The sequence below is a fragment of the Clostridium neonatale genome (assembly GCF_900465025.1).
Lineage (GTDB): Bacteria > Bacillota > Clostridia > Clostridiales > Clostridiaceae > Clostridium > Clostridium neonatale.
This window is the reverse complement of the sequence record NZ_UICR01000003.1, coordinates 230,687-288,357: the sequence shown is the minus strand read 5'-3', so window position 1 is coordinate 288,357 and position 57,671 is coordinate 230,687. Positions and strand designations below refer to the sequence as shown.

Here is a 57,671-nt window from a genome sequence, read left to right as displayed (position 1 = left end):
AGAATATTCGTATTATGAACAATGCAAAAGGTATTTAGAGAATCCAGATGATGCTTCTTTAGAGGATTGGGCTGCATATACCTCGAGAATAACATCAACCTCTGTATTATATAATGCCAATTTAAAGAGGGTTAAGGGAGTCTTTTTTGGAGAAACGGATACTATGACGAGAATCTGGTGGAAACTAGAAGAATTAGAGAGTGAGGCTTATCTTAAGATAATAACAGGAGAAGAACCTATAGATTATTTTGATAAATTTTCTGCTGAGTGGTACAAGCAAGGTGGAGATAAGATAGTTGAAGAAGTTAATAAAGAAGTTAAATCATATAAAGAACAAAAAAATGTAAGTAATTAATTTAGAGAGGAATATAATATGAAATTCATTTATGGAAAAAATGATTGGAGTACTATTGAAAGAGGAGAAGAAAACTGCTACCTGTTAACAAACGGGTTAGGCGGTTTTTCTTCATTAACAATGATAGGATCTAATGCAAGAAATGATCATGCGCTATTAATGGCATGTCTAAAAGCACCTAATAATAGATACAATATAATTTCTAATTTAGGACAAAGAATAAAAATAAACCATGTTTATATTGATTTTAGCAGCCAAAAATATTTAGATTCTAAAAATAATAGATCAGGATTTAATTATCAAAGCAAATTTTCTTTTGAAGACATACCAGAATGGACATATCATATCCATGGTGTAGAAATAATAAAGAAGGTTGCCATGAGGCAAAATAAAAATACTGTAGCAATTACTTATGAGATAAATAATTTTACGAACTATGAAGTAGAATCTGAAATAACACCATATATGGAATTTATAAAAAAAGGAGCTATTCTTTCTTTAGATCAGCAGTTTTATATTAATGAGAATGAAATAAAAAGTAATAACATAAATCTTTATTATAAAACTAATGGGAAAGTATCAACTTATCCTACAGAGCATGAAGAAAATTTGTTGTTTGAACACGATGAACGTGATGGAAGGGAAAGACATGGAAATGTTGCACATAATCATAAAATACATTTTAATGTTAGACCTAAAGAATCAAAAGAATTTTATATTGTGTATAGCACAGAAAAAATAAATGATACTGCTGAGAAAATAATAGATGAGTCAGTGGAGTATAGAAAACAATTAATAAAAACAGCAGATATGAATCATGATATTGCTAATATGTTAGTTAAAAGTGCAAATCAATTTGTTGTCAAAAGGGAATCAACAAAAGGTAAATCGATTATAGCAGGATACCCGTTTTTTGAAGACTGGGGAAGAGATGCTATGATTGCATTGAGTGGATGCTGCATAGCAACAAAGCAGTTTGAAGATGCAAAAAATATATTTAGAACATTTATGCACTACTGTAAAAATGGAATTATGCCTAATATCTTTCCAGAAGGTAATAATGAAGCAATGTATAACACAGCAGATGCTTCACTTTTATTTATTAATGCTGTTTATGAATATTATAAAAGTTCTAATGATGTAGAATTTATTAAAGAAGCATATCCTGTAATGCAAGAAATTATTAATTGCTATAAAAATGGAACTGACTTTGATATTAAAATGGATGTTGATGGTTTAATTCAAGCAGGAAGTGGTTATGATCAGGTTACATGGATGGATGTAAGAATAGATGATATTCTTCCAACACCTAGACATGGCAAGCCAGTAGAAATAAATGCTTATTGGTATAGTTCTCTTATGATTATGAATGAATTATCAAATTTAATAGGAGAAAAAGATCAAGAATATATAAAGCTTGCAGACTTAGTAAAAGAAAGTTTTACAAAGAAATTTTGGAATGCAGGAAAAAACTGCTTAAAAGATGTTATTTCTGGAACAGATGCAGATAATCAAGTTAGATGTAATCAAATATGGACAGTATCAATGCCATTTACAATGCTTGAAAGAGAAAAAGAGAAGAAGGTTGTACAGACTGTATTTGAAAAATTATATACTCCATATGGGCTAAGAACATTATCTATGGATGATAAAGAATTTAAAGGATTTTATGGAGGAGAGCAGTTAAAAAGAGATTTGGCATATCATCAAGGAACCGTATGGGCATTTCCACTTGGAGCATATTACATTGCATACTTAAAAGTAAATGATTATTCAAAAGAAGCAGTAAATATAGTTGAAAATCAGCTCGAAGTTATGGAAGCATGTTTAAGAGAGGGATGTATAGGTCAAATCCCTGAAATCTATGATGGAAATAATCCTACTATTTCAAAAGGATGTTTCGCACAGGCATGGAGTGTAGCTGCAATATTAAGAGTATATAAAGTAATAGAAGAAAGGGGGATATATTAATATGACTCCTTTAGAACTTAAAAGATACTATTCATCAGAAGAATTTAAAAACAAGTATATATATAATGAAAAAGACCTAGGTATTACTTATTTGAAAGACAAGACTGTATTCAAATTATGGGCACCAACAGCAGCAGAAGTTGTTATTAGATTATATAATGCTGGAAGCGATGAAGAAGCAGACTCTAAACAACTTAATTCATTTAACATGAAGAAATCAGATAATGGAATATGGGAAAAAGAAATAGAGGATGACTTAGATGGGGTGTACTATGATTATAGGATAAAAATAGATAATGAAGTCTTTGTTAGTGCAGATCCATATGCAATTGCATGTGGAGTAAATGGAAATAGAAGTATGGTTATAGATTTAAATAAAACAGATCCTACTGGATGGAATGAGGATAGTCATACAAGAGCACAAGTCGACTGTCCAATAATATATGAGCTTCATATAAAGGATTTTTCTTATGATAAAGCCAGTGGAATAAGTGATAAATATCGAGGAAAATATCTTGCTTTTACTGAGAATGGAACAACATTGAATAATGATAATGTTCATAAAACAGGAATTGATTATTTAAAGGAACTTGGAATTACTCATGTTCATATTTTACCTGCATTTGATTATGCATCTGTTGATGAAAGTAAAGATGATAACCAATTTAATTGGGGGTATGATCCTCTTAATTATAATGTTCCAGAAGGTTCATATTCTACTAATCCATTTAAAGGAGATGTAAGGATTAGAGAATTCAAAGAAATGGTATTAGCGCTTCACAATGCAGGAATAAGTGTTGTTATGGATGTTGTATATAATCACACTTATTCTTTAGATTCATGGTTTCAAAAGACAGTTCCGTATTATTACTATAGACAAAATGAGGATGGAACACTTTGCAATGGCTCTGCTTGTGGTAATGATACTGCTAGTGAGAGAAAAATGTTTGGTAATTATATGAAGAATTCTATTCTTTATTGGGCTGATGAGTATCACATTGATGGTTTTAGATTTGATTTAATGGGACTTCACAATGTAGAATTAATGAATGAGATTAGGCAAGAGTTAGATAAACTTCCAAATGGAAAGAATATTCTAATGTATGGAGAGCCATGGGCTGCAGATGAATCACCAATGGAGGAAAATGCTATTCCAGCTCTTAAGAAAAATATTGATAAACTTGATGAAAGAATAGCAATATTTTGTGATAGCACAAGAGATGCCATTAAAGGGCATGTATTTTATGGTGAAGTACCTGGCTTTGTAAATGGCGGAGAAGGTTTTGAAGAAGATATTAAATCATCTGTAAGGGCTTGGTGTAATAGTGTTGAGGAATGGAATCCAAAATCACCAAAGCAAATTATTTCTTATGTATCAGCACATGATAATTTTACTCTATATGATAAATTAATGGAGTGCTTAAAAACAGAGAAAGATTATCGTAAAACAGATAAAGAGTTAATAAGAATTAACAAGTTAGTTGCAGCTATAGTATTTACTTGTCAAGGAACTGTGTTTTTTCAAGCAGGAGAGGAATTTGCACGTACAAAATTAGGTGAAGATAATAGCTATAATTTATCACCAGAACTTAATAAGCTTGATTGGACTAGAGCATATGAATATAGTGATCTTGTAGAATATTACAAAGGACTTATTAAAATTAGAAATAACTTCTCTGCGTTTTATAATGGAAAATTAGATAATGTAGATAGAATAAAGTTTCTACCAGTGACACATAAGGGGGGTGTAATTTATACACTACAAAGTGATGATGGAACTGATGACTTATGGAATGAGGTTTACGTAGCATATAATAGTACAGTAGAAAATATAGAAGTAACTCTTCCAAATGATAAATGGCAGGTATTAGCTGATTCAGAAAGCTCATCTAAATTTGAAAAAGATGAATATGTATCAGGTACAATAAAGATACAGCCTCAATCAGCATTAATTTTAGGAAGATAACTAAGCTAGTATTTGTATTTAAAATAATAGCTTAATTTAAGAAAAATATATAAGCACAGAAATTAAGCTTGTCCTTGATTTCTGTGTTTTATGTTGTATAATTTTTTACGAAGGGGGCAAGTTGTATCATGAATAAAAAGAGGCAGATGTCAGAAACGTTTAGACTAGGAATATTATTGGCTATTGTTGGTGGATTTTTAGATGCATATACTTATATATCAAGAGGTGAAGTATTTGCAAATGCACAAACAGGTAATATTGTACTTTTAGGATTGAATATTGCAGAAGGAAATTTTAAAAATTCAATATATTATTTGATTCCAATATTGTCTTTTGCCTTAGGCGTTGTAATATCGGAAGTTATCAAAAGTAAATATAAAGATAGCAATCATATTCATTGGAGACAGATAATAATAGTGATTGAAATAATAATTTTATTTATTGTTGGATTTGTTCCATCAGGTAATATGAATGTAATTGTGAATGTTGCTATTTCTTTTGTATGCTCAATGCAGGTAGAGAGTTTTCGTAAAGTACATGGAAATGCATTTGCAACAACTATGTGTACAGGCAATCTAAGAAGTGGAACAGAGCAACTTTATAAGTATAAAAAAACTAAGGATAAGAGTATGTTACATAGGACTCTTCAGTATTATGGGATAATACTATTTTTCATACTAGGAGCTGCTATTGGAGCCTTAGTAACAAAACTGTTTAATGAGAAGTCTGTGTTATTTTGTTGTATTATTTTGTTAGTAGCTTTTGCCATAATGTTTAAAGAGGAGATAGAAAACAAAATATAATAAAGATTATTTTAAATAAGATAACTATAAAAAATTATAGAAAATTAGACAAGTCCCAATAAGTCTAATTTTCTATTAAGTAGCAGTTGTTCATTATTGAACTAATTCTTAAAAATTTGTAATGACATAATTGCCTTAGTGATTTTTTTATTCTTTAGGAAATTATATTGATGGACAATCTGTGGATGAGGTACCCATTGAGGGTATAAACTGTTTTGAAAAATATTGCAATAAACTAATGTCATTTAACCTAAAGAATAAAAAAATAAAATATATGCGCTTGGCCTTTTCTTCGGCAAGCTCAGAAAATCCAGAATGCGCTGAAAAAAAATCGACGGCTAAAGGATTTTCTTGAATTTAAGTTACTGTATTCTATTGAATTTATATTTTATAGGGGATTATATCATAGTCGCCTTGGCGATTTTTTTATACATAATTTTTTTGTGCACCAGAGGTGATTATTTAAATATAATTACTCTCACTATCTTAAAACTCTGATACATAATTGTTTCAAATCATTGTAAGAGAAATGCAATTTAAAATAAGGAAATTTGTTTAGGTACATATTTAGATTTATAATCTGATATAATATCATTCATTTCATATAAAATACCAAGCTTTTCACATTCATTCTTAAAAGAATAATAAAGGTTATTTGCATTAGGTGAACCACAAGCATATGAATTTTTATAGTGATTAATATATTTAAATTTAATATTAGGAAAAGACTCATCTAATTTCTTAAAAAAGTAATCACGTTGATTGTTTCTAAGGGTAACTCCAAATGCAGGAAATATAAATTTTGCTCCACATTCTTTAGCCTTATGTACTATATTAATAATGTTTTCTTTATTATCATTGATAAAAGGAAGAATAGGCATTAATAATATTCCTGAATAAATTCCAGCTTGCGATAATTTATCAATTGCTTTAAATCGTTCAGATGATGGATTAACATTTTGCTCAATTTGACTAGATAAACTATTATCAAAAGTAGTGATGGTTATCTTGCAAATAAGAGGAGAGTGTTCCTTTATTCTTTGTAAAATATCAATATCTCTGCAGATTAAGCTGCTTTTTGTGGCAATAGCAACTCCAAATCCATAATTATTCATAAGGCTGAGCGCATTTCTAGTAAGTTCATATTTTTTTTCAAAAGGATTATATGGATCACTCATGGAGCCGGTAAAAATGACTCCGGTTTTGATTTTATGCCGAAGTTCTCTTTGAAGAATAATTGAGGAATTTTCTTTTGCACGAACAGTGTCAAAATTATCTACACCATAACAATCACTTCTACTATCACAATAAATACATCCATGACAGCAGCCTTTATAGATATTCATAGTATAATCTGTTCCAAACCAGGATGAGTCTTTTGTTCGAGTTAATAGTGTCTTAGCAGGAATATAATTCATAATTCACCTCATAATAAGAGGTTGCGCATTAAATAATCTGCGACAACCATTTTATATTTGTAAGTGCTACAGCTACTTCCAACGTTTTAAATTAGGGAAGAATTGCTGCATGATGTTTCTAGCTTTTTCTTCACTAATATCTTTATTAGCATTTACCATATGTGGTATGCAAAATTCAATCATTTCGTTCATTGATATATCAGCTGTAAATTTACCATCCTTAAAGCAATAAGTACAATACTCATTATTTTTGCTGCCATCAGAATTTGTGCCTAAAACATCAGTGTTAAGTGGCATTCCACAGCTTTGACAATAAGATACATTTTGATTTTCCATAAATAATAACCTCCAAAATTAAATTTATTTGTTAAAGATATTATAATGGGTTTAATATGACAACAATATGTCATATTAAAAAGTTAATTTAGTATTTATTAATCATTTTATTTAGTCTGACTTTGATAATATTTCTAACATATTCAGGTTCTAAGACAGTAGCATCAGGACCAAAAGAAAGAATATATGAATAGATCCATTCACCTTGAGGATATGATGCAGATACTGTAAATGTATTATCATCATTTACGGTTATTTGATCGTAATCAAACTCATCGTAAACACGATAAGACTGAGAAGAATTTATATTTAATTTTAAATTTACAATATCATGATTTTTTTCTAAACTTCTAGATTCAAGTTGAATTTCAGGAAGTTTTCTTATGAAAGTTTCATCTGATATAAATAGATTTTTGATTCTGCTTAATCTAAATATTCTGTAGCTTTCTTTTAATTTACAAAATGCTTTTAGATACCAGTTTTTATCTTTAAACCATAATTGAAGTGGCTCAACTGAACGAGTAGTTTTTTCACCATAACTACTGTAATAATCAAAGGAAACTACTTTAGTATTTAAAATAGCATGTTTTAAGAGAGAAAAATTTTCTTCAGAATTTGAATTCCATCCAGAAAAATCTATTTCAATCCAATTGGTATTAGTTGTACCAAATAAATTACTGAGTTTAGAAAGAACAGAATTATTATCCTTATAATTTGTGGCTTGAAGGCTTTTAAGTGCACATAATATTTCATTTTGCTCATCTTCTGAAAGGATAGATTTATTTAGTATGAAACTATCTAATAAGCCTATTCCACCACCTTTTCCTTTACTTGTGTATATAGGAATTCTACATTCACATAAAGTATCTATATCTCTATATATAGTTCTTTGAGAGACTTCAAAGTGTTCAGAAAGTTCTTTTGCTGTTATGCTTTTTTTATTTAATAAAATATATACTATTTCAAATAGTCGATTTATTTGCATATAATTTACCTACTTTATAGAATTACTTTTTATTGAGGTGTATAAATGAAGCAAAACTGACGAATCATATTGCTACTAATTAATTTCATATTCCATTTAAATTAATTTACCTGTTATACTAACTATATTCTCACAATTACTATGACGGGTAAAGTGATTATGAGATATTTTTGAAAAAATAATTTAAATCGGTAGTATGTAACGATTAAGAAAACTAATTAATATAATAATTAGCATATAAAAAACTATTCTATATAATTGAATAATATTAGTATATCTGATATATTATGGTTAATTGGATTTTGATAGATAAGAAAAGGTATGGTATTAAACAGGCAATGAAACTAAACAAATATTAGTTTTTATTGTTTTAAAAAACACAATGAAATTAATAAAAAGGAGATTCGCTATGTTAGTTGCACTTGCACAAATGGATTTAGCTTGGGAAGATTTTAATACAAATATTAATAGGGTGAAGACATTTACTAAAGAAGCAAGCTCAAAAAACGTTGAACTTATTTTATTTCCAGAAATGTGTTTAAGCGGATTTACAAATAATATTAGTTCATTAGAAAAAAGTGAAGATGAAATAATAGAAACAATAAAAAATATAGCCGTTAATAATAAAATAAATATGGGACTTGGATTTGCACTTAAAGTTGATAAAAAAGGCGAAAATAAATATACTATTATATCAAAGTCTGGAGAGGTATTAGCTAATTATACTAAAATTCACCCATTTACTTTTGGCGGAGAAGATAAAATATATTCTAAGGGTGACCATATAGATATTTGTAAAATAAATGAATTTAAAATTGCCCCATTTATATGCTATGATTTAAGATTTCCAGAAATATTTCAAATTGCATCTAAAGAAGCACATATTATAACTGTAGGAGCAAGCTGGCCAAAAGCTAGAGAAGATCATTGGATATCATTATTGAAAGCACGTGCAATAGAAAATCAATGTTATATTTTTGGAATAAACAGAATTGGGGTAGGAGATGATTTAGAATATAATGGGGCATCTGTTTTTGTATCACCTACTGGTGAATTCTTGAATGATGTGAATTCTAAAGAAGGAATCATCATAAAAAATATAGAATTAGATAAGATTAATAAAGTAAAAAAACAATTTAATATTAAAAAGGATAGAAGAGAAGAGCTTTATTACAAGTTAGGGGGAAATTAGATATAATGGATAAATTAATTAGACTTGCTACTATAGAAGATGGTGCAGAAATATTAGGTATTTATAAGCCATTTATAACAGATACCACAATAACTTTTGAATATGAAGTACCTTCATTAGAAGAATTCGAAGATAGAATGGAAAATATTCAAAGCATATATCCATGGTTTGTATGCGAATTTGATAATAAGATTGTTGGATATGCGTATGCATCTAAATTTAATGAAAGAGCAGCATATGATTGGTCTGTTGACTTTTCTATATACATAAGCCCAGAATATCAAAGAAGAAATATAGGAAAAGCATTATATGATGCATTATTAAAAACTTTGAAAATACAGGGATTTTGCAATGCATATGCATTGATCACATCACCGAACATTAAAAGTGAAAGCATACATAGATCTTTAGGATTTAAAGAAATTGGAGTATGTAAAAATGTTGGATATAAAATGGGGGAATGGCATGATGTAAAGTGGTTTGAATTAGAGTTTGCAAAGCATGATGCTAAACCATATAAACCTAAGACTATTGATGAAATTAAAGAAACAAAAGAATTTATAGAGATATTAGAAGAAGCTAAGCAGATAATAAAATAAATTTCAGTTCTAATAATCACCAATCAGACTAACAGTTATTAGAAAAATATAACAACTGGTGTTAATATAATATTAATACATGTCGTAATAATATTTATTAGATGTGAGTGATTTTTATAATATTAGATTTAATATAAAATTATTGCAAGATGATTATTGTTTAAGAGAATAAAGGAGGAATAGAGTATGCCATTTATAGGATCTAAAATTACAGTAAAAGTTTCTAAAGAGAAAAAAGAAATAATAAAGAAAAGATTAGGTGAAGAAATAGAGTTAGTACCAGGTAAGAGTGAAAGATTTTTAATGGTTGGCTTTGAGGATGAATATTCATTATTTTTCTCAGGTGAAGAATTAGAAAAAGGGGCTTTTGTTGAAGTTAAGATTTTTGGAAAATCAAGTAAGGAAGCTTATGATAAATTAACAAAAGCAATATGTTCAATATATGAAGAAGAACTTGGAATTCCTCAAAACAAGATTTATGTTAAATATGAAGAAGTTGAAAATTGGGGCTGGAATGGTAATAACTTTTAATATAATGAAATATATAATATTAAGAAATCCAATGATAAAATCTATATCATTGGATTTTTAATATTTAGAAAAATATTAAAATAATGTTATAAATTTATTGAGAAAAATACGAAAAAATAGTAGAATATAATTCGTGCTGTAAAAAAGTATAGAAAAAATATAGAAGTCTATGTATATTCCAATCTAAAATATATAGAAAAATTAATAATACTAAAGGCAAAATTAAAGAAATTTAATGACGCAAAACTAAAGGAGCTAAGGTGAAAACTATGCTAGCCAGTTACTAATAATTATTATTTTAAATAATAATATTGTTATTTAAATCAGATTTATTGTATAAGGTAATGCTATTTATTCACAGAATAAATAGCATTTTTTATTAAATATAAATGGAAAATGGAGGAATGAATTAATGGCAATAGAAGAAGCATTAGTAGAAGTAAGAAAAATAGTTGAAGATGGAGTAAATATAGAAGGGCTAGCGAAAATACTAGAAATATTAAAGTGTCCATTTCCAATTGAAGTATTAGAGGAGATGGAGTTATACACAGAATATTTACCTAAGAATACAGAAGATAATTACAATAAAGAAAAAAAATATCTACACTTTTTGTGGGATATTTTAGACAAAACTCCTATGTGTATTGTAGCAAACTTTGCAATTCCATTCAGAAGAATACTTGCTAAAAAGTTATTTAAATCATGTGGTAAAAACTTTATTGCAGAAGAGAATGTTAGGTTTAATGTTCCAGATAATATTGAGATAGGGGATAATGCCTTTATAAATAAAGGGGCATTCATAGATTCAAAGGGAGGAATTAAAATAGGAAACTCAGTTGGAATAGGCGAAGGGGTAAATATATTTACTCACTCTCATTCTGAGCATGAACATTCATTAAGAACATACGGAGAAGTTATAATTGATGACTATGCAAAAATATATGCAAATGCAACTATTTTACCAGGAGTCAATGTGGACAAGCAAGGTATAGTAGCAGCATGTGCTTTGGTTAACAAAAATGTAGAAGCTAATTCTCTTGTGGCAGGAGTTCCAGCAAAGAAAGTTAGAGACAGAATTACTTTAGAAAGAAATTCTGATGAACTAAAACATATTTGGCTTAACGAAGGTATCTATCAAGAATAATATAAATAATTTGTTTATAAAAATGGGGGAATAATATGAAAAAGTTTTTTAAAGTTAATATAGAAAATGAGAAGTCTATAAAAAGAAAATTATTAAAAATAGTTTTACCAATAATAATAGGAGGATTAGTAATACTTACGTTAGGAACATATTTAAGTATTAATAGTTTTGTTAAAAGTGAACTAATCGATTCTATGTCAGCAAGACAAAAGGAATCTACTGAAGGCATAAATTTATGGCTAAAATCAAGACTTGCAGAAGTGCAAGAAACTACATATAGTCCTATTTTGAAAGATATAGCTAATAGTGGAGTGGATTTAGATCTATCTGATGAAGAAACTATTAATACTATAGATAAGATAAATCTATCACGTTGGAATTTTGTTAATGCTGAATATCCCAATGAATATTCAGCAATACATATAATGTCCACATTATCTAAAGAACAATGGAAGGATGCAAGTAATGGCGATAAATTAGAAGCAAGATATTACAATGTAGCTAAAGGTGAGAGTGCTACATCACCATGGGCAAAAGGAATTATAGAAGAAGCTTTCTCAAAGTATTCAAGCACAGGAGAGCCATATGACACTATTTTTAAGCCTTCATATTCTGAAGCTTATGATAAGAATATGGTCATGATGGTTTCATGGGTGAAAGATGATAAAAATCAAGTGAAATTAGGAGCAGCAGCAAGCTTAGCAATAGAATCAATAGAACAAAAAGTTAACAGTTTAAAATATGGGAAAAAAGGTTATAGCATGCTTATAGCTGAAGATGGAACATTTATTGTTCATCCAAATAGTGAGTATCCATTAAAGGTTAATATAAATGATGTTGATGATAAAGAAATTCATAAACTTGCAGAAAATATTAGTTCAGAAAAATCAAAAGTAGTTGAATTAGGATATGGATTAAATAAAAAAGTAGCTTTTTGTGAACAGGTTGAGACAACAGGATGGACAGTTATTAATATTGTTGATCAGAATGAACTTTTTTCATCAGTAAATAAGGTTATGATGTTTATTTTAATAATTGCTGTCATCTTAGTTGTTGGACTATCTAGAGCTATATATAAAATATCTAATAAGCTTCTTAATCCTATAGATGATATATGCATATTTGCTGATAAGGTTTCTCAAGGAAACTTAAGTGAGCTTATAGAAATAAAATCAGATGATGAAATCGGAAAAGTAGCAGAAGCATTTAATAATACAATAAAGAATCTTAGAGACTACATATCAGAAATAGATAAAACATTAGATAATGTGGCAAAAGGTAATTTTGACATTAATATTGAATATGAATATAAAGGTGACTTTATAAATATTAAAAAATCATTGATAAATATAATATCTTCTATGAATGAGACTTTTAAGGAAATAAAAGAAGCAACAGTACAAGTAAAAGGTGGATCAGAACAAGTAGCATCAACAGCACAAACATTATCACAAGGGGCGGCAGAACAAGCGAGTGGAATTGAAGAGTTGACAGCATCAATTGGCGAAATTAATGAAGAGGTTCAAAATTCAGCTAACAATGCTAAGGATACTAACAAAATTGCATATGATTTAGGTGAACAGATACAAGGAAGTAATGAAAAAATGAAAGAAATGTTATATGCAATGAATGAAATAGAAAATTCATCTAGAAATATTAAAGAAGTTATAACTACAATAGATAGTATAGCTGAACAAACCAATCTCTTAGCACTTAATGCAGCAATAGAAGCCGCTAGAGCTGGTGAAGCAGGAAAAGGATTTGCGGTAGTTGCTGAAGAAGTGAGAAAATTAGCGGAAGAGAGTTCAAAAGCGGTGAAGAATACTGCAGAATTAATTGAGGGCTCTATGAAATCAGTAGAAAATGGAAAAGTGATAGCAGATACTACAGCAATGTCACTAGTAGAAGTAGTTGATTATACAAAGAATGTTGTAGAGTTGGTTAATAATATAACTAAATCATTAGAAGAACAAGCTTTATCAATAAAACAAATAAATGGTGGAATAGATCAGATAGCAGACGTAGTTCAATCAAATTCAGCAATATCTGAAGAAAGCGCTGCAGCTAGTGAAGAACTATCAGCACAAGCAGAAAATTTAGAGAATATGATTAATAGATTTAAATTAAAAAATATATAATGTTCTTAATTCATGAAAATGGTATTAAATTAATATAAATTTAAAAAGGATTCTATCAAATTTAAGATTTAGTTTGATAGAATCTTTTTTTGATATTTCTTAAAATTGAAATAAAGAAAAATACTTCCATAATAATTATATAAATAAATGGAATATATAATTGCAATTAGTGATTATATTGGCATAAAAAATATTATTTTAATAAAAAGATAGAAAGAATTAATATTTTATTTACAGATTTTAAACTTATGTGATAATATAACACAGGATTAATTGAAAATGATTATCAACAAATGAAGGAGAAATACAATCATGATGATTAATAAAAGGCTGATTGGAATATGCAAAGATTCTAAAAAGTATATGATTCTAACAGTTATAGCGAATATGATTTCAATTATATGTAACATATTAATTGTTATTTTGATTGGTGGATTCATAAATAGTCTTTATTTAGGAGAAAAATTTGCAAATGATTTAACCATGATTAAGGCTATGAAAGATTTCAAAATAACAGATAATATATCATTGTTTAATGGAGTAATTTGTATAGCAATATTACTTATAATTAGATATAGCAGCAACATTTTATATGGAAAGTTCTCACACTTGGCTTCTGCAAATGCAAGGATAACACTTAGAGAATTAATTTATAAGAAATTATTAAGATTAGGACCAGGCTATAGCAATGTTGAAAGTACAGCAGCAGTAGTTCAAATGAGTATAGAAGGTGTAGAGCAGTTAGAGATTTATTTTGGAAAGTACCTTCCTCAATTTTTCTATTCAATGCTTGCACCAATAACATTATTTATTTTTATTTCATTCATTTCATTAAAGGCAGCTTTAGTATTTATAGTTTGTGTACCTTTAATACCATTATCAATAATTGCAATAATGAAGATTGCCAAAAGGATATTAAAAGCATACTGGAAGAACTATTCAAATCTTGGAGGAAGATTCTTAGAAAATCTTCAGGGATTAACTACATTAAAAGTTTTCAATTTAGATGAAGAAAAACATGAACAAATGAATAGTGAAGCGGAAAGATTTAGAAGAATTACAATGAAGGTTTTAAGTATGCAGCTTAATTCTATAAATATAATGGATTTTATTGCTTTTGGGGGAGCTGCACTTGGAACAATTGTAGCCCTTAACCAATTTAGAAATGGTCAGCTTTTAGCTGGTGATTTATTAATTATAATACTCCTTTCTTCAGAATTCTTTATACCTCTTAGATTGCTTGGATCGTATTTTCATATTGCAATGAACGGTATGACAGCATCTGATAGAATATTTGAATTATTAGATAGTGAAGAAAAAGAAAAGAATACAAAAGAAATCACAAATGAATTAGATGATGTAAGTATTGAATTTGAAGATGTAACTTTCAGTTATGATGGTAAAAGAAGAGTACTGAATAATATTAATCTTGAAGTTAATAAAGGTCAGTTAGTAGCAATAGTAGGGGAAAGCGGAAGTGGTAAGAGTACAATAGCTTCGCTTATATTAAACTCATACAGTGCTACAAGTGGGAAAATTAAGGTTAATGATATCAACATAGAAAATATAAGCAGTGATGATTTATATAAAAAGATTTCATTGGTTTCAACTAACAGCTACATATTTAATGGAACTATATTAGATAACTTATTAATGGGGAATAGAAATGCAAAAGATGAAGAAATTGATGATGCATTAAAGAAATCTAGATTAGATGAATTTATAAATTCATTAAAAGATGGTGTTAATACAAATGTTGGTGAAGGTGGAAATTCACTATCTGGAGGTCAGAAGCAGAGATTATCATTAGCAAGAGCAATACTTGCAGATAGAGAAATGATTATATTCGACGAAGCTACATCCAACATAGATGTTGAAAGTGAAGAAGCAATATGGAAAGCTATTTATGAATTAGCAGTTAACAAGACTATACTAGTTATTTCTCACAGATTAGCTAATGTTACAAAAGCAGATAGCATTTATGTAATGAAAAATGGATATTTAGTTGAACATGGAAATCATGAAGAACTACTTAACCTTAAAGGCGAATATTTAAATATGATTAATAAACAAAATGAATTAGAAAATATAAGAAAGAGGTGCTAGGAAGTGAAAAGAAGGTCTGGATTTTCTATAATGAGAAGATTAATTGTTGAGTTAGATTCCTTAGCACCAATCATGGCAATCACTATAACAATGGGTGTCTTAGGATATCTTGCAGCTATTGCAATTGCAGTTTTTGGATCGGTTGCAATAGGAACTACACTTGGAGATATTACATTTATATCATTTAAGAATTCTATTATTGTTATGCTTGTATGCGCAGTATTAAGAGGTCTATTAAGATATGCTGAACAATTATCAGGGCATTATATTGCATTTAAAATATTAGCAATACTTAGAGATAAAGTTTTTACTAAGCTAAGAAAATTAGCACCTGCTAAATTAGAAAGCAAGGAAAAAGGCAATTTAATTTCTCTAATAACTTCAGATATAGAGTTGTTAGAAGTATTTTATGCTCACACAATAGCACCTATAGCAATTGCTATATTAACAAACTTAATAATAACAATTGTATTATATCTAATTAATCCTTTGTTTGGTATTTTAGGTGCGGTATTTTTCTTAATAGTTGGATTTGTAATTCCATATGTCTCATCTATGATAGCAAAAGAAGCAGGTGTAGAGTATAGAAAAGATTTTGCAGAAAGTAATTCATACTTACTTGATTCTTTAAGAGGATTAAAGGAAATATTATTATTTAATAATGGTAAAAAGACACTAGATAAGATAAATGAAAATTCTATTAATTTAAATAAAAGCATGCACAAAATAAAAGATCATGAAGGAATAATAAGAGCGTTAACAGACTTAACGGTTATGATAGCAATATTAACATTTGTAGCAGTAGGATTTGGAGAATATATAAGTGGAAGTATAAGCTTTAGTGAAATGATAATAGGAATAGTTATTATAGCATCATCATTTGGACCTGTAGTTGCATTAAGCAATTTATCAAATAATCTGCTTCACACATTTGCGTGTGCAGAAAGATTATTTGATCTATTAGATGAAAAACCTTATGTTGAAGAAATTAGTGGAGAAGAAACTGTAGAAAGTAATTCTATAGAATATAGTAACGTTACATTTGCTTATCCAGGAAGAATAGAAGATGTGCTAAGTAACGTTTCATTAGATATAAAAAAGGGTGATAAGGTTGCACTTATAGGTAAAAGTGGAATAGGTAAGAGTACATTTGTAAAACTTCTTATGAGATTTTGGGATGTTAATGAAGGTAGTATAAAAATAGATAATAAAAATATAAAAGATATTCCGACTAAATCATTAAGAGAAAGTCAGACTTTAGTAAGCCAGGAAACTTACCTTTTTGATGATACTATAATGGAGAATATTAAAATAGGTAATAGAAATGCAACAAATGAAGAAGTAATTAAAGCAGCTAAAAAAGCTTCAATACATAATTTTATTGAGACACTTCCTCAAGGATATAATACAAAAGTAGGAGAGCTTGGTGGACTTCTTTCATCAGGTGAAAAGCAGAGAATTGGTCTTGCAAGAGCATTTGTAAATGAAGGTAATGTTCTTATTTTAGATGAACCTACAAGTAATTTAGATACATTAAATGAAGCAGAGATATTAAAATCAATTAAAGAAAATTGCATGGAAAAAACGATTCTATTGATATCTCACAGAAAATCAACAACAGCAGTTTGTGATAAAGTATTTAAAATTGAGGATAGAAAAATAATAAATCTTTAAAAGAGAGTAATATGGAGGGTTAATTTATGATCCTCCATATTTAAAAAATATTTATTGATAATGATTATCGAAAGCAAACGAGAAAGGATAAATAGATGGGAAAGCTTGGCAGAGTTGAAAATGAAAAAAAAGTGATTAAGTTAATGATAGAAATTTACTGCAAAAAAAATCATAAATGTAAACATGAACTTTGTGAAGAATGTGCAGAGTTACTTAATTATGCTCATTTAAGATTATCTCATTGTAAGTTTGGAGATGACAAAACAACTTGTGGCAAATGTCCAATCCACTGTTATAAAAAAGACATGAAGGAAAAAGTCAAAAAGGTTATGAAATTCTCAGGACCAAGACTTCTTATTTATAATCCAATTGAATTAATAAGGCATTGTTTATATTGATTTATTATAAAGTTTAAGTAAAGTGGGGAAAGAAAATGAATAAACTATCAAAAAAAATATATATAGCAGCAGGTTTCCTAGTATTAGGACTTGGGTGGCTGGGAGTAATACTTCCTGTATTTCCAACAACACCTTTCTTATTGTTAGCATCTTTTTGCTTTGCAAAAGGTTCAGATAAATTTGATAAATGGTTTAAGGGAACAAATATTTATAAAAAGTATCTAGAGAGTTATGTAAAGACTAGGTCAATGACTTTAAAACAAAAATGGACAATACTATTATTTGCATATTTTATGATGTTATTTCCACTGATTTTTGTTGATAAATGGATAGTAAAAATAATAATAATAGCTGTTATGATTTTAAAATTTTATTATCTTGTATTTAAAGTGAAAACTGCTGATAAAGAACCTAATTAATGTTTATAGAGAAAGGAACAAGTAAATATGAAGCATGCACACAGTAAAAAAATATATTTTAAAATATTAGTAGACATAATTATGACTATAATATTTGTTTGCTTAACTAAGATTAAAATAACAGGTATGCATATGCATGAAGTATTAGGCATTTTTGTAACGTTACTTGTAATAGTACATTTAGCATTAAATTTTTCATGGGTAAAAAATATAACTTTAAAAATATTTGATAAAAACCTTAATAATAAAATTAGAAGAATGTATATAATTAATGCCATATTAGCTGTACTAGTCTTCATTGTTTTTGTTAGCGGAATACTAGTATCAGTAACTATATTTACTAATATATCAACAGTTAACAGAGCTGTTTGGGCTATAATTCATAGAAAAGCGGCACTATTGATGTTTATTCTCATAATTGCACACGCATTATTGAACATTAAAATGATTAAATCTCATTGTAAGAGAATATGTAATTTAAAAAAATAATATAAATACTTAAAAAATTTTTTATATAATTTAGGGGGAAAAATGAATAAAAGACTTTTATCATTATTATTGGCGTTATTAATAATAGTAGGATTAGTACCAAATATAAAAGCGGCTAGTGCAGAAGAAATAAACAATATATTAATATCAGATACACAGGTAACAACAGATTCACATGTTAATATAGAAGAAGACGAAAGTAAAAATACAGAAGAATCAGAAGGGGAAGAAGTCTCGCCAGAAGATTTTATAATAGGAGGAGACTTTAATTTAGGAGAAGAAAATCAAGAAGAAATCTCAGTAATAGATGAAGAGCAAGAAGAATATTTCTGCATAGAATCAGAGTATACTTTGGATTATAGTTTATTTAATGAAAATGAAAAGAAATATTCTAAAATAAATAATTATTTAGAAAAAAGTAAGCTACAAGTTGGTGACGATGGAACTTTAAAAGTAGTTCTTACATTGAATAACTCAGCAAAGATAGCTGATCTAGGTGTGAGAGTAAATAATAATTCTGTTACAGTGAAAAGAAACGAACTTGATGATAACAAATTTACAATAGAATTTGAAATAAAATCAGTAACAGATTCAATTAATATTAAAGCATATGTTAAATCAGCTTTCTTTACAAATAAATATTCTGGTGATTTTATTATAAATGGACTTATAGAGCAACACACAACTTATCGCTTAGATGCAGATATATTTAAAGAAGGTAAAAAAGAAGAGTCTAAAGCTAAGGAATTTATAGAAAAAAGTGTATTAGAAGTAGAAGATGGAGAAATGAAAGCTGTAATCACATTTACAGGAGGATCAATGATATCTGAAACTACTGCCACTGTAAATGAAAATGAAGTTGCAAAAATAAAAAATTCAGGTAAAGATAGGTTTGAAATGGAATTTAAGATCACTTCTATTTCAGATGATATAAGTATAGGAGTAGCTGTTAAAGCTGGACTTTATAACAGTACACATAATATTGACTTTGTTATAAATAATATAATAAAAGATGGTACATATGTATTAGAAGATTTTATGACTTCAAATGGATCTAAATATATAAAGGAAAGTGTACTTGAAGTTGAAAATCAGAAAATGAACTTAGCTATTACTTTCAGTATGGGATCATATATGACATTTAATACTGTAACAGTAAATGGTAATGAAGTAGAATATGAAGTAGAATCTGAAGGGGAAGGGTTTAATTCAACAAAAACTATTATACTTGATATAAATTCTTTATATGATGAAATTGTTATGGGTGTAACGGTAAATGCAATGGGACATATTATGAATCATAATATTGATTTTAAAATATTTGAAAAAGAGTATAGTGAGGATGATGATGCAAGCGATGACACAGAGGATAGTACTGATAATAACTCAAAGGTAGAAGTTTTAAGTGATGGATCATATACGATAGAAAATAAAATATTAAAGACAGGAACTACTGAACAATCTTATGCAAGTGGCTATATTGAAAAGCAAGGAAATTTAAAGGTTGAAAATGGTAAATATAAATTTACTTTAAAAATTAAAGATATGTCAGTTCTAAGTAATCTAGCAGTAACTGTTGATGGTAAACAAGTAGAAGCCGATGTTGTTAAAAATAATGACAAAAGTGGGACTGTATCTTTTAATATAAATAAATTAAGTAGCAAGATATTAATTGCATGTACAATTACAGTGACTGAAATGAATTATGTTAATAATACAGATTTTAATGTTACTTTGGATACAAGTACATTAAAAGATGAACAAGGAAATTCTGTTACTCCTCCAAATGAAGGAACAATTGATTCAGGAAGTGATTCTGGAAATAGTAACGGTACTCAAGATGAAGAAGATGAAGATGAGGATGATGATGAAGGTGATGAATTAGAAGACGGAACTTACACAATAAAAAATAAAGTTTTAAAGGAAAATTCGAATTCTGAATCTCACGCAAGAGATTATGTAGATAAGGAAAGTGTTGTTACTGTAAAGAATGGCAAAATATATCTTACTTTAAAATTTACAGAACGTAAGATGATGTCTAACATATCTGTAAAGGTTGAAGGTAAAAAAGTAAGTTATGATACAGTACATAAAACTACAAATAAACTTTATATAAAATTTAAAATAGGATCATTAGATGATGAAATATTAGTGACTACAAGTATAGATACTGGAATAGCAAGTCTAGGTGTACATGATGATGTTAAATTTAGAGTACAGTTAAGAGAGAGTACTTTAGAAGAAGATGATGATGCAGATGATTATGATGATGAAGATGATGAGGATACTGATGACGAAGATGACAATACGGTATCTGATTCAGAAAATATAGCAGTTGATAGTAATATATCTAATAATAATGCACAACAAGGAAACTTAAATTCTGGAAATAATTCCTTATATAAAAGAGTAACATATAAAGTAAATAATGAAATATTAACAGAAAGTTCAATTGGGTATAATGCAGCAAGAGCAGCAATAAATAAAGTATCCTACTATGAAGTAGAAAATGATGTGGATCACTATATAACATTAGGATTAAGTCAGACTAATATAATGCAAAATGTAAGAATTTTTATAAATGGAAGTCAGATAAATTATGATGTTGTAAATCAAGATAAAAGTAATAATACTATGGAAATAAGATTTAAAGTACCAGCTTTATCAACTGAACTTACAGTAAAGACATATATTACGGCAATGGGGACAGATACTTCTTTTGGTATTAAATTCTTAGAATCAACATTAGAATTAGTTAATACAGAAGAAAGTGAGTCACAAATAAGTGGTGGAAGTGTTGCAGGTACATTAAGTGGAGATGCATCAAATGGAAATTCATCAAGCATATTAGGGTCAACTTTAGGATTTAAAACTGGTACAAATAATGTAGAAAATGAAAATTATGAGGATATTTTGGTTGATGAATCAGAATTAGAGGCTAAGGAATACTTTAAGAGATATACTGTAAACAATGAAGTAGTGAGTGACAGTGCTATGGGTCGTACAATGGCAAGAAAATACTTAAATGAAACTAGTATAGTTGAAGAAATTGATGGGAAGTTATACGCAACAGTTACATTTAGTGGATCTAATTCTATGGAAAACTTTAAATTTGAAGTTAATGGTCAAGAAGTATCTCATTCAGTTATATTAAATGATACTGAAAATGAATTAATATCTTTAAGATTTCCTATAAATGATATTAATGATGAGATAAAAGCATATATATATATAAAACCTATGAGAATGACTATTAGTTTTGGAATTAAATTATTAGAAGATACATTACTATTAGTTGAAGAAGGAACTATAGAAAAAGATGAGGATATTGTAGAGGGAGTAACTAATTTATCTGAAAAATTATCATCTTTAAACAATAATAACTCAAATAATCAAGTAAATGTATGGAAAATAGCAATTATTACAGCAGTCCTTTCTACAATAATGAACTTTAGCGTAGGTGGAGTAATTTATTTAATAATTAAGAAGAGAAAAAACAAACTTAGAAAAGTAATTGCTGAATAAAAATAGTATAGAAATTGTAAGATATAGAGACAGGAATTTTGTTGTGATAAATTCCTGTCTCTTAAAGTTTGATTATATATAATTAAAGTTTGTCTATAATTGAGTTAGTAGGAATATATCGGGACTATGTGATATAATATAAAGATATAAATTATAAGATTGCTTCTAAAGAAGGGATGGGATTTATTTAATGATAGATGATTTTCAAGAACAACTTGCAACAAAAAGCGAAATTTTAAAGGATCATATTAAGGAATCAGCAGGCAAGTGTACTAGGCTTATGATTATCTTAGGATTACTACCTCAGCTTCTGGTGATATTATCGCAAATTATATTAGTTATTTATTCAATGATAAGTAAGAATTCTTCACTTATTTTAGATAAAGAATTTTTGAATATAGTTTTAGGAATAGTGCCATGTATATTAGTAGATATATTAGTTATAATAATAGGATTAAAATCAGCTAACTTAAGTATAAAAAGAGATATATTTAAAAAAGTAAAATACTCAAAAAGTATAATACCATTAGGAATGATATCTGTTGGGGGAGTACTGTTAGTAAGCACAGGGATCTATTTGATTTATTCAACAATAATACAAATTATTGGTTTAACAATACCAGCACCAGATTTCACGTTCCCATCTAGTATGTCAATGCAAGTAATATACATTTTGTACATATGTATTTTAGGACCACTTTTAGAAGAGATAATATTTAGGGGAATAGTCCTAAAGTCTATGAAAAAACATGGAGAATTTACAGCTGTTATTTTTACATCAATAATATTTGCTATGTTTCACTTAAATTTAGTTCAATTTATGACACCATTATTACTAGGAATATTATTAGCATTTGTTACTGTGAAAACAGATTCCATAGTTCCGGCAATTATAATCCATATGTTCAATAATACAATAGCTACAGTGATAAGTTGTATTTCAGGATACAATCAAATATTATCTTCAATAATTTCAACTATAATTATTATGGGTGGTGTTATAGGATTAATAATTTTTATTAATAAATATAAGAATGATTTTAAATTAATGGTGAGGGAAAATAATAAGATATTTTCATTCAAAAAAAGGTTAGGATATTGTTTTTTTAATAAATGGTCAATAGGTTATATAATTTTTTATGTCGCATTTATATTAATAAACTTTATATTTTTTAATATTTAAATATATTGTTGAAAATATAAATAAAGGACGTAGAATCAAAGTTTAGTGGATAACAACCGAAATAAAGCATTTATGTTGGCTCGCTTGCTACAAAAATGAAGCTAAAAATTTAACCATCAATGATTGTGCCCAAAAATGTTTGCTCCAAAAAGCAAGTTTTTAGACAAACAATTTTGGAACAATCATTGATGAAAAATTTTAAAGCTTCATTTTTCAATGCAAGACACCGCCAACATAAATGCTTTATTTCTTTATTCCATATAAACTCTGAGTATCCAGATATATTTTTATAAATATATGAATTTAAATTCTTACAAATGTGCACTTATAAGAAGAGCAGCTATGCTGCAATTCGGATCTTTGCTTATTTATTGGTGGATACCGGTGTTTTATAAGTAGCTTCCTAAATTATTACAAGTGATTGAAAACTATATTTTTAGACTTGTAATATTCCTAAAAACATAAATTATAACTAAAAAAAGTTAGACATCTATGATTTTAGAGCAAAACAAAGAAATTCAATATATGATAGGCGTAGTATTGCATTAAGAAATTAAAAGCTTAAATTTCCCTGCAATCGAGCCTATCATATATTGAATTTCGGTTGTTATCCACTAAATTCTGATTCTACAGAATATATTTATGTTCTAAACAATAGCTTCTTTGAAGGAAGCTATTAAATCTTCAATATCTTCAAGGCCGACAGATACTCTTATTAATGTATCTGTGATACCTAAATCATTTCTTTTTTCAACTGGAATTGAAGCATGGCTCATTTTTGCAGGATATGAAACAATAGTTTCAACACTACCTAAACTTACAGCTACGGCTACATTTTTCACATGATTTAAAAAATAAGTTGTTGTTTCTAAAGACTTAAATTTAAATGACAAAACGGCGCCAGCGCCAGATGCTTGAGAAAAATGAAGCTCTTTTCCTTCAGCAGAATCTAAAGCTAAATAATATACTTTTTCGACTTCATCTTGTTCATTAAGCCATTTTGCTAATTTATAGGCGTTATTTTGAAGTGCATCCATTCTTACTTTTAATGTTTTAATTCCTCTTATTAGCAAGAAGCAGTCTTGTGGTCCAAGGACAGCACCGAAAGTATTTTGTATTTTATATATTTGATTAGCAATTTCATCGTTATTTGTTACAACTAGTCCTGAGATAACATCACTATGTCCGCCTAGAAATTTTGTTGCACTATGAACTACTATATCTGCACCAAGTTCTAAAGGTCTTTGTAGATAAGGAGACATAAATGTATTATCAACTATTGTAATACATCTATTAGCTTTAGCTATATTAGAAGCAAATCTTAAATCTGTAACTTTTAATAAAGGATTTGATGGCGTTTCTAAATATAAGCCCTTAGTATTTCCTTTAAATGCATTAGCGATTTCATCTATATTTGATGCATCTACAAATGTAAATTCGATATTAAATCTAGAAAATAATTGAGTGGCAGCACGATATGTACCTCCATATACATCACCGCAAATTATAATGTGATCTCCAGCAGAAAAAAGTGAAAGAACTGAGCAAATTGCTGCCATTCCTGAAGCAAAAGCAAATCCTCTTACACCTCCTTCAAGTTCAGAAATTAAATTTTCAAGAATATCACGTGTTGGGTTTCCAGATCGAGAATAATCATATTTTCCAAAATTATTTATATCAAATTGATGAAATGTTGATGTTTGATATATTGGAGTACTTACAGAACCAGTGGCGCTGTCTATATCTCCACTTGCATGTATTAATTTTGTTCCAAAATTCATTTTAGCACCTCATTTAATTAGTAATTTATTTTATAGACTATAATTTTCTGATATTAGATTTATATATATAGGAAATAAAATATAGTTTTATTTCTATGAATTAAGGGCATTTTGTAAATCATCTATTAAATCATTAACATTCTCAATACCAACAGACAATCTTAGTAGATATTCGTCTATTCCTAGACGTTGCCTTATATCTTCAGGAATATCTGCATGAGTTTGAGTAAATGGATAAGTTATAAGTGTTTCTACACCTCCAAGACTTTCAGCAAACTTAATTATTTTGACATTCTCTAATATCTTTGGAACCAATGACTTGTCCTTAATCCTAAATGATAATGTAGAACCAAAACCAGTGGCTTGTTTTAGATTAGCATCATATCCATTAAAGTCTTTTAAGCCCACATATAATACTTTGCTAACATTAGAATTTGATTTTAGGAATTCTGCTAATTTTAGCGCATTTTCTTGAGCTCTATCTAATCTTATATGAAGGGTTTTTATTCCTCTAAGAAGTAGCCAGGAGTCAAATGGAGAGAGAGTTGCTCCAATTGACATATGTGTTCTTTTTAGCTTATCAAGTAAATTCTTATCATTGCCAACAATGAAGCCAGCCAATAAATCATGATGTCCTCCTAGATATTTTGTGCCACTATGTATGACCAAATCAGCACCTAGTGTTAATGGTTTTTGATAGTACGGGGTTAGAAATGTATTATCAACAATTAAGAGTATATTATTATCTTTTGAGATTTTGCCAACTGCCTTTATATCAGTTACTCTCATAGTAGGATTGGATGGTGTTTCAATAAATATCGCTTTAGTATTTTCATTCAAAGCATTTTTTATATTAGAAGTATTAGTAGTATCTACAAAAGAATAGGTTATTCCAAAATCACTAAAAGTTTCATTGAACAGTCTAAAAGTTCCACCATATAAATCTTCAGATAATATTATATGATCACCAGATTTAAAAAGATGAATGCAACAGACAATTGCTGAAACACCAGAAGAAAAGCCAATTGCACCTATACCTTTTTCTAATTTAGCTACAGTTTTTTCTACTTCTTCCCTAGTTGGATTTGTATCACGAGAATAATCGTAACCGGTACTTTTATTAAGTCCTAAATGTTTGAATGTAGCAGTTTGATAAATAGGAAAGCTTATAGCTCCTGTCTTTTCATCTCCGCCTGACGATCCCTGTACTGAAAGTGTTTCTATATTCATAAAATATCATCTCCTAATAATTAAATTAAAATTTTATTACATTGCGCGCTTAAAAGTGTAATAAAAAAAGTCACTTCGAGATAAGAAGTGACTTATGCGTACATAAATAACAATGACAATCTTATCTATCAGGTAAACCTGCAGGATTTAGCACCACAATAAACTAAATGAAAGTTTATCAGGTTGCTGGGTTTCATAGGGCCAGTCCCTCCACCACTCGTAATAAGAGTAATAAATATTTATTTGTTATTTAATATTATACATGTATTATTTTGACTGTCAATGATTTATAGAAATATAATAGGAATTATATGAATTATTATAATAATATATAAATTAAATACTATTAATTTATTTAACTGGCTTCCAAATAATATATTAATATCTAAAAAATAAAAAAAGAGATAATACTGGACACTGTTAAAACTGATGATATAATTTAAAGCATTTATAGGAGAAATTTATTATGGATAAAGTTCAAGAAAAAATTATTGAATTAATCGATGATATATAGCTATAGCTAAAATGCTGGCATTGACTACATATAGATTGTTAAAAGATAATTCAAGAGAGGGATTAGAGATTAAAAGTAAGTTTATTCATAAATTTACTTTTGTAAAATGTGAAAAATACATGGATAAAATTGAAACTTTATTAAAAAAAGATTATTATAATGAATATATGTATATTTAAATATGTAAAATACATAAAACAAAGGTTTATTAGTGAAGATTTGTTTTATGTATTTTTAGTATATTATAATAAGTAATATCTAGTAGTTTTGATTGATATAGTATAATGTTATAATTTATATAATATAGAATTAGATATTATTGAGAAATATTATGTTTGGTATGATTTGTTTAAGGGACGATTTACATTAATAATCATAATATGGATTATATATTAATTAGTGTGAAGGAGGTATTTATGGATATAAAAATATTTAGGCTTTTGGTTGATGCAGTCCCGCAATCTATATGGATAAAAGATAAAGACTTACGCTTCATATATACAAATAAGAGATATATAGATATAAATAATATAAAAAAGGGAAATATTATAGGGTTATGTGAAGAAGATTTATACAGAAAAGAAATAGCTGATAAAAGTAATGAAATGTGCAGTAAAGCATTGAATAGTATGTCTACTGTAAAAGAGAAGAGATACACAAATGAAGGAATAAAAGTAGATTCTACGGTATTTCCATTGATAGATGATAATGGGAAATTAGAAGGAATAGCGGGAATAGATATTCCGATAATATCTAAAGAAGAAAGTATTACTGAAATGATTTTAGATTCGCTTCAAGCTGGAATCTTTTATAAAGACAGAGAATTAGGATATCTGTATACTAATAAGAAATTTGATGATTTACTTAGCAAAGATAAGGAAAGCATAATAGAAAATAAGAATCCGTTAAATGAATCGATATGTGAGTCAAAGAATAGATTTATTCAAGAAGATAAAAAAGTTTTTGAAACTAAAAAAACAGTAAAAAAAGAAGAGAAAATAGAATTAGGGAATGGAGAAAATTTATACACGGAAATCATTAAGACACCAGTTTTAAATGATAATAATGAAGTAAGTGGAATAATAGGGCTATTATTAGATATAACTGATAGAAAAAAGATAGAAAAAAAATTAAAGTATTTAAGTTATACGGATATTTTAACTAAAGTATACAACAGGACATGTTTTGAAGAAAAAGCAAAGAAAATATTTAAAGAAGAAAATTTACCTATGGGTATAATAATGGGAGATACGAATGGCCTCAAAATAGTTAATGATACATTAGGTCATGAAGAAGGCGATGAGCTATTAAAATTAACAACTAAAGTTTTAAAAGATGTTTGTAAAGGGAATGAACTAATTTTTAGAATTGGTGGAGATGAATTTGCTATTATAATTCCAAAGGCAAAAGAAAATGAGTGTGAAACTCTAATAAAGAATATAATAGATAGCTGCAATAATTATAAACATGATTTAATAAAAATAAGTATAGCTTTAGGATATTCAGTTACTTATGATTTAGATAAATCAATATATGATACTTTAAAAGAAGCCGAAGATATGGTGTATAGAAAAAAATTATTAGAAAAAAATAGTTTTAATAGCTCAGTAATATCATCATTACAGGCTACATTGCAGGAAAAAAGTTTAGAAACTAAAGCACATACAGAGAGGGTTGTTGAAAATTCCATAAAAATAGGGGAAAGACTATCATTGCCACTTTCAGTTATGGATGAGCTTATATTAGTAGCAAAATTGCATGATATAGGAAAAATAGGGATAAATGAGTCGATATTATTAAAATTAGATAATTTAACAGAAGAAGAATTTGGGATTATAAAAAGTCATACAGAAAAGGGATATAGAATAATTAAAGCTGCAAATCATCTAGAAAGTGTAGCTAAAGGTGTATTAACTCATCACGAAAGATGGGATGGAAATGGATATCCGCTGAAACTTAAAGAGGACAAGATACCTCTTATAGCGAGAATAGTGAGCGTTGCGGATGCTTATGATGTTATGACTACTAATAGAGTTTACAAGAATGCCTTATCTAAAGATGAAGCAATTAGAGAGTTAAAAAAGAATTCGGGAAAGCAATTTGATCCGAATATAGTGAAAGTGTTCATAGAATGTTTAGAGAGTGCGTAGTTAATAAAGTAGAGTTATTTATATATTAAATTTTAAAATATATAGCTAACTCTATTTTATTTTGTGTAACTTTACAGAATATTAATAAAAATAGAATAAAGATTAATTTAATGATAAAACTAATCATTGACAAATAAAAAAATTGATCTATAATAATTCATATAAACCCCCCTCAGGGGGGTGGGGAGGTATAATATGAATGATGAAAAAAAGAAAGCATTACAATCATTAAAAACGGCCAGAGGGCAAATAGATGGAATAATAAAAATGATAGAAGATGATAGATATTGTATTGACATAGCAAATCAATTGATGGCGGTTCAATCGTTAATAAAAAAAGCTGATGTAACAATACTACAAGGGCATTTAAGACACTGTGTTAAAGATGCATGTATGTCAGAAAATCCAGAAGAAAAGATTGAAGAGTTTAACAAAGTGCTAGAAAAAATCTTATCTAAATAAAGTAAGATAACTAGTATCGATTAGCTGAAAGGAGCGATTTATGAATAAGAAAACTTTAAAAATAGAAGGAATGACATGTTCAGCATGTGCAAATAGGATTGAGAAGGTTATAGGAAAGTTAGATGGTGTTGAGGAGGCAAATGTTAACTTCGCTACAGAATCTTTAAATGTATCTTTTGATGAAAATAAACTAAGTGATAATGATATAGAAAATGCCGTTGTTAAAGCTGGATATGGAGTAAAGAAAAATCTAAAGACTTATACTTTTAAAATAGAAGGTATGACTTGTTCAGCATGTGCAAATAGAGTTGAGAAAGCTGCACAAAAAGTAGAAGGTGTTAACAGTTCATCTGTTAATTTTGCAACTGAAAAGCTTACTGTTAGCATAGATGAAGATCAAGTTGGCTATGGAGAAATAAAGGCTGCAGTAGATAAAGCAGGCTATAAGTTAGTTAAAGAAGGGGAAAAAGCAGAAGGAAAAGAAAAGATGGAAGAGAGTAAGGTGCTATTAATTAGATTTATAGTATCACTAATTTTTACAGTTCCACTTTTAATTATAACTATGGGTCACATGGTTGGTATGCCGCTTCCACATATTATTGATTCTATGATGAATCCATTAAATTTTGCAATAATACAAGTAGTATTAACTTTACCTGTAATGATAATAGGATATAAGTTTTATAGAATAGGAATTAAGAATTTATTCAAACTAAGTCCTAATATGGATTCTTTAATTGCAATTAGTACTTTAGCAGCATTTGTCTATGGATTATTTGGAATCTATAAGATAAATAGTGGAGAAACAGAATATGCTATGCATTTATATTTTGAATCAGCGGCTGTTATTTTAACTTTAATAACATTAGGTAAGTATTTAGAAGCAATCTCTAAAGGAAAGACATCACAAGCTATTAAGAAGTTAATGGGACTAGCACCTAAAACTGCAACATTAATAAGAGATGGTAAGGAAGTAGTAATTCCAATTGAAGAGGTTATAGTTGGGGATATAATCTTAGTTAAGCCAGGAGAAAAGCTACCTGTAGATGGAGAAGTGATTGAAGGTAGTACTGCAATTGATGAATCAATGCTTACTGGAGAAAGTATTCCAGTTGAAAAGGGGATTGGAAGTAGTGTAATTGGGGCAAGCATTAATAAAACTGGATTTATTAAATATAAGGCTACAAAAGTAGGTAAGGATACAGCACTTGCTCAAATTGTAAAACTTGTTGAAGATGCTCAAGGATCAAAGGCACCAATAGCAAAGCTTGCTGATGTTATATCTTCATACTTTGTACCAACTGTTATAATTCTAGCTATTATTTCATCTATAGGATGGTTAATTGCTGGTGAAACTCCTATATTTGCATTAACAATATTTATAGCAGTTCTCGTTATAGCATGCCCATGTGCACTAGGACTTGCAACACCAACAGCTATAATGGTTGGTACTGGTAAGGGTGCTGAAAATGGAGTATTAATAAAAGGTGGCGAGGCCTTAGAAACAACTTATAAGATTAATACTATTGTTTTTGATAAAACAGGTACTATAACAGAAGGAAGGCCAGTAGTTACAGATATTATAACTAATGACATTTCAAAAGATGAAATTCTTATTTTGGCTGCTAGCGCAGAGAAAGGTTCTGAGCACCCATTAGGCGAAGCTATAGTTAGAGATGCAGAAGAGAAGAATTTAGAACTTAAGGCGATAGAAGCGTTTGATGCAATACCTGGTCATGGTATAGAAGTTAAAATTGATGGAAAAGATATTTTACTTGGAAATAAAAAATTAATGACTGAGAAGAATATAGAAATAGATATTTTATCAAAAGATTCAGATAGATTGGCTAGTGAAGGAAAGACACCGATGTATATAGCGATTGATGGAATCTTAAGAGGAATAGTTGCGGTTGCAGATACAGTTAAACCAAGTAGTAAAAATGCAATAGAAACTCTTCATAACATGGGAATAAAGGTTGCAATGATTACTGGAGATAATAAAAAGACAGCAGATGCAATAGCTAAACAGGTAGGAATTGATATAGTACTTGCAGAGGTGCTTCCTGAAGATAAAGCAAATGAAGTTAAAAAACTTCAAGGAGAAAATCAAAAAGTAGCTATGGTCGGAGATGGAATAAATGATGCTCCAGCTCTTGCTCAAGCTGATGTAGGAATAGCAATAGGATCAGGTACTGATGTTGCAATTGAGTCAGCAGATGTAGTTCTTATGAGAAGTGATTTAATGGATGTTACTACTGCAATTAAATTGAGTAAGGCAACTATTAAAAATATAAAAGAGAATCTATTCTGGGCATTTGGGTACAATGTACTTGGAATTCCAGTTGCAATGGGAGTTCTTCATATATTTGGAGGACCACTTTTAAGCCCAATGATTGCAGCAGCAGCCATGAGCTTAAGCTCAGTTTCAGTATTAACTAATGCCTTAAGGCTTAGAAAATTTAAAGCATAAATTAAAAATTATAATAATTAAATGGAGGAATAAAAATGAGTTTATTTGGAGGAAAGAAAATGAAAAAAACAATATCAATAGAAGGAATGAGTTGTAACCACTGTGTAGCTCATGTAAAAGAAGCATTAGAAGGATTAGATGGAGTAACTTCAGTAAAAGTTGATTTAGATAAAAAGTGTGCATCAATTGAAAGTAAGTCAGAGGTTAAAGATGAGGCAATTAAATCTGTAATTGAAGATGCAGGATATGATGTTACTAAAATAGAAGAATAGTTATATAAACAAGGATATTCAAGTAATTTTACAGGCTGTAGAAAAATGTCAAATATTAAAAAATAATTATGTTATAAAAGGCAAGTATTTAATTTAAATACTCCAATATTGACCAGATTGTTTTTATAAATTAAAATGAGAAAAAGATGACATGATAATAAAGTTTATTACATGTCATCTTTTTAACATATATCTAAATAATATAAAAATACGATTATTAATTAAAATTTTTTATTTTTGTAAGTGCAATTTCTAAAGCTTTTTCTAAATTTTCATTATTTTTACCAGCTCCTTGAGCTTGAAAAGGACTTCCGCCACCACGACCATCAATAGCAGCAATTGCATCTTTAAAAAGCTCATTCATTTTGATATCTTTTATATTTTTAGAGCAGCAGAAAATTAAATTAGCTTTTTCACCATTTTTTACAGCCATTAAAGCTATAATATTATCATTTTCAACCAACTTTGAAGTAAGAGTATTTACATATTTCATATCTCCATCAAATACTTGTTTTATAACTTTATAGTTACTTATATTTTCAGCATTATCAATTAGGTCTTTAACTTGATAGTTAGCAAGAAGAGTATTTAGACTTTTATTAGTATCATTAGCATATTTTAAACTTGCATTTAAATTTTTAATACCGTTTAACGCTTCATTTTCATTACAACTTAAATATGAACATATTGAACTAAATAATTCATCTTTTTTTAGAGTATCTTCTACAGCTCTATTTCCTGCTAAGAATTCTATCCTTGTTCCTTCCTTATGTTTGGTAAATCTTTTTATTTTTATTAATCTTAGATCTTTAGTTGAAGTAGGATGTAATCCGCAACATGCATTTATATCAAAGCCTTTAATATGTACAACTCTAATATCTTCTTCAGTGTTTGGAAGGGCTCTTCTAAGTTTTATATTTTTGAGTTCTTCTTCAGACGGAATAAAAGATAAGACTGGAACGTTATCACCTATAATTTTGTTTGCAAGTCTTTCTGCTTCTCTAACCTGCTCTTCTGTAAGGTTTCCTAAAATATCAACTGTACTTATATCAGCACCTAAATGAATTGCAAACGTATTGGCATTAAAGAGATTAAAGAAAGAGCCTGAAAGGACGTGTTGGCCTAAATGCTGCTGCATACCATCAATTCTTGTATTCCAATCAATAACACATTTTAAATCTGTCATTTGGGAAGGGGCTGTGCTGACTACATGATAAATTGTATTTTCTTTTTCATAAACTTCTAATACATATAGATTTCCAATTTTCCCAGTATCGCACCATTGGCCACCACCTCCTGGGAAGAATGCAGTATTATCTAAAATAAGATGGAATTTTCCATCAATTTCTTTTGCGTCAATAATATTGGCAGTGAATTCTTTAAGATATGGATTTTCATAATATAATTGTTCCATGATTTTTCCTCCAATTAGTTATAATTTTGTTAATTATTTATTATAACAGAAAATATTATTAATAGTATAAAGAATATTTACTATAAGTCCTACAAATACTAATAGCATTAAAAAAATGAGGTGCTATTTTATGAATTTAGGTTTATATATTTGTTTTAATTTTATATTATACTGCTTTATAGGTTGGATAATAGAAGGTTTATATTCATTAGCAACAACAAAAAGGTTTAAGAAAGAGGGATTTTTAAAGACTCCGTTTAAGCCTATGTATGGTATAGCAATGACGTTATTAATAATATTTCATGAAGTGTTTGATATATATGGATTTCCTATGCTGCTTCTTCTAATATTAATACCAACAACAGTAGAATATATAAGTGGCTATATACTAGATCATAAATTTAATAAGAAGTATTGGGATTATTCTAAAAAAAAATATAATCTCAATAGCTATATATGTTTGAAATTTTCTATATATTGGACTGCTTTAACATACATAGGAATATATTTATTTCAGCCAATAATAAGAATGATTTATATAAGTTCAGAATCTATATTATCAAAAATAACTTTACTATTTTTAATAATTTTTTTATGGGATGCATACATAACATTGAGAACTTATTCAAAAAGCAACGTTAAGCTGCAATAACTTAACGTTGCCTTTTATTTAGTTAAATTTAAATCATTGAATATAATTTTGCTAGTTTATCAAAAGCTTCAAGAGATTTTTCGATTTTTTCATAAGATATGCAGTAAGATAATCTAACATGACCTGGACATCCAAATGTAGAACCAGGAACTAATAAAAGATTAAATTGTTTTGCATCTTGGCAGAATTTTTTATCATCTTCAATAGGTGTTCTTGGGAATAAGTAAAAAGCACCTTCAGGCTTAATGCAAGTGAATCCTAGTTTTATTAGATGATTATATAAAAGATCTCTATTTCGTTTATATATATTCACATCAACTTCACTTCCTAAAGACCTTGCAATTACTCTTTGGAATAATGATGGAGCATTTACAAATCCCAATATTCTATTTGCAATATTTAATGCAGCCATCATTTCATCACAATCTGTCATGGATGGGTTTACGACAACATATCCAATACGTTCGCCAGGAAGCGATAATGATTTGCTATAAGAATATCCTATGAAAGTATTATCATAATATTTTAAAAGACAAGGAACTTCCACATCATCATAAACAATTTCTCTATATGGTTCATCAGAAATTAAGTAGATAGAGCTATTTAGTTCTCTTTGCTTTTCTTTTAAAAGATCTGCTAACTTTTGAATTGCCTCTTTTGAATAAATAACGCCTGTTGGATTATTTGGATTATTAATTATAATTGCTTTGGTTTTTGAATTTATTACTTTACTAAGCTCGTCTAGATCAGGTTCGAATGTATCTATATTTGTAGGTACAATAACTAGCTTACCATTAAAGTTTTCAGTATAGTTTTTATATTCACCAAAGAATGGTGCAAATGTGATTACCTCTTCACCAGGATTTAATATAGATTTTAATATTATATTTAATCCTCCAGCAGCGCCACAAGTCATAACAATATTATTTCTGGTAAGATTTAAGTCATTTTTCTTATTAAGAAAAGAGCTAATATCGTCTCTTACATCTTCATATCCAGAATTATTCATATATCCATGAACAAGGTTTGGTTTTTCTTTGTTTAAGATATCAGAAATAATAGTTTTAATATTTTCTGGAGGTTCAACGTTTGGATTACCTATACTGTAATCAAAAACATTTTCTTCGCCATAAATATCAGATAATCTTTTTCCTTCTTCAAACATTGCTCGTATTGTTGAGCTATTGTTAACTAGAGATTTCATTTTATTTGAAATCATTTATAAGCCCCCTTAAATAATAAATTTTATTTAAAATTAATAATAAATTAATATTGAATTAAATATCTAATTATAATCTTATCACATTTAAATAATTTAATTAATATTTACATTAAATTATACACGTAATTATACAGAAAATATCCATTGAATAAACTAGAAAAGAATGATATTCTAAAAAGGTAAAAAGTATATATTATCCTATATTATACTAATTTTTAATTTGATATTTAATATATTTATTTTATACATAGAAATGGAGAAAAGTCATATGAAGACAGAAAGAAAAGTAAGTGTATTTAAGTCTATTACAACAACCAATAGAATATCATTTTTTCTTATGCTTTTAGTAGGAATTATAGTCGGATTTAGCTTTACAAAAGGAATAGAAGATTCTATTATTTGGCTAGTGATAGCTATTCCATTATGTATTGCTGTGGGATTTATAAATACTTTAAAGATATTAAAGCCATTAAAACAAATACAGGAATTAGCAAATAGATTAAGCAATTACGATATGTCTACAGAAATAATATTAGATAGAAATGATGAATTTGGAGTTATATCAGATTCCCTTAATAGAGCTCAAAATAATATAAGGGATTTATTAATTGAATGTGAGAAAAATTCAAATAATGTAAATAAATTAAGTGAAGAAATTTTAGCAACAATTCAAGAATTAGCAAATACATTAGGATTTATTAATAAAGAGATTGAAAAGATTGATGAAGGTGGACAAAATAATAGTGGAACAGTGGAAGAAATTTATGCATCAATTCAACAAGTGACTGCAAATGTTGAAGAGCTTTCAGCAAGAGCGGAAACTGGAAGCGCTAACTCAAAAGAAATACAAGAACGAGCAAGTAATGCTGCACTTAATAGTAAAAGAGCAATTGAAAATACAACTAGAATATATCATGACAAAGAAGATGTTATAAGACAAGCTATAGAAGAATCTAAAGTTGTTGAAGAGATAAAGATAATGGCTGAATCAATAGCAAGTATATCAGAACAAACAAATCTTCTTGCTTTAAATGCAGCAATTGAAGCAGCTAGAGCTGGTGAAGCAGGTAAGGGATTTGCGGTTGTTGCAGAAGAAGTTAGAAAACTTGCAGAAGAATCATCAGCATCAGTAGTTACAATTCAAAATACTGTTGATAAAGTAGAAAAAGCATTTAAAAATTTATCTAATAATAGTAAAGAAATTCTTACTTTTATAAAAACTGATGTAAAGCAAGATTTAGTCAGTTATGGAGAAGTGGGAGATAGATATAGTGAAGATGGTGATTTTATTTCTGAAATGTCTGAGCAAATATCAGTTATGTCAGATTCAGTAAGTGCATCAATTCAAGAAGTGAGTGCATCTATTTCTTTAACTGCCAAAAATTCAGAAGAGATTGCAGAAAGTACACATAGTATTAGGGAATCAATAGATAACGTCTCAGATGCAATGAATCAATTATCAGGAACAATAGCAGGTGAAGCGAAAAGTGCAAAAGATTTAACAACAGCAATCTCTAAGTTTAAAGTATAATTTTATAGTGAATTTTAATATAGAAGTAGTTATTATACATAAAATAAATAAGGGGCGTACTGAGTTTAGTGTGAATAACCGAAATAAAGCTCTTATGTGTGGCTCGCTTGCTACAAAAATGAAGCTAAGAATTCAAACATGGAAACTTGCATCCACAAATGTTTGCTCCAATGTAAAATTGGACAAACAATTGTGGAACAAGTTTCCATGAAGAATTCTAAAGCTTCATTTTTTAATGCAAGACGCCGCCAACATAAGACCTTTATTTCTTTGTTTCATCTAAATTCAGAGTAGTGGTATTATTGTTGCTATATATAAATACATTTTTAAATTAAGGAATAGTTATTTATAGATGTTAAAGGTTCAAAAAGTTAATATTTTATCATTTTTTAAAAGATATAAATTTATAAATATCAGAATATAAATTCTTACGAATGTTCACTTATAAGGAAAACTATTCATCATTAGATGAATAGGGCTATACTGCTAAGTTCGTACCTCACCAAGCATTATATGCCAAAGAGCAGCTATGCTACAATTCAGAATTTTTCTTATATATTTAGGAATACATGGTTTTTCTAAGTAGCCGCATAAATTATAACTAAAATAAATTAGATGTCTATGATTTTAGAGAAAACAAAGAAATTCAATATATGAATAGGCGTAGTATTGTATTGGAAATTTTAGCTTTTAAATTCTTTGGCAGAGGCTGTTCCAAAATTGTTTGTCCAAAAACTTGCTTTTTGGAGCAAACATTTTTGGGTGCAGCCTCTGCCTTAGAATTTTTTGCTGAAATTTCCCTACAATCGAGCCTATCATATATTGAATTTCGGTTGTTATCCACTAAACTTCGATTCTACATCCATTATTTAGCTGTGAGATACTCTCTGTTATTAAGAAATAAAAATTAATTTACAGATATGTCTCCACTTGTAGTTTTTATGTCTATTAGTGCTTCTTCATTACCATTTGATAATGTAGAAAAACTTGTATCGCCAGAAACTGTATAATAATTAATCTTATATCCACATTGTGTTGGGATATTTAGAGAAATGTCTCCAGACACACTTCCAAAAGATGATTTTTTTAAGGTGTCAGTAAATGAAAAATTCATATCGCCAGAAGTAGAGCTTGAATATAGGGTACCAAAATTACCAATACAATCTATCTCACCAGATGTAGAATTTATTTTAGTATCAGATGCAAATAAGTTGTTAAGGCTTATATCACCACTTGAACTATTCAATGAGATATAATCTAGATTTATATTTGACATATAAATTTCCCCACTTGATGTGAATGTAGATATTGAATTTATATTTAAATTTGATAAATTCATATCCCCACTGCTAGTTGTTAATTTCAAGGAAAGATCTTTAATTATTTTTTGAGGGATACTAATATTTACAGTTGAGCGTGAAGGAATGGAATGATTTGAATTAAAAATCATTTTATCTCCATTTTCAGTTTTAGAAAGTTCGGCATTAGAATTTCTATTATTTTTTATTTCAACTAATATATTATCACCATCATATTCATTGACATTTATATTTTGTGATTCTAAAGATATTTCAATGTTTTTTATATTATTATTAATAGGATAACTTTTTTCTGAAGTTTTATAGTTGAATCCTAATTCGTCACTATAATAAAAATTAAAATCATTTAAATTTATTTCATCTGCATAATCAGAAAGTTTATAACCGCTATTAACTAAAATAATGCATCCAGAAGAATAAAAGACTATTGTTAACAAAATTAAAATTAATAGAAATATTTTTATACTAGTAGACATAAATTTCTTTTTCAATTGTATACACCTCCTTAAGACATTAATATGGAATAAAGTTTTTTGATTCCAATTACTGATGCTTTAAAAACATAGCAAAAAAGTATAAACAAAATAATAGAAAGCGTTACTGTACCTAAGCAGAATAAAACTAATACTGGATATGGAAAGTTAGAAATAAAGTTCGGAATAGTTGGGATGCCAGCAAAACTAGTAAATGTACCACCTATTAGTAAACCGATACTTCCAAAAAACATTCCAATTGCAGTTCCAAAGATACCTAGTATAATTCCTATAATAGTAGTGAAAATTGGTGTGAATATTATAATAGATAAAATTAAAATACATATTTTTAATATTGAATTAATATTAATACTTTTTTTGGTATTATTATTTTTATAAAATTTTGAATCATCTTTATTTTCATTTTTATTATTAGTATCTGTATAGTTATTTTTATTATTAGAAGTATTTGAATGCCTTTCAGTTGAAACTATATAATTTCCACTATAGTTTGATTCATTATTATATATCCTTGAATCTGAAGAATCATTTAAAGAATCTTTCATATAGTCAGTCAATAGGGCGCTATCTTTATATTTATTGATTAAAGTATCAATATCACCTAAACTTTCCACTATTTCTTCTTCTGATTTACCATTTTGAATCTCTAAATCAAATAAATTTTCATAGTGCCATATTATATCTTGAAGTTTCTTTTCAGGAATATCTTTTAACTCATCCATTAAAATATTAAAGAATTCATTTTTATTCAATAATATTACACCTCCTTATTAGCTTTATATGTTCTGATATAGAGTATAGAGTAAGAAGGTGGATACTACAATATACTGGAAGGATATTTAATCATTTATTAAGGTATTGCTTGAGGATGTTTATTTTTTATTAAGAAATTTTTAAGAAAATTGGATATATAAACATTTCTGTGGATAAGTATGTGGAAAATGTTTATATATTTGAATGGTGGATTAAGAAAAATTGGTATATAGCTTAGTTAAATCATTGTTTATATCTAATTATAAGTTGTGGATAAATAAATATGAATTGAATAATTTAAGTAATATGCTAGGATTTTTATTTAATTAGGTTACAAAAAATTAATAAAATAAATGTTACTACCTTAATAAAACAGTGTTAATATTATATTGACGATTAATTATTAAGAAATTAATATTAAATATATAAATTAGGAACAGTATGCACAATTATGTGGATAAAATCTGTGGATAATGTGGATAATTTATGGGTTAAATTATTTAATTAATTATTACAGATAAGGGGAAGGAGAGGGTTTAATGAATAAACGAGAAAAATTTGTTCCAGAAATAAAAGGTACATTAAGAAAACATGTGGTAGAAGTCCCATCAATAATACGAGAATGTGGGGGGATAAAGATTTTTGGGAAAAGAATAAAATCCCTACTATTCACAACGGATGTTGCAATAATAAGAAATACTAATGCTGATGCAATTATTGCTGTATACCCGTTTACCCCTCAGCCAATAATAACACAAGCTTTAGTTACTGCAGCAGATGTACCAGTATTCTGTGGAGTTGGTGGAGGAACAACTTATGGAAAGAGAGTAATCAATTTAGCATTAGATGCAGAATTTAAGGGAGCTATGGGTGTGGTAATGAATGCTCCTATATCAAATGATATAGTGAAACAAGTAAGAGATACAATAGATATTCCTATTATAGTTACAATAATATCTGAGGATGAGGATATAGATAAGAGAATAGAAGCAGGCGCAACAATATTTAATGTATCAGGCGGAAAAAGTACTGCAAAAATAGTTAGAAATATAAGAGAAAGGTATTCTGATTTCCCGATCATAGCAACTGGTGGACCGACAGTAGAGACTATAGAAGAAACTATTAAGGCTGGTGCTAATGCAATAACATATACACCGCCAACAGCTTCAAGTATTATGGGGAGACTTATGGACACATATAGAGATGATATGAGATAATAAAAAATAGTCATTGAAATATAAGAAAAATGTGGTATCATAATTGTAACAAGTTGAATAATATAATAGCATAAGTTTTAATAGATGTAGAGGTGCTATAACAAAGAGTAATTATATTGAACTGGCAGGTTAGGATATATAATAAAAGGTGTTATAGCCGAAGAGATGGATTTTTATGCAAAAATCAATTTCTGGGTATTCATAAAATATATGAATAACTGTCACGAAAGTGTTGAGCTACACAGTTATAATAATGAATCATATAATTGATTGTTATTTTAACAAAGTAAAAAGCTCGTCACAGATATATCTGTGACGTTTATTTTTATAAAAATAAGCAATAAACATATTTTATAGTTAGAAATAATATAAGTTTTAAATTATGAAGTATGAATAAAGAAGATTGGGGTAATATTATGGAACTATTTGGAACAATGAAAGTTGAAGAGAATGAGCTAATAATAGGTGGGAATAGAGCGACAGATTTAGTAAAAGAATATGGAAGTCCTTTATATGTATTTGATGAGGAACTTATAAGAAATTATTGTAGAGATTATAGAAAATATTTTAAATGTGAAGAAAATAATAATAAGGTTGCATTTGCTGGTAAGGCATTTTTAAATGTACAAATGTGCAAATTATTAAAAGAAGAAAATATGAATTTAGATGTAGTTTCAGGTGGAGAGCTTTATACAGCATATAAAGCGGATTTTCCATTAGAAAAAGTAATGTTTCATGGAAATAATAAGACATTAGATGAAATTGAGCTTGGGGTAAAGCTTGGTGTGGGTAAATTTGTTGTTGATAATTTTTATGAAATGGAAGCATTAAATAATATAGCAAAAGAATATAATAAGGTTCAAAATATATATTTAAGAATAACACCAGGAATTGATGCACATACTCATGAATATATTAGAACAGGTCAAATTGATTCTAAATTTGGTTTTGCACCAGTAGAAGATACTATAGAAAAATCTATAGAAATGGCTATAAATCTAGAGAATATAAACCTTGTAGGTATTCATTGTCATATAGGTTCACAGACTTTTGGACTTGAGGCATATGAAGAGGCTGTTGAGGTAATGTTTAATTTAGTAAAAAAAATTAAAAAAAATATGGATTATTTAATAAAAGAAGTAGATTTTGGTGGTGGTTTTGGTATATACTATACTAAAGAGGACAAACCTCTAGAAACTTCTGAATATTGTGAAGCAATAATAAATAAGGCAGAAGAGGTATCTTCAAGATTAAACATTGAGAGACCTATACTTACTATAGAACCAGGAAGAAGTATAGTAGGTAATGCGGGCGTTACTTTATACACAATAGGTGCAATAAAAGATATTCCAGGTGTTAGAAAATATGTTTCTGTAGACGGTGGAATGACTGACAATATAAGACCAGCTCTTTATAGTGCTGAATATGAAAGTATATTAGCAAATAGAGTTAATAGTGAAGTGACGGAAAAGGTTACTATTGCAGGAAAATGTTGTGAATCAGGAGATATTTTATTAAAGGATGTTACTCTTCCGGAAGTTAAAACTGGAGATATATTAGCTATTATGACTACAGGTGCTTATGGATATTCTATGTCTAGTAATTATAATAGAATACCAAAACCAGCAGTTGTTATGGTTAAGGACTCTAAGGCAAGATTAATATGCAGAAGAGAAACTTATGAAGATATGATAAGGAATGATGTTATATAATTCTTTATTATATAATTAGGACAAGCTTTTTATTAATATTCTTTCCCAAGATTATTATATATATATAAAGATGGTGTATATGAACTTCATGTACACCATCTTTTTAATTTTCAATTGTTAATGATTAATTATCAATGAAGTATAATTTTTAGAGCAAAATTTGAAAATATATATTTTAAGAAATTTTGAAAGAATTTAACTTAAATTGATAATTGAAATTTTATAATTAAAAAGATTCTATTAAGATTAAGATTTTCTCATATACTGATAATTTGCAATAAAGTGAAAGAAATTTAATAATTTATAAACATTATAAACTATAAATTATGGTATACTTATAAAGTGAAAATAGTTGGAATGGGGGCAATAATAAGTTGGAAGAAAATAATTTATTAAAAGAAGAAAAAAAACTAGATAAAAAGGCAATAATAAAGGAATATATTCTAAATTTTATAATAATAGGTGGCTTAGCATTTTTAATATTAAAATTTGTAGGCCATGGTGTTTATATTCCAAGTGAGTCTATGGTTCCAACTTTAGAAGTTAATGATAGGTTAATTGTATCCAATGTGTATAAGCCAGAAAACTTAAAAGAGGGAGATATAGTTACATTTAAATGCGATGAATATGGAGATAAATTATTAATAAAGAGATTAATAGGTCTCCCAGGTGATACTATTGAAATAAAAGATGGAGTTGTTTTTAGAAATGGTACAGAGCTAGAAGAACCATATGTTAAAAATAATGAAGAATATGATGGGTATTTTGAGATTCCAGAAGGAAAATACTTTTTCTTAGGAGATAATAGAGCAAATTCAGATGATTCTAGGTATTGGGAGAACCCATATGTGGATAGAAAAGATATTGAAGGTAAAGTACAAATAAGAATTTATCCATTTAATGAAATAGGAAAAGTAGATTAAGACACTTTAGTGACACAAATATTAGATATAATATAATGTAAGTTTTATATAAGGAGAATTTAAATATGAAAAAGAATGATGACTTTACAATTAATTCAAAAGATATAGAAGCAAATGAATCTTTGAATAAGAAAAATGGATTTATCAAAAAATTTTTCAAAGATTGGATAGTTCCAATATTTGCGGCATTAGTTATAGCAGTGCTAATTAATAAATTCATATTTTTCAATGTTTATGTACCAACTGGATCAATGATTCCTACAATAAATGAAAATGACAAGATTTTAGTTACCAGAATCTATAATCCAGAGAAAATTCAAAGAGGAGATATAATTGTATTTTACTCTGAAGAATTACAGGAAACATTAATTAAAAGAGCAATTGGACTTCCAGGAGATCATATAGATATTAAAGATGGAGTTGTAAGCGTAAATGGGGAAGTATTGAAGGAGGATTACGTTAAGAATAATGATGATTTTACTGGTTCTTTTGATGTTCCAGAAGGTAAGTTTTTCTTCTTAGGAGATAACAGAGCAAATTCAAATGATGCTAGGTTATGGATCAATTCATACATAGATGCTTCAGAAATAAAGGGTGAGGCTAGATTTAGATTCTATCCATTTAATAATATGGGCACTTTATAGTTAAAAAATTTGACTTATAAGTAATAATAAATTATTATATTATGATAACTATGAGGGGGAGTATTATGGAAAAATACATTTTAGATAGAGTAGAGGGGAATTATGCTATATTAGAAAATGAAAATGGTAATATGATAGAAATAAACATAGATAATATAGATGGTAATTTTAGAGAGGGAGATATATTGATTAAAAAAGGAGAAAAATTTACTGTTAGTGAACTCCTTACAAAAGAAAGAAAAGATAAAATAAAAAATATGATGAACGATATATGGGAATAAATGCAAGGAAGGTGATTAATGTATGCAAAATAACAATAAGAATAATAAAAAGAAAAATAATAAATCTTTTAGTATTGCGCTTACATATTTTATAATAGCTCTTTCGTTTTTAATAGCATTCAATTATTCAAAAGGAGCTATTACAACTAAAGATATAAGCTATGATGAATTTTACAGATTATTAGACAATAAGGAGATTTCTAAAGTTATTATTACAAGTGATAATTTAGAAATAACACCTACAGGTGATAATCCTGAATATAAAGGTAAGACTCTATATACAGCTAGAATAAATGATGAAGAATTAATTCCAAAGCTTAAAGAAGCAGGAATATATTTTACAGGAAGAAATCCTAAACAGACGCCTCTATTAAATATGATGATTTCATGGATTTTACCTATGGTACTTATCTTCTTTATGTGGAGATTTTTATTTTCTAAAATGGGAAATGGCGGAGGCGGTGTCATGGGCATCGGTAAAAATAACGCCAAGGTTTATATGGAAAGTGAAATAAAGGTTACATTTGATGATGTTGCAGGACAGGAAGAAGCAAAGGAATCTTTAAAAGAAGTTATTGATTTCTTAAACGGTCCTGCTAAATATACTGAAATTGGAGCTAAGCTTCCTAAAGGTGTACTTTTAGTTGGACCTCCAGGAACAGGTAAAACACTTATTGCAAAAGCTGTAGCAGGTGAAGCTAAGGTACCATTTTTCTCATTATCAGGTTCAAGTTTTGTTGAAATGTTTGTAGGTGTTGGTGCATCAAGAGTTAGAGAATTATTTAAAGATGCTGTTGCAAAAGCACCATGTATTGTATTTATAGATGAAATTGATGCTATTGGTAAGAGTAGAGATAATCAAATGCAAAGTAATGATGAAAGAGAACAAACTTTAAATCAGTTACTTTCTGAAATGGATGGATTTGACTCATCAAAAGGTATAGTTATTCTTGGTGCTACTAACAGACCAGAAATACTAGATAAAGCACTTTTAAGACCAGGTAGATTTGATAGAAGAGTTATAGTTGATAGACCAGATTTTAAAGGAAGAGAAGCTATACTAGCAGTTCATGCTAAAAATGTTAACTTAGGTGAAGACGTTGATTTAGCAGAGATAGCTAAGAGCACACCAGGTGCTGTAGGAGCAGATCTTGCTAATATAATAAACGAAGGTGCTTTAAGAGCTGTTAGAAGAAGAAGAAAAATGGTTCTTCAAGAAGATTTAAGAGAAGCAGTTGAAGTGATTATTGCTGGTCAGGAAAAGAAAGACAGAATTCTTTCTCCTAAAGAAAGAGAAGTTGTTGCATTCCATGAAGTTGGTCACGCACTTGTTGCAGCAATGCTTAAAGGAACAGATCCAGTTCATAAAATAACTATAGTTCCGAGAACAATGGGAGCTTTAGGATATACTATGCAAGTGCCTGAAGAAGAAAAGTTCTTAACATCTAGAGAAGATTTAATGAATCAAATTACCGTTATGCTTGGTGGTAGATCAGCAGAAGAAGAAGTATTTAATTTAGTATCAACTGGCGCTTCAAATGATATAGAAAGAGCTACTTCAGCAGCTAGAAGCATGATATCTATGTATGGTATGAGCGAAAGATTTGATATGATGGCTTTAGAGTCAATACAAAACAGATATTTAGATGGTAGAGCCGTTAGAAACTGTAGTGAGCAGACATCAACTGTGTTAGATGAAGAGACATTAAATGTAATAAAAACAGCTCATAGCAAAGCTAGACAAATACTTAGAGAAAATAGAGACTTATTAGATAAAATATCAGCTGTTCTTTTAGAAAAGGAAACTATTTTTGGTGATGAATTCTTTAATTTAGTATATGAAAAGTATCCTGAAATGAAGGAAGAAAAAGAAAAAGAGAAGAATGAAAATGATAAAAAGGTTAAAGAATTAGAAGAACAAAGAGCTAAGAATCGTGCAGAAAGAGATAGGGATATTGAGGAAGATAATTCTAAAGAAAATAAAAATAGTTTAGATTTAAAGCAAGAGTCCAAGACAGATAGAGTAGAATTAAAACAAGAGACACAAGAAGATAATTTTATTATTGAAAATCAAAGTAGTATATTTGATGAATTAATTTCAGATGAAACTGAAAAAAATGAAGAAGATAAAAAAGATAATATATAATAATAGAGATATATGAAAAACTCCCAATGGGAGTTTTTCATCTCATTTGGTATTATGAAGTGAAAGGAAGTTGTTTTTTGAATAATCAAATAGATTTTTTAAATGAACAAGCAAAATTAGATAATACTTTAGAAATTATCAATGGAGAGATGCTTAAATACTTAGAAAAAAGAAAAGTTGTAACTAAATATATATTAGATGCAAGAAAGAAGTATATAGAAGAATATAAAGATGATGAAGATCAAGTAATTGATTACTTTGATCATGAAAATTATGTAAAAGAAGAAGCTTATAAAACTATAGATAAAAGACTAATGGAGTTTACGAAGCTCAAAGAAAATCCTTATTTCGGCAAAGTAACCTTTAAAGAAGACGACAATATTCCCGAGGAAATATACATAGGAAGATATGGTTTGACATTAGAAGATTCTTATGAACCTGTAATTGTTGATTGGAGAGCACCTATTGCATCACTATTTTACAAAGGGAGCCTTGGTGAGGCAACTTACAACACTCCAGTAGGTGAAATGAATGCAGATATAATAGGAAGAAAGCAGCTTATTATAAAAAAGAGTCAGTTAAAAGGTGTATTTGATTCAGCAGTTGATGTTAAAGATGAAATACTTCAAATGGTTTTGACAGAAAATTCATCTGATAAATTAAAAGATATTGTTATGACAATACAAAAAGAACAAGACGAAATAATAAGAGAAGATAAAAATAAGGTAGTAGTAGTTAATGGGGTAGCTGGATCGGGAAAAACAACTATAGCACTTCATAGAATATCATATTTACTATATAATTTTAGAAAGCAATTTGGAGATAAGGTATTAATATTTGGACCAAATGATGTTTTTATGGATTATATAGCACAGGTATTGCCTTCTCTTGGTGAAAGTAATATAGCTCAGACTACATTTGAGAATTTTGCAAAAGAGGAAATAGGAATAGTTAATGAACCAATAAAAGGATTTTCAAGCTATGTTGAAGATGTGATTGATGGAAACACCAGTGAGCTTGAAGAATATAAATATAAAAGCTCACAAGAATTTGTGAAATTTTTAAATGAAAAAATCAATTTGTTGAATAAAGAATATTTCAATATTCAGAGTGTTAAATTCAATGGAGAAGAAATTGTATCTGTAAATGAAATCAAAGAATTATTTGATGTATATTATAAAGATATGCCTTTATTTAGAAGAAGTGAAAAGATAAAAAGAATATTAACATCAAAGATTAAAGATAAAAGAGATGAACTTTATTATGCACTTCTTAAAGAAATAAAAGAAAAGAAAGAGAAATTATCAGAAGAAGAATTAAAAATAGAAAGCAATAATCTAGAATTCTTAAGAAGAATGAGAATAAGAGAAATTGTAAGAATGGTTATGAATTCTAGAGAAGAACTTGATAACTGGATTAATCATGAAGATATTTTAGATTTGTACAAAAGCATGACTAATACTAAAACTCTTGGGTATATGGATTTAAGTGCAATTCTTTATTTAATGATTAAGCTAGAAGGTAAAAAGTTAAAAAGAGAAATAAAACATATAGTCATAGATGAAGCTCAGGATTATAGTTATTTACAATTTGAAGTTATTAAAGAAATAACAGGCTGTAAAAGTTATACTATAGTTGGGGACTCTAATCAAAGATTAATAGACACAAATGAAGAATGTGCTATGATTAACTTACAAAAAGTATTTACTGATGCAGGATTTGATATAAAGAACTTTAGTTTAAATAAAAGTTATAGATCAACTCAAGAGATAATGGAATATGCAAATAAATTCTTAGAGGAAGAAAAAATAGTTCCTTTAGTTAGACGTGGTGAACCTGTAATGGAGGAAGAAGTGTTTGATGAAAGTGAATTTATAGATACTGTTATCTCTATAATTGAAGATTATGAGGAAGATAATTGCGAAAATATAGCTGTAATATTTAAAGGCAGAAATGAACTTAGAAAATATGCTCCTCTTATTAAGGAAAGAATAAGTATTCAAAATTTAGATAACGAAGAAAGTATCTATAAGGGAGGAAAAGTGCTTATACCAGCATATCTTGCAAAAGGATTGGAATTTGATGGCGCTATTATTATTGAAGAGGATGAAATACAACCATTAATTAAGTATATTATGTGCACTAGAGCACTTCATAGACTTGCAGTTATAAAAAATAATAAAGAATAGAAATAAAAAACCTTATTTGGATCGCTTAAAATCCAAATAAGGTTTTTTAACATGGATTTATTATTGAATCAATACAGTCTTAACAAAGAGTGAGTAAAATACAAGTATAGAATAAATCTTAAGGGATGAAATGATTTGAATGTAAAAGATATATTAAAAGTCAGTCCATTGATTGCAGCTGCTAAAATACAGGATTTAAGAGAAGCTGTAAATTCAAATGTAGGTGCAGTAATATTAATGGAAGCTAAATTAAATGAGCTGTTAGAAGAAGAGTTTAGGGAATTGAAAAGAAAGAAGCCTATATTCATACATATTGATTTATTAAAGGGACTTTCAAATGATAAAGAAGCCATAGAATTTATAAAAAAATATGTTAATCCAGCAGGAATTGTTTCAACTAAAAGTTCTGTAATAAAATCTGCTAAGAAGAAAGGTTTAATAGCAATACAAAGGATTTTTCTTATTGATACAAAATCTTTAAATAGTGCCATAGAAAGCGTAAAAGAGAATAATCCTGATATTGTAGAAGTAATGCCAGCATTAGCGCATTCTATTGCTAAGAGCATAAAAGAATTAACAAACAAACCAGTTATAATGGCTGGATTGGTAGAAAATGAAAAACAGATTTTAGATGGATTGAATTCAGGAGCAGATGGTGTATCATTTGGTAAAAAGAATTTGTGGAATATGAATTTATAATTAAAACTTAATATTAGGTAATTAGTGGTGGAGATTTGAGAAAACCGTTAATCAACTTTGTAAAAATAATATATGCATGTTGCAATAATAAAATTTCATTTAAGATGTTTACAGTCTAAGTAAATACTAGCATACAAAATGTAGAAAAGTAATTGCAACATATATATAAAATGTATTTGAAAAGAAGGTGAGCTATGGTTTATTGAATTTCCTATTTTTATATCTAATTTTAAAGGAGTTTTATATGGACATAAAAATGATTGTATCAGATTTAGACGGAACTTTATTTAATAGTGACAAAGAGGAATATGAAGTATCAAAGGAATTAATAGAAAAAATTCATAAATTTGAAGAGAGTGGCGGAATATTCACTATTGCAACTGGAAGGCCAGTAGAAACAAGCATCGAAGTAGCAAAAACTATAGGCATTAAATCACCATATATTGCTTATAATGGAGCAAAAATAGTCGATGTTACTGGTAAGGAACTTTATTCTGAAAAATTTGATTTAAAAATATTTAAAAAATTTTTAAATGATGTTCAGAATTTTGGAGTATCAGTAATCTTTTATGATGATGGACAAACCATTTGTTTAAAGCATACATCAAGAATTTTAATATACGAGAAAAAAGAAAAGACTACATGCATTGAAGCGAAAGAAGATATTACAGACTCTGAGTTACAAATAAATAAGATTCTTTTAATAGGTGATGTAAGCAAAATAACTGAATTATGGAGTAGGTTAGATAAGAACATAAGAGAAGAATTTAGGTATGTAATATCAGAAGATGATTATTTTGAAATAATTAAAAATAATGTCTCAAAAGGTGATGCGTTAAAAAGGTTAAAAGAATATTTAGACATAGAAGATAATCAAGTTGTAACAATAGGCAATCACATGAATGATAAAGAACTTATAGAAGAAGGTCATTTGGGATATGCAGTAGCAAATGCAGTAGATGGTCTAAAAGATATTGCTGATTATGTAACAGAGGGAGAGTATGAGTCTGGAGTTATTGAAGTAATAGAAACATATTTGAAGGGAGAAATTTAAATGAAAAAAAATATATTAAAATTTATTTCAGTTGTATCACTTTTAACATTATGTCTTACAGGATGCGGAAGCACTAAAAGTCAAAACACAGGAACAGAAGCTGCAAAAGGTGAGAAAGTAAAAATTGAATATTGGCACTGTAATGCAGAAACTCAAGGGGGGCAGACTGTAGAGGAACTTGTTAAAAAGTTTAATGAACAAAGTGATTCTGTAGAGGTAGTTGCTAAGTATAATCCAGATATGTATAAAGGTCTTATGCAGAATTTACAGGCAGAAGCTGCAACAGGAAAATCACCTGCTGTAGTGCAAATTGGGTGGGCATTCTTAGATTATTTCTCAAATAATTTTGCTTATACTGAACCACAAAAAATTATTGATAAATATTATGAAGCAGATAAGACATTCTTACAAGATAACTTTTTACCAAATGTTTTAGGACTTGCAAAGAACAGTAGTGGATCACAAGTCGGTATACCATATTCACTTAGTACCCCAGTATTATACATTAATAAAGATCTTTTAAGAGAAGCTGGATTAGATGAAAATGGTCCTAAGACATGGGAAGATGTGAAGGCTTTTGCTGATACTGTAAAAGAAAAAACAGGAAAGTACGGTTTATATATTCAAGAACCAGCAGATAACTGGGCTACACAAGCATTATTAGAAAGTAATGGAGCAAGAATGATTACCGATGGAAAAGCAAGCTTTGCATCAGAAGAAGGAATAAAAGCATATGAAGTTTATGCAGATATGGTTGTTAATACAAAATCAGCTCTTCATATATCTTGGGGAGAAGGTGTTCAATCTTTCATTGATGGTAATGTAGCAATGCTTTATACAACAATTGCACAAAGAGCAAATGTTCAAAAGGGAGCAACGTTTGATGTAGCTGCAATTAATTCTCCATCATGGTCAGGAAAAGAAAAGAGACTTCCAGCAGGTGGGTGTTTCCTTGCAATAACTGCACAAAGCGAAGAAGAACAAAAAGCAGCATGGGAATTTGAAAAATATTTATATAGTGTTGAATCTATGGCAGAATGGACAAAAGGAACAGGATATGTACCTCCAAGAAAAGATGTTGCTGAAGCTGAAAATGGATTAAAGAGCTTCCTTGAAGAAAACAAGATGATGGAAGCTGCAACAACTCAAATGGATGGAGTTGTATCATGGACATCATTCCCAGGTGATGCTGGTTTAGAAGCTGAACAAATACTATTAGATACAAGAGATAAGATATTAAGTGGTAGCGTATCAGCAAGAGATGGATTAACAAAAGCACAAGAGGATATCAATGTATTGTTAAGTAAATAGTTTTGGATTAACTGTATAGAAGGTAGGTTTAGGCACAATCAAATAAATAACAAGTCCATCTGCTAGCTCATTTTCCATCATCCTGCGTCAGCAAAATGTCATAATAGACTTGCTATGATGGCACTTTGCTTCCTTGCCTGATGAAAAATATTCATAGCAGCTTTGGACTTATTTATTTTCATGTGCCTCATTCCTACCTTTTATAAAAATATTTTTAATGAAACTATTTTAAGGAGAATTAAAATGCAAAATAAGAAACAACTTATAGATTACAAGAGCAAACAAAAATTTATTGCATATTTATTAATATTGCCATCATTTTTAGCCTTTTCAGTATTTATGTTCTGGCCTCTTATTAGAACATTTTATTTAAGCTTTTTTTCATGGAATATGATAAAACCAGTAAAAGAATTTGTAGGACTTTCAAATTATATTGATATATTTACAAACCCAATTACATACAAAGTTATGGGAAATACGCTTTTATATATACTAATACTGCTATTATTAAATTTTGTTGCGCCATACATTCTTTCTTTTATTCTTTCAGTAGTTATAACAAAGGCAAAAGGATTTTATAAGAGTGTAATATTTCTTCCAAGTGTAATTTCATTAGTTGTAGGATCAATTCTATACTTATGGATACTAAATCCTATATCAGGTCCAGTAGCAATAATAGCAAAGTTTTTTGGAATCACATTGCCTATATGGAGCAAAACTGATGGACTGGTTATTGTGGTTATAAGTTTAATAACATCATGGAAGATATTCGGATATAATTTTATAGTTGTTCTTGCTGGTGTTTCTGGAGTACCAACTGAAATTATTGAAGCAGCAAAGATTGATAATATTCCAATGTATAAAATATTTTTAGATATTGTTATTCCAATGAGTAGTGCAACAGGAATTTATGTACTAATAATGACAATAGTTCAAGGACTTCAATATGTATTTACACCAATAAAGGTTATAACTCAAGGAGGGCCTAACTATGCAAGTTCAAATGCCATCTATAATGCATATCAAGAAGCATTTGTACTATATAAAACAGGTAGTGCATCTGCTTTTGCAATTATTACAATGTTACTTTTTGTAATATTGCTTATATTGGAATTTAAATATGTAGAGAGAGGCGTGTATTATGAAAATTAAAATGACATCAGAATATAAATGGCATATATTATTAATTTTATTTGTAATTGTTTCGCTTTTTCCAATAGTGTTTGCTATATCAAGCTCATTTAAAGAATTAAATGAAGCATATAGTAATGTTTTTGGAATTATACCAAAGAATCCTACAATAAACAACTATAAAGAAGTAATCTTAAGACTACCTTTTTATAAAATTACAGAAAATACATTCTTTATAGCCACTACTGTCACAGTATTTAAGGTTATTACTTCAGTACTTGCAGCATATTCATTTGTTTATTTTGATTTTAAATATAAAAACATACTTTATTTTATATTAATTAGTACAATCTTTATACCATTTACAGTTACGATGATTCCAAATTATCTTACTGTGTCAAAGCTTGGACTTAATGATAAATTACTTGGAGTTATTCTTCCACAGTTAAGCGATGCTACGGGAATATTTTTAATAAGACAATCAATGAAAACTATACCTAAAGCATTAATTGAAGTTGCAGAGCTTGAAAATGTAGGGCATTTTAAGAGAATGAGAGACATTGTAATTCCACTTGTTAAGCCGGCAATAATTTCTACTGGAATAATGTTTTTTATTAATTCATGGAATGAATATGTTTGGCCAGTATTAATATTAAAATCTAAAGAAAATTTTACACTTCCTTTAGCCCTTCAATTATTTATAAGCTCAGAAGGCGGAACTGATTTTACTATTGCCATGGCAGTATCTGTAATAACAATGATAATACCATTAATACTTTATATAATCTTCCAAAAGTATATTATTAATACTTTTACATCATCAGGAATTAAAGGATAGGAGTTAGCAATGAAAGAAATAGTATTTGAAAATGTATGTAAATCTTATGGAAAAGCACAAATAGTTAATAATTTAAACTTAACAATAAAAGAAGGTGAAAGATTGATTTTACTTGGACCTTCTGGATGTGGTAAGTCCACAACTCTTAGAATGATTGCAGGGCTGGAAGATATAACAAGTGGAAAGTTATATATGAATGGAAAATGTGTTAATAATGTTAAGAGCGGCGAGAGGAATATAGCAATGGTATTTCAAAATTATGCATTATTCCCACATATGACTGTAGAAGAAAATATAACTTATGGTCTAAAGGTGCATAAATTTCAACCTTCAGAGGTGAAAGATAGGTTAAATTCTGCAATAGATATGCTTCAATTAAATGGGCTAGAAAAAAGAAAGCCAAAAGATTTATCTGGTGGACAACGCCAAAGAGTGGCACTTGCAAGAGCTATAGTAAAAAGAAGTGATTATTTTCTTTTGGATGAGCCACTTTCAAATCTTGATGCACAACTTAGAGGACATGCAAGAAAAGAGTTGGTTAAAATTCATGAATTATATAATCAAACTTTTGTATATGTAACACATGATCAAGTAGAGGCTATGACAATGGGAGATAGAATAGCACTTATGAATAAAGGAACTCTTCAAATGGTTGATACTCCAGCCAATGTGTATAACAAGCCAGCCAATATATTTACTGCAAAGTTTATTGGTTCGCCATCAACAAATGTTTTTGAAGTTAATTATAATGACAGAAAAATAGTAGTAGGCGATCAAAAAATTAGTATTTCAGATGAGTGGATTAAGTTAGTCGAAGATAATGGGAATACAGAATTATGCATTGGTATACGACCTGAACACATAAACTTACAATTTGAAAATGGAAAAAATTCACTAAAAGGTTTTGTTAAATATGTTGAAGATTATGGTAATAAAGTTGGAGTCTATATTGAAGTAGAAGGAAATGAAGTAATTGCTATATTAGAAGAAAATAAATATAAATCTGATGATGTTGTATATTTTGAACTGGATTTTAGTAAAATTCATTTGTTTGATAGAAAAACAACAATGTCAATTGGATATCCGAAGGAGATTTAATTATGAATATTTATATAAGTACAAATTTATATAATCCAGATCAGCTTGAAGAAATTTTTAGTCTTTTAGATAAAATTAATGATAGAAGTATTGGAATAGAACTTTTTGTAGAGTGGCAGAATGATGTATTTATTAAGTTTATTGATGATAATATTGATAGGCTTAAAGATTATAAAATTTCATTACATGGACCATATTATGAGACAGAACATTCGGCAGAAAAAGGATCTTTAGAATATATAAGAACAAATGAATATTTCAATAGTACGTTAGAAATATCAAAAGAATTGAATAGTAGATATATCGTATATCATCATAATAACTGCAAAGTTGTTCAGGAAAATAAGGAAAGAATGATAGAGGCATCATCTGAGAACTTAATAGATTTGAATGAAAATGCAAAGGAATATGATTCAAAAATTGTAGTAGAAAATTGTGGTGTAATTTCACATGAAAATATGTTATTTAATGAAAAAGAATTTATAGAAATGGCAAAAAGTATTCCTAATAATATACTTATAGATATAGGGCATGCATTTGCAAACAAATGGGATATAGAGAATATTATTATGGAGTTAAAAGATAAGATTGTTGCATATCATATTCATAATAATGATGGATTTGAGGATAATCATAATAGAATAAATGATGGAAAATTAAGCTTTGATAAATTCTTAGACTTGTATAAAAAATATACAAGTGATGCAGACTTAGTCCTTGAGTATGGAAAGCAGTGTTACAAAGATGTCTTTGGGATTATTGAGGACATAGAATATATAAAAAATAAACTAAATAAATAGAACTGTTAAACGCTAATGCTTAATATCTTAAAGGGCTTTGGCGTTTTTTATTCTTTAAAAGATTATATCATAGTCGCCTTGGCGATTTTTTTATTATACATGAATTATTTAATGTATGCATAATAATACAATATGCACATTAAAATATTTAAAATAACATAAAATAAAGTATATTGATATTCTAATATTAATATATATTGATCTGAAATTTAATATTTAACAAAAAATATTAAAGAATTTTATACATAACTATTGCATAATTATAAATAAGTGTTTATAATAAGTTTATCAAAAGAAAGACAGGCCATTATGAAAATGGTCAATAAGGGAAGTATAGCAAATAAGAAGGGGGATTAATAAATGAAAAAAGGAATATTAAAAAAGATGATCGCAGTTGTTGCAGTAGCTACAATGGCAATTAGTGCAATAGGATGTGGAAGTAGTAGCAAAACTGAAGGGGAAAAGACAGAAGGTGCGGCTGTAGAGCAAAAAGCCGATGGAGGAAATTTAAGTGATATAAAATCAAAAGGAAAACTTGTAGTAGGTACAAGCGCAGATTATCCACCATATGAATTCCATACAATGGCGAATGGAAAAGATGAAATAGTAGGGTTTGATATTGATGTAGCAAAGGAAGTTGCTAAAGACTTAGGTGTTGAATTAGAAGTAAAGGATATGGATTTTGATGGGTTGCTTGTAGCTCTTCAAGCAGGAAAAGTTGATATGGTATTTGCAGGAATGACTCCTACAGATGAAAGAAAGGAAAATGCAGATTTCTCAGATATTTATTATTCTGCAACTCATCGTTTTATTTTAAGAAGTGGTGAAGAAGGTTCAGTTAAATCATTTGATGATTTAAAGGGTAAAAAGATTGGAGTTCAAAAAGGATCAATTCAAGAAGGTATTGCAAAAGAAAATTTTGATGAAGCAAACATTAAATCTTTAGCAAAGGTTACAGATTTAGTATTGGACTTAAAGAACAAGAAAGTAGATGCTATTTTAATTGAAGAAGGTGTTGCAAAGATTAATTGTGATAAAAATAAAGATATAGCAATGTCTGATTTTGTAGTAACAGATGAAAATGGTGGAGCTGCAATAGCTTTAAAGAAAGGTTCTACTGAATTACAAACAGAAGTTAACAAGACTATAAGTAAGTTAAAAGAAGAAGATAAGATAACAAAATTTGTTTCAGATGCAAATGATTTAGCTGCTGAACAATAGAATTAAACATTGAATGAAATTACCCATAGGGGGTTCCTAATAGGGATGAATTGACTAAGGAGGTTGTATTTTGAATTTTACATTTTTAGACAAATACTCAAGTTACTATATAAAAGGTGCAGAAATAACAATAATACTGGCTTTATGCGCAGTATTATTTGGAACAATTTTAGGTTTGTTATTAACACTTATTAGGCGTTCAAAAATTAAACCTATAAGCATCTTAGCAACAGCATATGTAGAATTTGTAAGAGGTACACCTCTTTTAGTTCAGATTTATATAATCTATATAGGGTTACCTAATTTAACTGGATTAGATATGTCAGATATGGCAGTTGGTATAGTTGCATTATCATTAAATTCAGCTGCATATGTTTCAGAGATAATAAGAGCTGGTATTGAAGCAGTTGATAAGGGTCAAATGGAAGCGTCAAGAAGTTTAGGTATGACTCAAGGGCAAGCAATGATTGATATTATAATACCTCAAGCATTTAAAAATATCTTGCCTGCACTTGGAAATGAATTTATATCAGTAATTAAAGAATCTTCAATGGTTTCTGTAATAGGTGTTGCAGAGCTTATGTACAATGCTGGAATAGTAAGAGGAAATACAGCACTTGGATTAGAACCAGTAATTGTTGCAGCAGTATTTTATTTTGTAATTACATTCACATTAACAAGATGTTTAGGATTTATTGAAAGGAGATTAAAGGCTAGTGATATACGTTAAAGATTTAAACAAGAGTTTTGGAAAAAATGAAGTACTAAAGGGAATTGATGAGCATATCGCTAAAGGGGAAGTGGTAGTTGTAATTGGACCATCAGGTTCAGGAAAAAGTACTTTCTTAAGATGCCTTAATCTATTAGAAGTTCCTACATCAGGCACAATTACTTTTGAAGGAAAAGATATA

The 57,671-nt window shown here is 28.4% G+C and carries 48 protein-coding genes and 3 riboswitches (2 of these 51 running past the window's edge); of the genes, 39 read left to right on the top strand and 9 right to left on the bottom strand.

The genetic code is table 11. The features are described 5' to 3' along the window. From CNEONATNEC86_RS21690 to CNEONATNEC86_RS19510, 4 genes are all read left to right on the top strand, one after another. On the top strand, positions 1-355 hold the 3' portion of the coding sequence (locus CNEONATNEC86_RS21690; protein WP_243145367.1) for a type 2 periplasmic-binding domain-containing protein. Its footprint begins 191 nt before the window's first position; the window shows 355 of its 546 coding nt (coding positions 192-546); its start codon lies beyond the left edge, outside the window; it ends in the stop codon at positions 353-355. Between the two features lie 18 nt (positions 356-373). Further along, positions 374-2,326 carry an amylo-alpha-1,6-glucosidase gene (locus CNEONATNEC86_RS19520; protein WP_159136710.1) on the top strand — a complete coding sequence of 651 codons (1,953 nt, stop codon included), beginning with the start codon at positions 374-376 and terminating at the stop codon, positions 2,324-2,326. 1 nt (position 2,327) lies between these two features. Continuing rightward, positions 2,328-4,292 (top strand): type I pullulanase, encoded by a 1,965-nt coding sequence (gene pulA, locus CNEONATNEC86_RS19515; RefSeq protein ID WP_058296809.1) that lies wholly within the window; start codon positions 2,328-2,330, stop codon positions 4,290-4,292. A gap of 128 nt (positions 4,293-4,420) precedes the next feature. Then, positions 4,421-5,095 carry a YoaK family protein gene (locus tag CNEONATNEC86_RS19510; protein ID WP_058296808.1) on the top strand — a complete coding sequence of 225 codons (675 nt, stop codon included), beginning with the start codon at positions 4,421-4,423 and terminating at the stop codon, positions 5,093-5,095. A 536-nt stretch (positions 5,096-5,631) separates the two neighbouring features. On the opposite strand, the gene CNEONATNEC86_RS19505 is transcribed toward CNEONATNEC86_RS19510, so the two are convergent. The 3 genes from CNEONATNEC86_RS19505 to CNEONATNEC86_RS19495 form a co-directional block, all read right to left on the bottom strand. After that, entirely contained in the window at positions 5,632-6,513 is an 882-nt protein-coding gene (locus CNEONATNEC86_RS19505; protein WP_058296807.1) for an SPL family radical SAM protein, read from the bottom strand. Positions 6,514-6,585: 72 nt separating this feature from the next. Next, positions 6,586-6,849, bottom strand: coding sequence for a zinc ribbon domain-containing protein (locus tag CNEONATNEC86_RS19500; RefSeq protein WP_058296806.1), 264 nt, complete (start codon positions 6,847-6,849; stop codon positions 6,586-6,588). A gap of 88 nt (positions 6,850-6,937) precedes the next feature. Beyond that, the gene (locus CNEONATNEC86_RS19495; RefSeq protein ID WP_159136709.1) at positions 6,938-7,834 is read right to left on the bottom strand and encodes a helix-turn-helix transcriptional regulator; all 897 of its coding nucleotides are present in this window, start codon (positions 7,832-7,834) and stop codon (positions 6,938-6,940) included. A gap of 409 nt (positions 7,835-8,243) precedes the next feature. Between CNEONATNEC86_RS19495 and CNEONATNEC86_RS19490 the strand changes: the two genes are divergently transcribed. The 12 genes from CNEONATNEC86_RS19490 (at position 8,244) to CNEONATNEC86_RS19435 (ending at position 23,232) form a co-directional block, all read left to right on the top strand. Further along, a complete protein-coding gene (locus CNEONATNEC86_RS19490; protein WP_159136708.1) occupies positions 8,244-9,026 on the top strand; it encodes a nitrilase-related carbon-nitrogen hydrolase in 783 nt (260 codons plus the stop codon). 5 nt (positions 9,027-9,031) lie between these two features. Beyond that, complete coding sequence (locus CNEONATNEC86_RS19485; protein ID WP_125147807.1) at positions 9,032-9,625, top strand: GNAT family N-acetyltransferase; 594 nt, start codon at positions 9,032-9,034, stop codon at positions 9,623-9,625. Between the two features lie 186 nt (positions 9,626-9,811). Further along, positions 9,812-10,156: a phenylpyruvate tautomerase MIF-related protein gene (locus CNEONATNEC86_RS19480; RefSeq protein ID WP_159136707.1), complete on the top strand. Its 345-nt coding sequence runs from the start codon at positions 9,812-9,814 to the stop codon at positions 10,154-10,156. A gap of 205 nt (positions 10,157-10,361) precedes the next feature. Further along, positions 10,362-10,444: riboswitch (cyclic di-GMP riboswitch) on the top strand. 124 nt (positions 10,445-10,568) lie between these two features. Then, a complete protein-coding gene (locus tag CNEONATNEC86_RS19475; RefSeq protein ID WP_058296801.1) occupies positions 10,569-11,300 on the top strand; it encodes an acyltransferase in 732 nt (243 codons plus the stop codon). A 35-nt stretch (positions 11,301-11,335) separates the two neighbouring features. Further along, complete coding sequence (locus CNEONATNEC86_RS19470; protein ID WP_058296800.1) at positions 11,336-13,438, top strand: methyl-accepting chemotaxis protein; 2,103 nt, start codon at positions 11,336-11,338, stop codon at positions 13,436-13,438. A 312-nt stretch (positions 13,439-13,750) separates the two neighbouring features. Then, positions 13,751-15,544, top strand: coding sequence for an ABC transporter ATP-binding protein/permease (locus CNEONATNEC86_RS19465; RefSeq protein ID WP_159136706.1), 1,794 nt, complete (start codon positions 13,751-13,753; stop codon positions 15,542-15,544). A gap of 3 nt (positions 15,545-15,547) precedes the next feature. Beyond that, positions 15,548-17,218, top strand: a complete 1,671-nt coding sequence (cydC, locus tag CNEONATNEC86_RS19460) for a thiol reductant ABC exporter subunit CydC (RefSeq protein ID WP_159136705.1) — start codon at positions 15,548-15,550, stop codon at positions 17,216-17,218. Between the two features lie 95 nt (positions 17,219-17,313). Continuing rightward, positions 17,314-17,616: a nitrous oxide-stimulated promoter family protein gene (locus CNEONATNEC86_RS19455; protein WP_058296797.1), complete on the top strand. Its 303-nt coding sequence runs from the start codon at positions 17,314-17,316 to the stop codon at positions 17,614-17,616. A gap of 35 nt (positions 17,617-17,651) precedes the next feature. Beyond that, positions 17,652-18,035: a YbaN family protein gene (locus CNEONATNEC86_RS19450; protein ID WP_159136704.1), complete on the top strand. Its 384-nt coding sequence runs from the start codon at positions 17,652-17,654 to the stop codon at positions 18,033-18,035. An 81-nt stretch (positions 18,036-18,116) separates the two neighbouring features. After that, complete coding sequence (locus tag CNEONATNEC86_RS19445) at positions 18,117-18,524, top strand: DUF4405 domain-containing protein (protein WP_230132183.1); 408 nt, start codon at positions 18,117-18,119, stop codon at positions 18,522-18,524. A gap of 42 nt (positions 18,525-18,566) precedes the next feature. Further along, the gene (locus CNEONATNEC86_RS19440; RefSeq protein ID WP_159136703.1) at positions 18,567-22,049 is read left to right on the top strand and encodes an NEAT domain-containing protein; all 3,483 of its coding nucleotides are present in this window, start codon (positions 18,567-18,569) and stop codon (positions 22,047-22,049) included. Positions 22,050-22,239: 190 nt separating this feature from the next. Then, entirely contained in the window at positions 22,240-23,232 is a 993-nt protein-coding gene (locus CNEONATNEC86_RS19435; RefSeq protein WP_058296793.1) for a CPBP family intramembrane glutamic endopeptidase, read from the top strand. Between the two features lie 647 nt (positions 23,233-23,879). On the opposite strand, the gene CNEONATNEC86_RS19430 is transcribed toward CNEONATNEC86_RS19435, so the two are convergent. Both CNEONATNEC86_RS19430 and CNEONATNEC86_RS19425 read right to left on the bottom strand, forming a co-directional pair. Then, positions 23,880-25,013, bottom strand: a complete 1,134-nt coding sequence (locus tag CNEONATNEC86_RS19430) for a trans-sulfuration enzyme family protein (protein ID WP_159117068.1) — start codon at positions 25,011-25,013, stop codon at positions 23,880-23,882. Positions 25,014-25,106: 93 nt separating this feature from the next. Next, positions 25,107-26,243 (bottom strand): trans-sulfuration enzyme family protein, encoded by a 1,137-nt coding sequence (locus CNEONATNEC86_RS19425; protein ID WP_159117066.1) that lies wholly within the window; start codon positions 26,241-26,243, stop codon positions 25,107-25,109. Positions 26,244-26,361: 118 nt separating this feature from the next. Next, positions 26,362-26,472, bottom strand: a riboswitch (SAM riboswitch). 701 nt (positions 26,473-27,173) lie between these two features. Between CNEONATNEC86_RS19425 and CNEONATNEC86_RS19420 the strand changes: the two genes are divergently transcribed. From CNEONATNEC86_RS19420 to CNEONATNEC86_RS19405, 4 genes are all read left to right on the top strand, one after another. Further along, on the top strand, positions 27,174-28,907 hold the full coding sequence (locus tag CNEONATNEC86_RS19420; protein ID WP_159117062.1) for a sensor domain-containing diguanylate cyclase/phosphohydrolase: 1,734 nt from the start codon (positions 27,174-27,176) through the stop codon (positions 28,905-28,907). A gap of 195 nt (positions 28,908-29,102) precedes the next feature. Then, positions 29,103-29,369, top strand: coding sequence for a metal-sensing transcriptional repressor (locus tag CNEONATNEC86_RS19415; RefSeq protein ID WP_058296789.1), 267 nt, complete (start codon positions 29,103-29,105; stop codon positions 29,367-29,369). A gap of 40 nt (positions 29,370-29,409) precedes the next feature. After that, positions 29,410-31,839: a heavy metal translocating P-type ATPase gene (locus CNEONATNEC86_RS19410; RefSeq protein WP_159136702.1), complete on the top strand. Its 2,430-nt coding sequence runs from the start codon at positions 29,410-29,412 to the stop codon at positions 31,837-31,839. Positions 31,840-31,898: 59 nt separating this feature from the next. Further along, complete coding sequence (locus CNEONATNEC86_RS19405) at positions 31,899-32,111, top strand: heavy-metal-associated domain-containing protein (RefSeq protein WP_125148085.1); 213 nt, start codon at positions 31,899-31,901, stop codon at positions 32,109-32,111. A 217-nt stretch (positions 32,112-32,328) separates the two neighbouring features. On the opposite strand, the gene CNEONATNEC86_RS19400 is transcribed toward CNEONATNEC86_RS19405, so the two are convergent. Continuing rightward, on the bottom strand, positions 32,329-33,525 hold the full coding sequence (locus CNEONATNEC86_RS19400; RefSeq protein WP_159136701.1) for an alanyl-tRNA editing protein: 1,197 nt from the start codon (positions 33,523-33,525) through the stop codon (positions 32,329-32,331). A gap of 130 nt (positions 33,526-33,655) precedes the next feature. Between CNEONATNEC86_RS19400 and CNEONATNEC86_RS19395 the strand changes: the two genes are divergently transcribed. After that, on the top strand, positions 33,656-34,177 hold the full coding sequence (locus tag CNEONATNEC86_RS19395; protein WP_058296786.1) for a putative ABC transporter permease: 522 nt from the start codon (positions 33,656-33,658) through the stop codon (positions 34,175-34,177). Positions 34,178-34,205: 28 nt separating this feature from the next. Here the strand turns inward: CNEONATNEC86_RS19395 and CNEONATNEC86_RS19390 are convergent, their stop codons facing one another. Then, positions 34,206-35,396: a pyridoxal phosphate-dependent aminotransferase gene (locus CNEONATNEC86_RS19390; protein WP_159136700.1), complete on the bottom strand. Its 1,191-nt coding sequence runs from the start codon at positions 35,394-35,396 to the stop codon at positions 34,206-34,208. Positions 35,397-35,667: 271 nt separating this feature from the next. Between CNEONATNEC86_RS19390 and CNEONATNEC86_RS19385 the strand changes: the two genes are divergently transcribed. Beyond that, entirely contained in the window at positions 35,668-36,930 is a 1,263-nt protein-coding gene (locus tag CNEONATNEC86_RS19385) for a methyl-accepting chemotaxis protein (protein WP_159136699.1), read from the top strand. 907 nt (positions 36,931-37,837) lie between these two features. On the opposite strand, the gene CNEONATNEC86_RS19380 is transcribed toward CNEONATNEC86_RS19385, so the two are convergent. Both CNEONATNEC86_RS19380 and CNEONATNEC86_RS19375 read right to left on the bottom strand, forming a co-directional pair. Further along, the gene (locus CNEONATNEC86_RS19380) at positions 37,838-38,740 is read right to left on the bottom strand and encodes a DUF4097 family beta strand repeat-containing protein (protein WP_159136698.1); all 903 of its coding nucleotides are present in this window, start codon (positions 38,738-38,740) and stop codon (positions 37,838-37,840) included. A gap of 14 nt (positions 38,741-38,754) precedes the next feature. Next, positions 38,755-39,495 carry an HAAS signaling domain-containing protein gene (locus tag CNEONATNEC86_RS19375; protein WP_159136697.1) on the bottom strand — a complete coding sequence of 247 codons (741 nt, stop codon included), beginning with the start codon at positions 39,493-39,495 and terminating at the stop codon, positions 38,755-38,757. A gap of 540 nt (positions 39,496-40,035) precedes the next feature. On the opposite strand from CNEONATNEC86_RS19375, the gene CNEONATNEC86_RS19370 reads away from it, so the two are divergent. From CNEONATNEC86_RS19370 to CNEONATNEC86_RS19290, 17 genes are all read left to right on the top strand, one after another. Further along, entirely contained in the window at positions 40,036-40,713 is a 678-nt protein-coding gene (locus CNEONATNEC86_RS19370; protein ID WP_159136696.1) for a hydrolase, read from the top strand. A gap of 79 nt (positions 40,714-40,792) precedes the next feature. After that, positions 40,793-40,961, top strand: a riboswitch (Lysine riboswitch). 168 nt (positions 40,962-41,129) lie between these two features. Further along, positions 41,130-42,425, top strand: coding sequence for a diaminopimelate decarboxylase (gene lysA, locus CNEONATNEC86_RS19365; protein ID WP_159136695.1), 1,296 nt, complete (start codon positions 41,130-41,132; stop codon positions 42,423-42,425). Positions 42,426-42,799: 374 nt separating this feature from the next. Continuing rightward, positions 42,800-43,348, top strand: coding sequence for a signal peptidase I (gene lepB, locus CNEONATNEC86_RS19360; protein ID WP_058296779.1), 549 nt, complete (start codon positions 42,800-42,802; stop codon positions 43,346-43,348). Positions 43,349-43,413: 65 nt separating this feature from the next. Beyond that, on the top strand, positions 43,414-43,992 hold the full coding sequence (lepB, locus tag CNEONATNEC86_RS19355) for a signal peptidase I (protein ID WP_159136694.1): 579 nt from the start codon (positions 43,414-43,416) through the stop codon (positions 43,990-43,992). A gap of 65 nt (positions 43,993-44,057) precedes the next feature. Next, positions 44,058-44,273, top strand: coding sequence for a DUF3006 domain-containing protein (locus tag CNEONATNEC86_RS19350; RefSeq protein WP_230132227.1), 216 nt, complete (start codon positions 44,058-44,060; stop codon positions 44,271-44,273). 22 nt (positions 44,274-44,295) lie between these two features. Then, positions 44,296-46,419, top strand: coding sequence for an ATP-dependent zinc metalloprotease FtsH (gene ftsH / locus CNEONATNEC86_RS19345; protein WP_159136693.1), 2,124 nt, complete (start codon positions 44,296-44,298; stop codon positions 46,417-46,419). A 77-nt stretch (positions 46,420-46,496) separates the two neighbouring features. After that, entirely contained in the window at positions 46,497-48,608 is a 2,112-nt protein-coding gene (locus CNEONATNEC86_RS19340; protein WP_159136692.1) for a HelD family protein, read from the top strand. Between the two features lie 135 nt (positions 48,609-48,743). Continuing rightward, positions 48,744-49,307 carry a glycerol-3-phosphate responsive antiterminator gene (locus tag CNEONATNEC86_RS19335; RefSeq protein ID WP_058296776.1) on the top strand — a complete coding sequence of 188 codons (564 nt, stop codon included), beginning with the start codon at positions 48,744-48,746 and terminating at the stop codon, positions 49,305-49,307. Positions 49,308-49,551: 244 nt separating this feature from the next. Continuing rightward, positions 49,552-50,361, top strand: a complete 810-nt coding sequence (locus CNEONATNEC86_RS19330; protein ID WP_125147787.1) for an HAD family hydrolase — start codon at positions 49,552-49,554, stop codon at positions 50,359-50,361. Further along, positions 50,362-51,672: an ABC transporter substrate-binding protein gene (locus CNEONATNEC86_RS19325; protein ID WP_159136691.1), complete on the top strand. Its 1,311-nt coding sequence runs from the start codon at positions 50,362-50,364 to the stop codon at positions 51,670-51,672. A gap of 243 nt (positions 51,673-51,915) precedes the next feature. Further along, positions 51,916-52,824 (top strand): carbohydrate ABC transporter permease, encoded by a 909-nt coding sequence (locus CNEONATNEC86_RS19320; RefSeq protein WP_159136690.1) that lies wholly within the window; start codon positions 51,916-51,918, stop codon positions 52,822-52,824. Further along, positions 52,814-53,641: a carbohydrate ABC transporter permease gene (locus tag CNEONATNEC86_RS19315; protein ID WP_159136689.1), complete on the top strand. Its 828-nt coding sequence runs from the start codon at positions 52,814-52,816 to the stop codon at positions 53,639-53,641. Before CNEONATNEC86_RS19320 ends, CNEONATNEC86_RS19315 begins: the two co-directional genes overlap by 11 nt. Before the next feature lie 9 nt (positions 53,642-53,650). Then, positions 53,651-54,739 carry an ABC transporter ATP-binding protein gene (locus CNEONATNEC86_RS19310; RefSeq protein ID WP_159136688.1) on the top strand — a complete coding sequence of 363 codons (1,089 nt, stop codon included), beginning with the start codon at positions 53,651-53,653 and terminating at the stop codon, positions 54,737-54,739. Between the two features lie 2 nt (positions 54,740-54,741). After that, a complete protein-coding gene (locus CNEONATNEC86_RS19305; protein WP_058296770.1) occupies positions 54,742-55,539 on the top strand; it encodes a sugar phosphate isomerase/epimerase family protein in 798 nt (265 codons plus the stop codon). A 360-nt stretch (positions 55,540-55,899) separates the two neighbouring features. Further along, complete coding sequence (locus tag CNEONATNEC86_RS19300; RefSeq protein ID WP_125147782.1) at positions 55,900-56,760, top strand: ABC transporter substrate-binding protein; 861 nt, start codon at positions 55,900-55,902, stop codon at positions 56,758-56,760. 70 nt (positions 56,761-56,830) lie between these two features. After that, the gene (locus CNEONATNEC86_RS19295; RefSeq protein ID WP_159136687.1) at positions 56,831-57,490 is read left to right on the top strand and encodes an amino acid ABC transporter permease; all 660 of its coding nucleotides are present in this window, start codon (positions 56,831-56,833) and stop codon (positions 57,488-57,490) included. Next, a protein-coding gene (locus CNEONATNEC86_RS19290; RefSeq protein ID WP_058296767.1) for an amino acid ABC transporter ATP-binding protein crosses the window boundary here: on the top strand, positions 57,477-57,671 show its 5' end (the start). The gene runs 528 nt beyond the window's last position; 195 of the gene's 723 nt are visible here — the first part of the coding sequence; it begins with the start codon at positions 57,477-57,479; the stop codon falls past the right edge of the window. Before CNEONATNEC86_RS19295 ends, CNEONATNEC86_RS19290 begins: the two co-directional genes overlap by 14 nt.

What these genes read in the sequence shown, in the direction of transcription:
- CNEONATNEC86_RS19320 (WP_159136690.1), top strand. Translation starts at nt 51,916, where the DNA reads ATGCAAAATAAGAAACAACTTATAGATTACAAGAGCAAACAAAAATTT.
- CNEONATNEC86_RS19485 (WP_125147807.1), top strand. Translation starts at nt 9,032, where the DNA reads ATGGATAAATTAATTAGACTTGCTACTATAGAAGATGGTGCAGAAATA.
- CNEONATNEC86_RS19385 (WP_159136699.1), top strand. Translation starts at nt 35,668, where the DNA reads ATGAAGACAGAAAGAAAAGTAAGTGTATTTAAGTCTATTACAACAACC.
- CNEONATNEC86_RS19300 (WP_125147782.1), top strand. Translation starts at nt 55,900, where the DNA reads ATGAAAAAAGGAATATTAAAAAAGATGATCGCAGTTGTTGCAGTAGCT.
- CNEONATNEC86_RS19470 (WP_058296800.1), top strand. Translation starts at nt 11,336, where the DNA reads ATGAAAAAGTTTTTTAAAGTTAATATAGAAAATGAGAAGTCTATAAAA.
- CNEONATNEC86_RS19305 (WP_058296770.1), top strand. Translation starts at nt 54,742, where the DNA reads ATGAATATTTATATAAGTACAAATTTATATAATCCAGATCAGCTTGAA.
- CNEONATNEC86_RS19465 (WP_159136706.1), top strand. Translation starts at nt 13,751, where the DNA reads ATGATGATTAATAAAAGGCTGATTGGAATATGCAAAGATTCTAAAAAG.
- CNEONATNEC86_RS19350 (WP_230132227.1), top strand. Translation starts at nt 44,058, where the DNA reads ATGGAAAAATACATTTTAGATAGAGTAGAGGGGAATTATGCTATATTA.
- CNEONATNEC86_RS19430 (WP_159117068.1), bottom strand. Translation starts at nt 25,013, where the DNA reads ATGAATTTTGGAACAAAATTAATACATGCAAGTGGAGATATAGACAGC.
- CNEONATNEC86_RS19480 (WP_159136707.1), top strand. Translation starts at nt 9,812, where the DNA reads ATGCCATTTATAGGATCTAAAATTACAGTAAAAGTTTCTAAAGAGAAA.
- CNEONATNEC86_RS19510 (WP_058296808.1), top strand. Translation starts at nt 4,421, where the DNA reads ATGAATAAAAAGAGGCAGATGTCAGAAACGTTTAGACTAGGAATATTA.
- CNEONATNEC86_RS19410 (WP_159136702.1), top strand. Translation starts at nt 29,410, where the DNA reads ATGAATAAGAAAACTTTAAAAATAGAAGGAATGACATGTTCAGCATGT.
- CNEONATNEC86_RS19440 (WP_159136703.1), top strand. Translation starts at nt 18,567, where the DNA reads ATGAATAAAAGACTTTTATCATTATTATTGGCGTTATTAATAATAGTA.
- CNEONATNEC86_RS19495 (WP_159136709.1), bottom strand. Translation starts at nt 7,834, where the DNA reads ATGCAAATAAATCGACTATTTGAAATAGTATATATTTTATTAAATAAA.
- CNEONATNEC86_RS19500 (WP_058296806.1), bottom strand. Translation starts at nt 6,849, where the DNA reads ATGGAAAATCAAAATGTATCTTATTGTCAAAGCTGTGGAATGCCACTT.
- CNEONATNEC86_RS19400 (WP_159136701.1), bottom strand. Translation starts at nt 33,525, where the DNA reads ATGGAACAATTATATTATGAAAATCCATATCTTAAAGAATTCACTGCC.
- CNEONATNEC86_RS19425 (WP_159117066.1), bottom strand. Translation starts at nt 26,243, where the DNA reads ATGAATATAGAAACACTTTCAGTACAGGGATCGTCAGGCGGAGATGAA.
- CNEONATNEC86_RS19395 (WP_058296786.1), top strand. Translation starts at nt 33,656, where the DNA reads ATGAATTTAGGTTTATATATTTGTTTTAATTTTATATTATACTGCTTT.
- CNEONATNEC86_RS19315 (WP_159136689.1), top strand. Translation starts at nt 52,814, where the DNA reads ATGAAAATTAAAATGACATCAGAATATAAATGGCATATATTATTAATT.
- CNEONATNEC86_RS19445 (WP_230132183.1), top strand. Translation starts at nt 18,117, where the DNA reads ATGACTATAATATTTGTTTGCTTAACTAAGATTAAAATAACAGGTATG.
- ftsH (WP_159136693.1), top strand. Translation starts at nt 44,296, where the DNA reads ATGCAAAATAACAATAAGAATAATAAAAAGAAAAATAATAAATCTTTT.
- CNEONATNEC86_RS19370 (WP_159136696.1), top strand. Translation starts at nt 40,036, where the DNA reads ATGAATAAACGAGAAAAATTTGTTCCAGAAATAAAAGGTACATTAAGA.
- lysA (WP_159136695.1), top strand. Translation starts at nt 41,130, where the DNA reads ATGGAACTATTTGGAACAATGAAAGTTGAAGAGAATGAGCTAATAATA.
- CNEONATNEC86_RS19490 (WP_159136708.1), top strand. Translation starts at nt 8,244, where the DNA reads ATGTTAGTTGCACTTGCACAAATGGATTTAGCTTGGGAAGATTTTAAT.
- CNEONATNEC86_RS19450 (WP_159136704.1), top strand. Translation starts at nt 17,652, where the DNA reads ATGAATAAACTATCAAAAAAAATATATATAGCAGCAGGTTTCCTAGTA.
- CNEONATNEC86_RS19310 (WP_159136688.1), top strand. Translation starts at nt 53,651, where the DNA reads ATGAAAGAAATAGTATTTGAAAATGTATGTAAATCTTATGGAAAAGCA.
- CNEONATNEC86_RS19405 (WP_125148085.1), top strand. Translation starts at nt 31,899, where the DNA reads ATGAAAAAAACAATATCAATAGAAGGAATGAGTTGTAACCACTGTGTA.
- CNEONATNEC86_RS19420 (WP_159117062.1), top strand. Translation starts at nt 27,174, where the DNA reads ATGGATATAAAAATATTTAGGCTTTTGGTTGATGCAGTCCCGCAATCT.
- CNEONATNEC86_RS19505 (WP_058296807.1), bottom strand. Translation starts at nt 6,513, where the DNA reads ATGAATTATATTCCTGCTAAGACACTATTAACTCGAACAAAAGACTCA.
- lepB (WP_159136694.1), top strand. Translation starts at nt 43,414, where the DNA reads ATGAAAAAGAATGATGACTTTACAATTAATTCAAAAGATATAGAAGCA.
- CNEONATNEC86_RS19435 (WP_058296793.1), top strand. Translation starts at nt 22,240, where the DNA reads ATGATAGATGATTTTCAAGAACAACTTGCAACAAAAAGCGAAATTTTA.
- CNEONATNEC86_RS19390 (WP_159136700.1), bottom strand. Translation starts at nt 35,396, where the DNA reads ATGATTTCAAATAAAATGAAATCTCTAGTTAACAATAGCTCAACAATA.
- CNEONATNEC86_RS19330 (WP_125147787.1), top strand. Translation starts at nt 49,552, where the DNA reads ATGGACATAAAAATGATTGTATCAGATTTAGACGGAACTTTATTTAAT.
- pulA (WP_058296809.1), top strand. Translation starts at nt 2,328, where the DNA reads ATGACTCCTTTAGAACTTAAAAGATACTATTCATCAGAAGAATTTAAA.
- CNEONATNEC86_RS19475 (WP_058296801.1), top strand. Translation starts at nt 10,569, where the DNA reads ATGGCAATAGAAGAAGCATTAGTAGAAGTAAGAAAAATAGTTGAAGAT.
- CNEONATNEC86_RS19455 (WP_058296797.1), top strand. Translation starts at nt 17,314, where the DNA reads ATGGGAAAGCTTGGCAGAGTTGAAAATGAAAAAAAAGTGATTAAGTTA.
- CNEONATNEC86_RS19415 (WP_058296789.1), top strand. Translation starts at nt 29,103, where the DNA reads ATGAATGATGAAAAAAAGAAAGCATTACAATCATTAAAAACGGCCAGA.
- CNEONATNEC86_RS19325 (WP_159136691.1), top strand. Translation starts at nt 50,362, where the DNA reads ATGAAAAAAAATATATTAAAATTTATTTCAGTTGTATCACTTTTAACA.
- CNEONATNEC86_RS19520 (WP_159136710.1), top strand. Translation starts at nt 374, where the DNA reads ATGAAATTCATTTATGGAAAAAATGATTGGAGTACTATTGAAAGAGGA.